Raw genomic sequence first — 56,984 nt, 5'->3', positions numbered from 1 at the left:
TGTGGAGGTCTGCTGGACCTTCGCCCGCGAACTGCTCGTCACCGGCATGGAGGACTCGGTCGGCTACGGGGACGTACGGGTCCGCCCCTACGGCTACGACCGGCTGGTCCTGGAGTTCCACGCCCCCGAGGGCACGGCCGTGGTGCACGTCCACGCCGATGAGGTGCGCCGCTTCCTCGAGCGCTCGATGGATCTGGTGCCGCTCGGTCTGGAGCACCACCAGGTCGACCTGGACCACGACCTGGCGGAGCTGATGCGCGACGCCTGCTGAGGCCCCCTGCTCCCGGACGCCGCCCCGCTCCCGCCGGGGGACGGCCGATCCGGGTGGCGGTTCGGGTGCCGGTTACGGGTGCAGATGCGGATGCGGGTGCAGGTTCGGGTGCGGGCGTTAATTGCGTTGACACCCTTCCGGGCCCTCCGTACGTTGTTCCACGGTCCTGTTGCCGTCGATTGGAGAAGGACGTTGCTCGTCTGAGGTCCTGAGACACCGCGTCACACACCCCGCCGTATCCCGGCGCCCCTGTGTGCGTAGCGTGCGACCTCGGCGTACGAGCCGTCCCTTTCGGCAGCGGGCTTTTCTCTTGCCCCGTCGTGTGTCGCCCTCGCGGTGTTTCGAACGCGTCGCCCCTGGCCGCTTCCCGCACCCGCGAGGTTCCTCATGTCTACTCCCCTTTCCCTCACCTGCACCTCCCTGTCCTTCGCCTGGCCCGACGGCACCCCCGTCTTCGACGAGCTGCAGATCGCGTTCGGCGCCGGCCGGACCGGACTCGTCGGCGTCAACGGCTCAGGGAAATCAACCCTGTTGAAGCTGATCGCGGGTGAACTCACCGCATCCGAGGGCACCGTCCGGGTGGCGGGCGAGGTCGGCTACCTCCCGCAGAACGTCACGCTCGACACCGGCCTGCGGGTCGACGAGGCGCTCGGTATCGCCACCGCCCGCGCCGCGCTGCACGCCATCGAGGCGGGCGACGTGGCCGAGGAGCACTTCGCGGCGGTCGGCGACGACTGGGACGTCGAGGAGCGCGCCCTCGCGACCCTCGGCCAACTCGGCCTGGGCCACATCGACCTGGACCGCACCATCGGCGAGGTCTCGGGCGGCGAGTCCGTGCTGCTGCGGCTGGCTGCGCTGCTGCTGCGCCGCCCGGACGTGCTCCTCCTGGACGAGCCGACCAACAACCTCGACCTCTATGCGCGACGCCGGCTGTACGAGGCCGTGGAGGCATGGTCCGGAGTGATGGTCGTGGTCAGCCACGACCGTGAACTCCTGGACCTGGTCGACCAGATCGCCGATCTGCATGCCGGTGAGGTCACCTGGTACGGCGGCAACTTCACCGCGTACGAGGAGGCACTCGCCACAGAACAGGAGGCGGCCGAACGGATGGTGCGGGTCGCCGAGTCCGATCTGAAGAAGCAGAAGCGCGAACTCGTCGACGCTCAGGTCAAGTTGGCCCGACGCAAGCGGTTCGGGCAGAAGATGCAGGACCAGAAGCGGGTGCCGAAGATCGTCGCGCACGCACGCAAGCGGGCCGCCCAGGAGTCCGCCGGCAAACACCGGATCCTGCACGAGGAGCGGCTCGCCGGGGCGAAGGAGCGCCTGGACGAGGCGGTGGAGGCCGTACGGGACGAGGACGAGATCCGCGTCGAGCTGCCGTACACGGCCGTACCGCCGGGCCGCACCGTCCTCACCCTGCTGGACCTGGAACTCAGGTACGGCGCCCGGGTGAAGGGCGGACTGGAGCTGCGCGGGCCGGAGCGGATCGCGCTGATCGGGCGCAACGGCTCGGGCAAGACCACGCTGCTGCGGACGATCGCCGGTGAGCTGGAGCCGGTGGGCGGCGAGACGCGGACTCATGTGCCGATGCGGTTCCTGCCGCAGCGTCTCGACGTCCTCGACGACGAGCTGACGGTCGCCGAGAACGTGGCCCGGTTCGCGCCCGACGCCACCAACAACCGGATCCGGGCGCGCCTCGCCCGCTTCCTGTTCCGAGGCGCCCGGGCCGACCAGCAGGCGGCCACGCTCTCCGGCGGGGAGCGCTTCCGGGCCGCCCTCGCCGCCCTGATGCTCGCCGAGCCCGCCCCGCAGCTGCTGATGCTGGACGAGCCGACGAACAACCTCGACATGGCGAGCGTGCGGCAACTGACGACCGCGCTGGAGGGGTACGAGGGCGCGCTGATCGTGGCCAGCCACGACCTGCCGTTCCTGGAGTCGATCGGGATCACGCGGTGGCTGCTGATGGAGGAGGGAGAGCTGCGGGCGACCACCCCGGAGGAGATCGCGGCGGCCGAGTGACCCGGGCGTCCGGCGGAGGCGGTGGCCGGGCACCTGGCTACCGCCGAGTATCTCAGGAGGGCCACAGCCTGCCCACGAGGGTTTTGTCCTGGTGGGCAGGGACTGCATGATGGCGGACCGGCGTCGCTTCGCGGACGCCGGAAAACCGTCGTTCGATTCGGAGTCACCCACGTGCCCAGCAAGAAGGCCCTCGTCCGCCGCCCCAGCCCCCGCCTGGCCGAGGGCCTCGTCACGCACGTCGAACGCACGGAGGTGGACGTCGACCTGGCGGTCGAACAGTGGGAGGCCTACGGCGAGGCCCTGCGCGACCACGGCTGGGAGACGATCGAGGTGGAACCGGCCGACGACTGCCCGGACTCGGTCTTCGTCGAGGACACCGTCGTCATGTACAAGAACGTGGCGCTGATCGCGCGCCCCGGCGCCGAGTCCCGGCGGGACGAGACCGAGGGGATCGAGGAGGCCGTGGCCGCGCTCGGCTGCTCGGTGAACTGGGTCTGGGACCCGGGCACGCTGGAGGGCGGCGACGTCCTGAAGGTCGGCGACACGGTGTTCGTGGGCCGGGGCGGGCGCACCAACGCGGCCGGGGTCCAGCAGCTGCGGGCCGCGTTCGAGCCGCTCGGGGCGCGGGTGGTCTCCGCGCCGGTGAGCAAGGTGCTGCATCTGAAGTCGGCGGTGACGGCGCTGCCCGACGGCACGGTCGTCGGGCACATCCCGAAGATGGACACCCCGTCGCTGTTCGGGCGCTTCCTGCCGGTGCCGGAGGAGGCCGGGGCGCATGTGGTGCTCCTCGGCGGCGACAAGCTGCTGATGGCGGCGAGCGCGCCGAAGACGGCCGAGCTGTACGCCGACCTCGGCTACGAGCCCGTGGTGGTCGACATCAGCGAGTTCGAGAAGCTCGAGGGCTGTGTGACATGCCTCTCGGTGCGGCTGCGCGGACTGTACGCCTGACGGGTGATCACTCCACCCCTGCGGCCCCGGGACCTGCTGGTCCGCGGGGCCTTCGGCACACCCGCCGATCGCGGACGGGGACCCCGCTGATCAGCGGTCTTTACAGCGTACTTAACCTACGGCATCGTAACCTACGGATTCGTAGCCTACGATGCCGTAGGTTCAGCTCGCCCGCCCCGCGGCAGCACCGAACGTTCCGTCCCCCGCACGTCCCCCTGGAGCCTCTGTGTCGATCACTTCTCCCCACCTCGGCAGCCCGTCCGGCGAATGGACCGACGCGCGGCTGCTGTACGCCCTGGAGGAAGTCGTCGAGAAGGAACTCAACCGGCATCTGAAGGTCACCAAGGACTGGATGCCGCACGAGTACGTGCCGTGGAGCGACGGCCGCAACTTCCCCGGGTTCTTCGAGGACGGCGAGGCGTGGGAGAAGAGCCAGTCGAAGGTCTCCGAGGTGGGCCGGATCGCCCTCGTGGTGAACCTGCTGACCGAGGACAACCTGCCCAGCTACCACCACGAGATCGCGACCCTCTTCGGCCGTGACGGCGCCTGGGGCACCTGGGTGCACCGCTGGACCGCGGAGGAGGGCCGGCACGGCATCGTGATGCGCGACTACCTGCTCGCCTCGCGCGCGGTGGACCCGGACAAGCTCGAAGAGTTCCGCATGTCCCACATGGGCGAGGGCTTCGAGTCGGACAACCGGCACTCGATGCTGCACACGGTCGCGTACGTCGCCTTCCAGGAGCTCGCCACCCGTGTCTCGCACCGCAACACCGGCCACCACTCCGGTGACCCCGTGTGCGACCGCATGCTGGCGCGTATCGCGGCCGACGAGAACCTCCACATGATCTTCTACCGGAACCTGCTGAAGGCCGCGTTCGAGTTCGCCCCCGACCTCACCATGCAGGCCGTGCGCGACGTCGTCGTGAACTTCCGGATGCCCGGCCACGGCATGCCCGGCTTCGAGCGCGCCGCCGCGCAGATGGCCATCGGCGAGGTCTACAACATGCGCATCCACCACGACGACGTCCTCGCGCCCGTCATCCGGTTCCTGAAGATCATGGAGATCGACGGCCTCGGCCCCGAGGGCATGAAGGCCCAGGAGGAACTCGGCCTTTACATGGGCGGACTGGACGCGGAGGCCCGCAAGTTCGACGAGAAGCTGGCGGCACGCAAGGCCCGGATGGCGGCACGCGCCGGAGCGTGACAGCCACGCCGGCGCGAAATGCCCGTGCGGCGCGAAATGCCCGTGCGGCGCGGGTGCCGTGCGGCGCGGATGCCGTAAGACTCAAGTGCCGTGAACCTGAGAGCCTGTGCGGCGCGGGCGCCGCGAGACCCAGGCGCCCTGGGACGCGGACGCCCGTGCGGCGCGGATGCCCATGCGGCGCAGGTGCCGTGAGACCCAGGCGCCGTGCGGCGCGGGTGCCCGTGTGGCGCAGGTGCGTGGGGCGCAGATGACCCTGCGGCGCAGGTGCCGTGCTGCACGGATGATCGTGCGGCGCAGGTGCCGTGCGGCACGGATGATCGTGCGGTGCAGGGGGCGGGGCGGCTGGATTCGAACCAGCGTGTTCCGGTTTTGGAGACCGGCGCGCCTGCCTCTGCGCTACGCCCCGCCCTTGCCCGCAAGCCTAGCCACCTCCCTCACCACTCCGCCTCCCGGTAGTCCTTGAGGAACACGCCCGACACCGGATCGCCTGCCTCGCCGCGCACGATCGGGTCGTAGACGCGGGCCGCGCCGTCGACGATGTCGAGCGGGGTGCGAAAGCCGGCGCCGGCCATGCGGTGTTTCTTGGGGGCGGGGTTCTCGTCGGTGATCCAGCCGGTGTCGACGGCGCACATGTGGATGCCCTGCTCGGCGAGTTCGGCGGCACTGGTGCGGGTGAGCATGTTCAGGGCGGCCTTGGCCATGTTGGTGTGCGGATGCCCGGCCGTCTTGTTGCGCACGGCGAAACGGCCCTCGACGGCGGTCACGTTGACCACGTAGCGGCGGGGGCGCGGGGAGGCGAGGAGCAGCGGCAGCAGGCGGTCGCAGAGGAGCGCCGGGGCGAGGGAGTTGACCAACTGGGTCTCCAGGACCTCGGCCGGGTCGAGTGCGCCGAGCCGCGCCGACCAGGAGTTCTCCGGAGCGGGGTCGGGCAGCAGCCCGGCCTCGTCGGCCTCGCGCAACGCGACGGGCAGGGTGGCGGCCCCGGCCCCGAGCATCCGCATCGGTGTGAACCCCGGTGCCTGCCGCGCCCCTTCGGGCAGCGCGTCGCGCTCCCCGGCGGCCAGCAGCGCGTACGACTCCGGCGGCCGACGTATCGTCTGGGCCGCGTTGTTGACGAGGATGTCGAGCGGCTCGCCCTCCTGCCTCAACTGCTCGCACAGGCCCAGTACTTGGCGCGGGTCCCGCAGGTCCACGGCGACGACGGTCAGCCGGTCGAGCCACTTCGCGCTGCCGGGCTCGGCACGGAAGCGGCGCAGGGTGTCGTGCGGGAAGCGGCTGGTGACGAGCAGTTCGGCGCCGTCGCGCAGCATCATCAGCGCCAGCTGGAAGCCGATCTTCACCCGGCCGCCGGTGAGCAGCGCGCGGCGCCCGCTCAGATCGGTGGCGAGGGCACGGCGGGCGGTGTTGTCGGCGGCGCACTCCGGGCACAGCCGGTGGTAGAACGAGTCGACGTGTCGATAGGACGTCTTGCAGACATAGCAGTGCCGCGACTTGAGGAGTACTCCCCCACCGCCCGTCGCCCGGTCCGGCAGCGGGGCGTCCTCGCGCCGGTCCAGGGCTCCGGTGGCGGTCGCGGCCAGCACGGCGGCGTCCGCGGCGGACTTCTGGTCGCTGAGCGCTTTACGGCGCCGCCTCCAGCCGTCGCGTGCGAAGGACGCGGCGACGCGCTCGGTCCGCAGCCGTACGGGGTCGTCCACGGGCAGCGCCCGCAGCCTGCCGACCGTGCGGTGAAAGGCCGCCAGCTCTTCCTCGGTGATCCCAACGCTCTCGCCCATGCGTGCCCCCCGCCCGATCCGTCGAGCACGGTTCGGACGACCGGAGGGGAACCAGCGTCCGCGGCCGGCCGAGGCGGTGCGCCTGCCTCCGCGTCGCCTGCGAACCGCGCCCCCGGATCCTATGCGACCGCCCTGGACGGGGCCCATCGAATATCACCGGCCGTCACCGACCGGCCCGCGGCGGCGGGCGGTTCACCGGCGGTCCGGTGCGGCGCGGGCCGTGGGACGAGCGGGGTACCGGTGCCATGGGGTCAGCCGTGGGGTACAGCCGTTGTCGGTGCCGTCAGGTCAGCCGTTGTCGGTGCGCCGCAGGCGCAGTCTCTCCTTCTCGGAGAGTCCGCCCCAGACGCCGAACCGTTCGTCGTTGGACAGCGCGTACTCGAGGCACGCGGTACGCATCTCGCACATGCCGCAGATGCGCTTCGCCTCACGGACCGAGCTGCCGGGCTCGGGAAAGAAGAAGTCGGCCCCCGTCTGCGCGCACAGCGCCCGCTCCTGCCAGGCACGGTCGATCGGGGTGATCGTGTCGTAGTGCATGCACGGCATCGTGCCGGGCGCCGAAAAACGTTCGATCAACGCGACATCAACACGTCGCTCGGGACCTCCATGGTGCTCTCGCCCACCGGGGTGACACACGGCGGCGCGCGGGTGGTGCGCGACCCAGGTTCCTCGGCGTATCCGGCCGATGCGCGGGCGGCCGCGCGGGCGCGGTGCCAGACTCGGCGGTACGGGCAACGGACCCTCGGACCTCATCGGAGGAGCGCAGCCATGCTCACCACCCGCCCTGTCACCGGCGCCCCGAACTGGATCGACCTCGGCACCCCCGACATCGAGGGCGCCGCCTCCTTCTACCGGCACCTCTTCGGCTGGCAATTCGAGTCCGCCGGGCCCGAGATGGGCGGCTACGGCTTCTTCCGGCTCGACGGCCGGACCGCCGCGGCCGGTATGCAGAACCCGCCGGAGCAGGGCCCGCCGTCCTGGAACATCTACTTCCGGACGCCTGACGCCGACGCCACGGCCGAGGCGGTCGAGCGGGCCCACGGCTCGGTGCTGATGCGGCCCATGGACGTGGCGGACGAGGGGCGGATGGCGATCCTCGCCGACCGGGCAGGGGTGCCCTTCGGCGTGTGGCAGCCCGGGCGTGTCACGGGACTCGACGTCGTCACGGACCCGGGCGCGCTGTGCTGGCTGGAGCTGTACACACCGGATCTGCCCGCGGCGGCCGGGTTCTTCAACGCCGTGTTCGGCTGGGAGACCACCGCGATCGACATCGCCGGCGGCACCTACACCTGTGTGCATCCGGCGGGCACCGAACCGGGGTCGATGTTCGCCGGCATCGTGCCGCTCGACGAGGACCCGAGCGAGGCGGGGTCCGGGCCGTACTGGCTGCCGTACTTCGAGGTCCCGGACACCGACTCCGCGGTGGCCAGGGCGCAGGAGCGCGGCGGTGGCGTCCGGCTGCCCGCCACCGATCTCCCCGGCGCGGGCCGTTTCGCCAAGCTCACCGACCCGTACGGGGCCCGCTTCGCGGTGATCAGGAGCGAGCGGCCGCAGGGACAGGCAGAGGGACTGGCAGAGGGATAGGGCTTCTCCGCTCCCCTTCCGTGGGGGAAGGCGCGCGATGGAGCGTCCGCCGTCCTCGGCGCCTCCGGCGAGACGGCCGGGGGCGCTGCCGTGACCGTGGCAGGCGAGCCTTCCGATCACCTCATGAAGCCATCCATGTTCTTGAGAGCGCTCTCAGTCATAAGTCTTGACGGCTCAACCTCCCCTGGGAACAGTGGGGGAACCACAGCAGGGGCCCCGTCCGCTGTGCCTCCACTCCCCCATGTCCCAGGAGGCCATCGTGATCTCCCGCCGTACGTTCCTGTCCACGACCGCCGCCGCGGTCGGCGCCACCGCCGTCGGGGGTGTCCTCGGCGCTCCCGCCCAGGCCGCCCCCGCGACCTGCCAACTCGCCCTCCGCAACGCCTCGTTGCCGGGCATGGTCCGGGCGTACGTCACCGGGCACGAGCAGTCGACGGGCGCCTGGGTGCTGCTGCGCGCCGACGGGAGCGTCTACCGGCCGACCTCGCCGTCGACGCCCCGGACGCCGCTGCCGGTCGACTGCGCGATCCCGCTGGGCGCGGCGGGCTCGGCACCCAAGGTGCTGACGCTTCCTCAGATGTTCGGCGCCCGCGTCTACTTCGTGCGGGACAGCACCCTGGAGTTCTTCCTCAACCCGGGCCCCGCACTGGTGGAGCCCGCGTTCGCGACACCCGCCGACGCCAACTACGGCAAGACGTGGTCGTTCTGCGAGTTCACGTTCAACCGCACCCAACTGTTCGCCAACATCAGCTATGTCGACCTGGTGACGGCCCTGCCGATCGGGCTGACGCTGGAGGGCGACAGCACCCACACGGTCGCCCCGCTGCCGAACGGGGCGGTGGACCGGATCGCCGCCGATCTGGTGGCGCAGTCGGCGCGGGACGGTCAGCCCTGGGACCGGCTCGTCATCCGGGGCGGCGACGGCAGGGTGCTGCGGGTCGTCTCCCCGCAGAACCTGATGGCCCCGTACTTCGACCGGCCGGACCAGATGCCGTTCCGCGCCTACTGGAACTCCTATGTCGACCAGGTGTGGGAGAAGTACCGGTCGACGGATCTGCGGATCGACCTCCAGGGCGGCCGCGGCGTCCTGGCCGGGCGGGTCTCCGGCGACACCCTCACCTTCGCCGGCGGCCACTCCTTCGCCAAGCCGACGTCGAAGGACATCTTCACCTGCAACCACGGCCCGTTCGCCAACAACCCCGGCGACCCCGACGACAAGAAGGCCCTCCTCGCCCGGCTCGCGGCCGGCTTCAACCGCTCGATCATGCTGACCCACCCCACCCAGCCGGGCGGCACGACGGCCGCCGACTACTACCGGGGGACGGTGACGAACCACTGGGCCCGCGTGGTGCACGCCAACTCGCCCATCGGGTACGCCTTCCCGTACGACGACGTACGGCCCGACGGGCAACCCGACGTGTCGGGCGCGGCCCACGACGGCAATCCACGCCGGTTCACGGTGACGGTAGGCGCCTGAGCGCTCCGCCGGTGACGCCGCGGGCCCGCACGGGCTACGCGGAGGCGCGTCGTACCAGGGTGGTCGGCAGGACCACGCTGGACGGCGTGCCGGCCGGGCCCTCATCGGCCCGCGTGTCGCCGGCTCGCCGTTCGAGGCCCCGGAGCAGCAGCCGGGCCATCAACCGGCCCATCTCCTCTATGTCCTGACGGACCGTCGTCAACGGCGGATCGGACTGCTCGGCCACCGGCAGCATGTCGTCGAAGCCCACCACGGCGACGTCCTCGGGAACCCGTCGCCCGAGCTCCCGCAGCACCCGCAGCGCGCCGGACGCGGACACGTCGTTGGCGGCGAACACCGCGTCCAGCTCGGGGCAGCGGGCGAGCAGTTCCCGCATCGCCCGCTCCCCGCCCGCCGGGGTGAAGTCGCCCTCCACGATCAGCCGGGGGTCGGCGTCCACCATGACGTCCCGGAACCCGTCGAGCCGGTCCACGGCGGAGGTCTGGTCGAGGGGCCCGGTGATGTGGGCGATCCGGGTGCGGCCGAGGCCGACGAGATGGCGTACGGCGTCCCGCGCGCCGCCCCGGTTGTCGCTGTCGACGTAGACGGTGGTCGTGTCGCCGCGCGTGCCGTCGGCCCAGCCGGGGCGGCCGCCGAACACGGTGGGGACGCCCGCTCCCCGGATCAGCGCGGGCAGCGGATCGTCGAGGTGCAGCGAGAACGCGAGCGCCCCGTCGACGTGTCCGCCCGCCAGATACCGTCCCACCCGGGCGTAGTCCTCGGGCCCTTCGGTGAGCAGCAGCACGAGCTGCGAGTCGTGTGCGGTCAACTCCTTGCTGATGCCCCGGAGTTGCAGGGCGAAGAAGGGATCGGCGAAGACCCGGGTCTCCGGCTCGGCGATCACCACGGCCACGGCGTCGTGCCGCCGGGTGACCAGGCTGCGGGCCGCCTGGTTGGGCACGTACCCGAGTTCCTCGACCGCTTTGCGCACCCGTTCGACAAGGGGTTCCCGGACGCCCTCGCCCCCGTTGACGACCCGCGACACCGTCGCCCTGGACACCCCGGCCCGCGCGGCCACGGCCTCCAACGTGGGACGCGACGCTGTCTCGGTCACTGCGGAACACTCCTCCGGGGCGGCTCCGCCCAGGATAGCCCTGGAGAAGGGCCCGCTGAGAGCGCTGAGAGCGCTCCCGGCCTCCGCGGTGGCCCGCCGGGCAGGCCCACCGAATAGGCCCGTGCGAAGGGACCTCGGTGAGGTGGGCCAGGAGTGCGAGGGGACCTCGGCGCCGAGGGACGTCAGTGTCCGTGCGCGTGCGACTCGCCGGAATCGGCCACCCCGTCCACCTCGCCCGTCCCGTCCGTTCCCGCCCCGCCCGCGCTTCCCGCCCCGTCCGCCCTTCCCGCGGCGTGCGGTGCGTGCGGCTCGTACCCCGGGATCGTGCCGTCCGTCTTGCGCACCAGGAACAGGCCCGCCATGCCCATGTCGGAGTGGCTCTGGACGTGGCAGTGGTACATCCAGGCGCCGGCACCGACGCCCTCGCCCGCGATGACCTGGAAGCCGAAGGAGTCGGCGGGTCCGACGATCTTGTTGTCGATGACCTGGCTGGGGTCGTCGGGGCCGGTCAGCGCGCCGGTGCGGTTGTCGGCCCAGCGGTGACCGTGCAGGTGGAAGGTGTGGTAGTACTCGCCGTGCGTGATGACGACGAACTCGACTCGGTCCCCGACGGTGGCGTCGAAGTCGGGGCCGGTGTGGGCGGGCCTGTTGTTGATGCGCAGGTCGTTGAAGACGACGGTGACGGTCTTGTCCGGCAGGACGTCGCCCTTGCGGCGGACGACGACCGGGCCGTAGAGCCCCTTGCGGATGCCGCCCGTGCCGTGGGGGGTGCCGACGGCGTGGTCGTGGTAGTGCCAGTAGCCGGCGCTGCCCGCGCGCCAGGTGCCGTCGGGACGGGCGCCGGGGGCGTGGGTGCGCCAGGTGTAGGTGCGGGTGCCACCGGGCTCGACGTCGCTCTTGTTCTGCCGGGTGCCGTCGCTGGAGATCTCGTAGTCCAGACCGTGGACGTGCAGGCTGGCCGCCACGTCCATCGTGTTCTCGAACTCGATGTGCAGGGTGTCGCCCTCGTTGAGCTCGATCAGCGGGCCCGGAACGGAGGCCTTGCCCTTCTCGAAGCCGTAGCCCATCTGCCCGTCGGACAGCTTCTCGGCGTACATCCTGATGCGCTTGACCTCGCCGCCCACCGGAGCCGTCCTCGCCCGTTCGGCGGCGCTCACGGCCTCGGGGGCGCCGACGGTCTCGACGGCCACGGACAACGATGTCGCGACGGCCGCGCCGCCCCACAGCACCCGCCGGTTGAACCCTCGTCTGTCCATCGCGTCCATGCGGAACTCCCCACGCTCATACGGATCTTGCGGAGACGCACCTGTGATCAACCTGTGTGACGGTAGCGGCACCCCGGCCGTTTCTCCACACCCAGGACAAAGTTCGCACCATTCCGGTCATAGGTCTTGGCGAGCCGCGCAAATGAGGGCTAGCTTCCTTGGCGCTGTTGCTGTGACCGAGGAGGTGCCCATGTACTTACGAGGGTTGAGCGACGCGAAGAGACGGGCCTGGGCGGCCACCCTGACCGCCTCGATCGTCACCGCAGGACTCCTGTCGGGCCTCGCGGCCCAGGCGCGACCGGCGCCGGATCCGCCGCTGACAACGATGTCGATCACGTCGCCCCCGGGCGGCTCCGGACCTCAGGTGCTGATCTTCCACGGCTCCGCCGCGGCCGGGGACGAGTCGCCCGTCGTCGACGCCGGGATCGAGGCGATCGAACGGATCGGCCTGTCCGGGCCGGCCGCCGAGCGGTTCGGGGTCGTGGCCACCGACGACGCCTCCGTGTTCACCGACGGGACCCGGCTGAGCGGCTTCAACGCCGTGGTCTTCCTGACCGGCGGCGGTGACGTCCTGGATCCCGAGCAGGAGGCGGGGCTGGAGGCGTACATGGAGGCGGGCGGCGGTTTCGTCGGTGTCCACGACGCGGCCCGCGCCGAACCGTACTCGGACTGGTTCACCGGGCTGATCGGCGCCCGGCCGGCCACGTCGAGCCCGACGACCGTGCAGCGGGCGACCGTGGAGGTCGGTGACCGGCGGCACCCCGCCACCAAGGACCTGCCGGCACAGTGGAAGCGGCCCGACAAGTGGCTCAACTGGACGAAGAGCCCGTCGGGTTCCGTGCACACCGTGGCCCGGGTGCGCGAGTCGACGTACCAGCCGGGCACCGGCGCCAACGGGTGGGACCACCCGGTGAGTTGGTGCCGTGACTACGACGGCGGCCGTTCCTTCTACACGGGCATGGGCGGGACCGTCTCCGCGTACGACGAGAGCGACTTCCGTACGCATCTGCGCGGCGCCCTGCTGTGGACGTCCCGGCTGGCCCGGGCCGACTGCAAGGCGACCATCACCGCCAACTACAAGGCGGAGCGGCTGACGCAGCCCAACCAGCCGGGGCAGAACGACCAGATCGGCGAACCGCACGGCCTGGTCACGGCACCCGACGGCCGGGTCCTCTACATCGGCCGGGGCGGCGCCGACTCCTCCCAGCCGGTGGTCACCGACTGGAACAACCCCGACATCGGCAAGGGCAAGGGCGAGATCCACGTCTACGACCCGAGGACGAGGAAGGTCACCCTCGCGGGCGCCCTCACCGTCTTCGGCAACAAAGGCGGCGGCGACGAGCTGATCAAGGTCGAAGAGGGCCTGCTGGGCATCGAGCTGGACCCCGGCTTCCAGCAGAACGGCTGGGTGTACCTGCACTACACGCCGCACTCGCGGATCGACCGTGACACCCGGACGGCCGAGCGCCGCGTCTCGCGCTTCACCCTCGACCTCGCGAGCAACAGGCTCGACCTGGGCAGCGAGAAGGTCCTGCTCAAGTGGCCGGTGCAGATCCACAGTTGCTGTCACGCGGGCGGCGGGATGAGCTGGGACTCCAAGGGCAACCTGTACATCGCCACCGGCGACAACAACTCCAGCGGCTTCAGCGCCGGTTACTCGGGCAACAACCCCGAGCCGAACTACAAGGGTGTCTCCTTCGCCGACGCGCGCCGCACCGCAGGCAACACCAACAACCTCAACGGCAAGATCCTCCGCATCCACCCGGAGCCCGACGGCACCTACACCCTGCCCGCGGGGAACCTCTTCACCGGCAAGGAGACCGCCGAGGGCGGCGGCAAGACCCGTGGCGAGATCTATGTGATGGGGGTGAGGAACCCAGCCCGCATCTTCGTCGACCGGCAGACCGACGTCCTCTACGCCGGCTGGGTCGGCCCGGACGCCTCGGCACCGTCGACGACCTGGGGCCCGGCCAAGTACGACACCTTCGCCGCCATCACCGAGGCGGGCAACCGGGGCTGGCCGTACTGCATGGGCAACAAGCAGCCCTACCGGGACCGCAACCTGCCGGACCCGTCGAAGCCGCTCGGCTGGTACGACTGCGACCACCCGAAGAACGAGTCGCCGAACAACGACGGGCTCGTCGACCTGCCCCCGGTGACCGGCAACAACATCTGGTACGCACCGCAAGGAGGCGCCCCCGACTTCCCCCGGGACGCGAGCGGCATTCCCTCCTACAAGAACGAGGAGGCCACGTACCTGCTGCCGTGGCTCAAGGGCGGCGGCCAGGCGACGATGAACGGCCCGGTCTACCGGTACGCCGAGTCGGGCGACAACTCCGTCCGGTGGCCCGCCTACTGGGACGGCAAGTGGTTCGTCGGCGACTTCTACGACGCCGACCAGCCGCGTCACGCGGTGGTCATGGACCCGAAGAACCAGGGCAGCGGCGGACTCCCGGTCCACGCCGAGTCCCTGAAGAAGATCGTGCCGGTCGGGGCCGACGGCATCAGGAACCTCATGGACTGGAAGTTCGGTCCGGACGGCGCGCTGTACGTCCTGGACTACGGACGCGGCTTCTTCACCTCGGACGCCAAGTCGGCGCTGTGGCGCGTCACCTACACGGGCGGCGGCCCGACACCGGCGGCCGGCGAGCTGGCGAGGAAGGCGGAGTGATGCGGGAAAGACGTCTGTGGGCGGCCCTGGTGGCGGCCCTGCTGATGGTCCTCGGGCTCACCTCGACACCCGCGTCCGGCCGTACGGACGCGGCGCCGGAGAAGGCCGCCGCCCAGGTGCTCACCTGGACCGCCGGTGACGACATCACCAAGTACGCGACCGCGCCGCGGACCGCGGTGGCGGGTCCGGCCACCCTGGTGTTCGAGAACAGCAAGGCGACCGGCAACACCATGGGGATGCCGCACACGTTGACGTTCGACGTCTCCGACCCGGAGTACAACAACGACGTCCCGCTCAACATCCTGGCCAACCCCGGCGACGACCAGGGCGGCCGCCACACCGCCGAGGTCACGCTCACCCCCGGCCGCTACCGCTACTACTGCACGATCCCCGGGCACGGACAGATGCAGGGCATCCTGGTGGTGACCGAGGGCACCGGCGAGGACACCACCGCGCCGGAGACCTCGGCTCAGGTCACCGGGACGCAGAACTCCCAGGGTGCGTACGTCGGTTCGGCCTCCGTGGCGGTCAGCGCGAGCGACCCGGGCGGCTCGGGTGTCGAGCGGATCGAGTACGCCGTCGGTGACGCCGGGGCCTGGCTGCCGTACACCGCGCCCGTGGTGGTCGACCAGGTCGGCACGCACAGGGTCCGCTACCGCGCGGTCGACAAGGCGGGCAACACGGCGGCCGAGAAGAGCGTCGGCTTCACCGTCGTGGCACCGCCGACCGACGACACGACCGCGCCGGAGACCTCGGCGACGGTGTCCGGCGAGAAGAACCCCCAGGGCGACTACGTGTCCATGGCGACGGTCACCGTCTCCGCGTCGGACACCGGGTCGGGGGTCAACACCATCGAGTACGCCCTCGGCGACTCGGGGGCCTGGGAGCCGTACACCGCGCCCGTGATGGTGCACGAGGTCGGCACGCACAGGGTCCGCTACCGGGCGGCGGACAAGGCGGGCAACGTCGCCGCCGAGAAGAGCGTCGGCTTCACCGTCGTCGCCCCGCCCGCCGCCGACACCACACCCCCGGTGACGGGCGTGACCGTCGAGGGCGACCGGAACTCCGCCGGCGCGTACCTGAGGAGCGCGAAGGTCACCGTCAGCGCCACGGACCACGGAGGGTCGGGCGTCGCCGCCGTCGAGTACTCGCTGGACGGCGGTCCCTATCTCGCCTACACCACGCCCGTGGTGGTCGACCGGGCGGGCACCCACACGGTCGCCTACCGGGCCAGCGACAAGGCGGGCAACACGGCCGCCGCGCGCTCGGTCGCCTTCACGGTCGTCGCGGGCGGCGGGGTGCCGGCACCCAACTGCGCCGAGTACGACGAGCGGTTGACGGTCCACGTCGGCACGGTCGACTCGGGGGTGCCGAACCGGGTGACCGACAACCGGTGCCGGATCAACGAGCTGATCGAGGACGAGAAGGAGTGGACGTCCCACGCGCTGTTCCTGAAGCACGTGGACACCGTCCTCGACAAGCTGTTCCGGGAAGGGGTCGTCGACCTGCGCGAGTACACCGCCGTGCGGGAGGCGGCGGAGGAGTCCGGCATCGGCAGGCCGGGCCAGACCGAGGGCTACCGCACGATCCTCGACGGCACGGCCGAGTCGTTCGCCAAGTGGCAGCAGGTGGGCGGCGGTTCGTTCGGCCTGAACAGCGACGGCTCGATCACCTCGGGGACGACGAAGGCCGGGCTCGGCATGCTGTGGTTCCCCGAGCGGAAGTACGGCGACTTCTCGCTGCGCCTCCAGTGGCGGGACGACGCACCCGGCACCGGCAACGCCAACTCCGGTGTGTTCGTGCGCTTTCCCTCGGTCCACGACCATCCGGAGGAGTCGCGGCCGGAGTGGGTGGCCATCAAGTACGGCCATGAGGTGCAGGTCCTCGACCGGCCCGACGGCGACATGTACAAGACGGGGTCGGTCTACGGCTTCGACCGGGTGGGGCTCGCCGGTGCGGGCGTCACCCAGAAGGGCACCTGGAACGACTACGAGATCAGGGTGGTCGACCAGCACTACTCGGTCTACCGCAACGGCGTCCTGATCAACGAGTTCGACAACACCGGCGGCCAGGACTTCACCCCGCCCCGCTCGGACGACCCGGGCACGGACGGGCGACGGTTCGCCTCCGGCTACCTCGGGCTCCAGGTGCACGGCACGACGGATGTCGTCTCCTACCGCGACATCCGGATCAAGGAACTGTAGGGAACCGAAGGCGGCCCGCCCCCCTGTGCCTCGCGGCCGGCAGGGGGCGCGGGCCGCCGTCATGTCCTCTTCGCCCGGCTCGGCTGCACCCGCTTCGGCTCCCCCGGCATCTTCGGGTACTCCGGCGGATACGGCAGGTCCCCGAGCCCGTGGTCGTGTTCGTCCCGCGCCGCCAGCTCCAGCAGCGCCTCCAGGGAGAACGCGTGCTCGTCCATGTCGGCGTGGAGGTCCCCGACCTCGGCGAAACGTTCCGGCATCGTCCCCAGATCGAAGTCGCGCGGCACGGCGGTCCCCACCTCGTCCCAGGTCAGGGGCGCGGAGACGGGGGCGTGCGGGTGGGGGCGTACGGAGTAGGCGGAGGCGATGGTGCGGTCGCGGGCGGTCTGGTTGTAGTCGACGAAGATCTTCGCGCCGCGCTCCTCCTTCCACCAGGCCGTGGTCACCTGCTCCGGCATCCGGCGCTCCAGTTCCCGGGCGACGGCGATGGCCGACCGGCGTACCTGGGTGAAGGTCCAGTCGGGCCGGATCGGCACGAAGACGTGCAGGCCCCGGCCGCCCGAGGTCTTGGGCCAGCCGCGCAGGCCGCCGTACTCGTGGAGGACCTCACGCAGTTCGTGCGCGGCGCGCACCGCGTCGGCGTAGTCGGTGCCGGGCTGCGGGTCGAGGTCGATGCGGAGTTCGTCGGGCCGGTCGACGTCGTCGCGGCGGACGGGCCACGGGTGGAAGGTGAGCGTGCCGAACTGGGCGGCCCAGACGACGGCGGCGACCTCGGTGGGGCACATCTCGTCGGCGCTGCGGCCGCTGGGGAAGGTGATGTGGGCGGTGGGGATCCAGTCGGGCATGTTCTTGGGGGCGCGCTTCTGGAAGAAGTTCTCGCCGGTCACGCCCTCCGGGTAGCGCTCCAGGGTGGTGGGCCGGTCGCGCAGGGCCCGCAGGATGCCGGGGCCGACGGCGATGTAGTACCGGGCGAGGTCCAGCTTGGTGAAGCCGCGCTCCGGGAAGAAGATCCTGTCGGGGCTGGACAGCCGTACCGTCCGTCCCGCCGCCTCCAGTTCCACCGCTTCGCCCATGCGAGCCACGGTAGGCGGAACGACCGAACGCCGCATACCGGGCGGAGTTCGCCGCGCGGCGGTGCGGTGGCGGTCGCAGAATCGGAGGCATGGATCTTCCGGTGATGCCGCCCGTGAAACCGATGCTCGCCAAGTCCGTGGCGAAGATCCCGCCGGACATGCACTACGAGGCGAAGTGGGACGGGTTCCGGGCGATCGTGTTCCGCGACGGGCCCGAGGTGGAGATCGGCAGCCGGACCGGGAAGACGCTGACCAGGTACTTCCCCGAGCTGGTGGCGGCGCTGCGGGAGCGGTTGCCGACGCGGTGCGTGCTGGACGGCGAGATCGTGATCGTCCGGGACGGGCGGCGGCTGGACTTCGACGCCCTCACCGAGCGCATCCACCCCGCGGACTCCCGCGTCCGGATGCTGGCGGCGACGACCCCGGCCTCCTTCGTCGCCTTCGACGTGCTCGCGCTGAACGACGAGTCGCTGCTCGACGTCCCGCTCACCGACCGGCGCGCCCTGCTGGACCTGGCCCTGTCCGGGGTGAGCGCCCCGGTGCACCTCGCGCCGGCGACCACGGACCGCGAGCTGGCCGAGCAGTGGTTCGAGCAGTACGAGGGGGCGGGCCTGGACGGGGTGATCGCCAAACCGCTCACCCTGCTCTACCGGCAGGACGAGCGGGCCATGTTCAAGATCAAGCACGAGCGGACGGCGGACGTGGTGGTCGCCGGCTACCGCTTCCACAAGAGCGGGCCGGTGGTCGGCTCGCTGCTGCTGGGCCTCTTCGACGACGGGGGCACGCTCCAGCACATCGGCGTGTGCGCGGCCTTTCCCATGAAGCGGCGCGCGGAGCTGGTGGAGGAGCTGGAGCCGCTGCGGCTGAGGGACGTCCGGGAGCACCCCTGGGCCGCCTGGTCCGACGAGGCCGCGCACGAGACGGCCCGGCTGCCCGGTGCGCCGAGCCGGTGGTCCTCGAAGAAGGACTTCTCCTGGGTGCCGCTGCGCCCCGAGCAGGTAGCCGAGGTGGCCTACGACCACATGGAGAACGGTGTCCGCTTCCGCCACACGGCCCGTTTCCGGCGCTGGCGCCCGGACCGTACGGCGGAGAGCTGCACCTACGCGCAGCTGGAGGAGCCGGTGAACTACGACCTGGCGGAGATCCTGGGCCGCTGATCCCGGTCGTGGGCTCAGGGCTCCATGATCACCTTCACCGCCCCGTCCTCCTTGCGCTGGAACATCTCGTAGGCGTGCGGGGCGTCGGTGAGCGGCACCCGGTGGGTGGCGAAGTCGTCGACGCCCAGCGGGTCGTCGTCCGTGAGCAGGGGCAGGATGTCGTCGCTCCAGGTACGGACGTTGGCCTGGCCCATGCGCAGCCGGATCTGCTTGTCGAAGAGGGTGAGCAGGGGCAGCGGGTCGACCTTGCCGCCGTAGACGCCGGAGAGGGAGATCGTGCCACCGCGTCGCACCAGGTCGATGGCGGTGTAGAGGGCGGCGAGCCGGTCCACACCGAGGCGTTCGGTGAGCCGTGAGCCGATGGCCCGGGGCAGCAGTCCGGTCGCGTTCTGGGCGAGCCGGGCGGCCGCGCTGCCGTGGGCCTCGGTGCCGACGGCGTCGATCACGGAGTCGGGGCCGCGCCCGGCGGTCCGGTCCTGGATCGCGCCGACCAGTTCCTTCTCGTTGTCGAAGTCCCTGAGGTCGAACGTCTGCACGCCCCGCTCGCGCGCCCGGCGCAGTCGCTCGGGCACCAGGTCGACCCCGAAGACGTGTTCGGCGCCACGCTGTAGGGCCACCCGGCAGGCCATGTCGCCGATGGGTCCGAGGCCGAGCACGGCGACACTGCCGCCGGGCGGGACGTGCGCGTACTCGACCGCCTGCCACGCGGTGGGGAGCACGTCGGAGAGATAGAGGAAGCGGTCGTCGGGCGGTCCCTCCGGCACCTTGATCGGCCCGAACTGGGCCTGGGGGACGCGTAGGTACTCGGCCTGGCCCCCCGGGACCGAGCCGTACAGCCGGGTGTAGCCGAAGAGCGCCGCGCCCATGCCCTCGCCGGTGCACTGGGTGGTCTCGCACTGGGTGGGAAGGCCGGTGAGGCACATCCAGCAGCTGCCGCAGGCGATCTGGAACGGGACGACGACCCGGTCCCCGGCCGCCAGGTCGGGGACCCCGGCGCCGACCTCCTCGACGATGCCCATGGGTTCGTGGCCGAGGATGTCGCCCGGCGTCATGAACGGGGTGAGCACCTCGTACAGGTGCAGGTCGGAGCCGCAGAGCCCGGTCGAGGTGATCCGGATGACCGCGTCGGTCGGCTCCTTCAGCACTGGATCGGGCACGGTCTCCACGCGTACGTCCCGCTTGCCCTGCCACGTCACTGCCTTCATCGTGCCCACACTCCGTTTCCTCGCCTCGGTCAGCAGGTCCCGCCCGGGTACCCGACGCCTCACCCCCGAACCAGTCAGAAACAATCCACTATGGCCATCCATGAGCGGATAAGTGCACAATCGGATCCATCATGAGCAATTTGAGTACGGTGGGCGAGAGACCGCGGGTGCGGCGGGCGCGGCGCGGTGCGACGACGGGGGCACTTCTCGCCACGTTGGTCGCGGGCGCCGCCCTGGCTGGCTGCACCGTGACCGGCACGGACGGCGACGACGGCAGGGGGCAGGTCGACGGCCCCCGGGACGACCGGACCAGCGCTCCGCCGGCCGGATCCGTGCTCGCCGTGAAGATCGACAATGTCGCCGCCGCGCGGCCCCAGACCGGTCTCGACGCCGCGGACATCGTCTACGCCGAGCAGGTCGAGGGCGGTCTCAGCCGGCTGATGGCCGTGTACGCCACCCGGTTCCCGGAGGCGGTCGGACCGGTACGCAGTGCCCGCGAGTCCGACCTGGAGCTGCTGCGCCAGTTCGACCAGCCGACCCTTGCCTTCTCCGGCGCGCAGGGCAAGCTCCTGCCGCTGATCGACAAGGCGCCCCTGCACGCGGAGACCCCCGAGGACGCCGACGACGCCTACTTCCGGGGCGCCGACAAGCCCCCGCCGCACAACCTGTATCTGCGCCCCGGCGAGTTGATGGACTCCGCGCCCGGCGCCGACGCCCTCACCACCGGTTTCCGCCGCGGCCCGGCCCCCTCCGGCGGCACTCCCGAGGACTCCCGCACCGTCCGCTACCCGGCGGCCCGCTTCACCTTCACGTGGTCCGGCGACAGCCGCCGCTGGCAGGTCTCCATGGACGGCCGGCCGACCATCACCACCGACGACGTCCGCGTCGCCCCGGCCACGGTGGTCGTCCAGTACGTGACCGTCCGCGAGTCCCGCTTCCACGACTTCCTCGGCAACAACACCCCGTACACCGAGACCGTCGGCTCCGGCCGCGCGGAGGTCCTGCGGGACGGCAAGGTCTTCGAAGCCGGCTGGAAGCGCAAGAGCCCGACGGACGGCACGGACTTCACCACGAGGAACGGCGAGCCGATGAACTTCGCCGAGGGCCAGGTATGGGTGGTGTACGCCACCGACTCCCGGTAGCCGGGCGCCCGGTGCCGACCGTCCGGATCTCGCCCGGGCAGGTTCTAGCGCAGCGCCTCGGCCGGGGTGCGCAGTTCCTCCGCCGCGTCCGCCACCCGTCGGATCAGGTCGAAGAACACCTCCTGCTCCCGCGCCGACAGCGGGGCCAGGAACATCTGGTTCATCCGGGCCGTCCGCACCGTGAGCCTGCGGTGCGTGCGCACCCCGTCGTCCGTGAGCCGCAGCAGGAACCGCCGCCCGTCCTGCGGATCGCGCACCTTGTCCAGAAGCCCCCGGCGCCCGAGCCGGCTGACCACCTCGGACATCGTGGACCGGTCGAGCCCCACCCGCTCCCCGACCGTGCGCTGGTCGAGTCCCGGTTCGTCGACGAGGGCGTTGAGGACCGCGAACTGCGGCGAGGTGATCTCCTCGGAGACCATCACGTTCCACAGCAGGTAGTGGGCCTGCTGCAACCGTCGGGCCAGGTGCCCGGGGTGGGTGGAGAGGTCCACCGCGGCCATATGCGCTCCTCGGCTCGGCAATTAGTCTGTGCACTGACGATACCCGGCGCCCCTCGACGCGTGTCCATATCCCGCACCCGTCGATCTCGCTCTTTTCGCAGCTCTTGACGACGGAGCCGACGAGTGGCAGCGTGAAGGAAACTTCACTGAATGCTCAGTGTCCTGATTAACGGGTCATCGGGTGCGCGGACGAGATGGGGCCTCACGGATGGACAAGGTGGTCGCCACAGCCCTGGAGGCAGTGGCCGATGTGCCGGACGGCGCGACGCTCGCCGTCGGCGGATTCGGGCTGAGCGGTGTACCGAACGCGCTGATCCAGGCGCTCCACGAGCGCGGGGTCTCCGGTCTCGGGATCGTCTCCAACAACTGCGGAGCCATGGAGTCCGGCCTCGCGGTGCTGCTCGCGGCCGGCCGCATCGCCCGGGTGACCGGTTCGTACATCGGGGCGAACAAGGAATTCGCGCGGCAGTACCTCGCCGGTGAGCTGGAGGTCGAGATGATCCCGCAGGGCACGCTCGCCGAGCGGCTGCGCGCGGGCGGCGCCGGCATCCCCGCCTTCTACACCCCGGCGGGCGTCGGCACCCAGGTGGCCGAGGGCGGCCTCCCCTGGCGCTACGACGGCGACGGCGGCGTCTCGCTGGCCTCGCCGCCCAAGGAGGTCCGCGAGTTCGACGGCGTCGAGTACGTGCTCGAACGCGGCATCCGCACCGACTACGCGCTCGTCCGCGCCGTCCGGGGCGACCGGCACGGCAACCTGGTCTTCAACAAGTCCTCCCGCAACTTCAACCCCCTCGCGGCGATGGCCGGCAAGGTGACGATCGCCGAGGTCGAGGAGCTGGTCGAGCCCGGCGAGATCGACCCGGACGCCGTGCATCTGCCCGGCATCTTCGTCCAGCGCGTCATCGCCCTCACCCCCGAGCAGGCGGCCGACAAGAAGATCGAGAAGCGGACGGTCTCCGCCGCGGCAGAGGGAACGGTGAGCGAGTGATGGCCTGGACCCGTGAACAGATGGCCGCCCGCGCCGCGCGCGAACTCGAGGACGGCCAGTACGTCAATCTCGGCATCGGCCTGCCGACGCTGATCCCGAACTACCTCCCGGACGACGTCGAGGTGATCCTGGAGTCGGAGAACGGCATCCTGGGCACCGGCCCGTACCCGACCGAGGACCAGGTCGACCCCGATCTGATCAACGCGGGCAAGGAGACCGTCACCGTCCTGCCGGGCGCCTCCTACTTCGACTCGGCGCTGTCCTTCTCGATGATCCGCGGCGGCCACATCGACGTCGCCGTCCTCGGCGCGATGCAGGTCTCCGCCCGGGGCGACCTCGCCAACTGGGCCATCCCCGGCAAGATGATCACCGGGATCGGCGGTGCCATGGACCTGGTCCACGGCGCGCGCACGGTCATCGTGGTCATGACCCACACCGCCAAGGACGGCTCGGCGAAGATCCTCGAGGAGTGCGCGCTGCCGCTGACCGGCAAGCGTTGCGTGAACCGGATCATCACCGACCTGGGTGTGCTCGACGTGACGGAGGAGGGCCTGGTGCTCGTGGAGACCGCGCCCGGTGTCACCGTCGAGGAGATCGTCGCCAAGACCGCGGCCAAGGTACGCATCCCCGAGGAGAGCCAGTCATGAGCAACACCTCGCGTCCTCATCGCAAGGACGTCTACGTCGTCGACGCGGTCCGTACCCCGATCGGCCGCTACAACGGCGCCCTGGCCGGGGTCCGGCCCGACGACCTCGCCGCGCACGCCGTCCGCGAGCTGCTCGCCCGGACGCCGGACCTGGACCCGGCGCGGATCGAGGACGTGTACTTCGGCAACGCCAACGGCGCCGGCGAGGAGAACCGCAACGTCGGCCGCATGGCCGCGCTGCTGGCCGGGCTGCCCACCTCCGTACCGGGCGTGACCGTCAACCGGCTGTGCGCCTCGGGTCTGGAGGCCGTGATCCAGGCGGCCCGCGCCATCGCGCTGGGCGACGCGTCGATCGCCGTCGCCGGCGGCGTCGAGTCCATGACCCGCGCGCCGTACGTCCTGCCGAAGAGCGACCGGCCCTTCCCCGCCGGGCACACCGAGCTGTACTCGACCACGCTGGGCTGGCGCATGGTCAACCCGGACATGGATCCGCAGTGGACGATCCCGCTGGGCGAGTCGGCCGAACTCATCGCCGACAAGCACAAGATCAGCCGGGAGCAGCAGGACGAGTTCGCCCTCGCCTCCCACCAGAAGGCGGCGAAGGCCCAGGCCGCGGGGCTCCTCGACGCCGAACTGGCGCCCGTCTCCATCCCCCAGCGCAAGGGCGACCCGGTCGTCTTCGGCGCCGACGAATGCGTACGCGCCGACGCGTCCCTGGCCGCCATGGCCAGGCTGAAGCCGTCCTTCCGCCCCGACGGGGGCACGGTCACCGCGGGCAACGCCTCGCCGCTCAACGACGGGGCCGCCGCGCTGCTGCTGGTGGACGAGGAGGGGCTGGCGGCCACCGGTCGCGAGCCCCTCGCCCGGATCTCCGCGTCCGGGGTCTCCGCGATCGACCCGCACTACTTCGGGCTCGCGCCCGTCGAGGCGGTCACCCGTGCGCTGGACCGGGCCGGCAAGGGCTTCGGGGACCTGTCGGTTCTCGAACTGAACGAGGCGTTCGCCGCGCAGGTGCTCGGCTGTGTCGCCGAATGGCCCGAGTTCGACCCGGCGATCCTCAATCCGCAGGGCGGGGCGATCGCGCTCGGTCATCCGCTGGGCGCGTCCGGTGCTCGGCTGGCCGGGACGGTCGCGCACCAGCTCGCCCGTCAGGGCTCGGGCGTCGGTGTCGCCACGCTGTGCATCGGGGTGGGGCAAGGACTCGCCCTCGTTCTCGAACGTTGAGCTGTGTCTGCGGCTGCCGGCCGTCCGTGGCCGGTCGCAGTTCCCCGCGCCCCTGAAGGGGCGCTGCTCCGACCCCGACTTCTGAACGTGAACGCCAGGAACCCCAGGGACACCACTCATGACCCTCACCCAGCACGACATCGACCAGGAGATCGCGGCCGAACACGCCGCCTACGAGAAGCGGGTCGCCGACGGCGCGCCCGTGGAGCACCACCCCCGCCGTGACTACGCCCCCTACCGCTCCTCGGTGCTGCGGCACCCCAAGCAGCCGCCGATCTCCATCGACATCACCCAGGACCCCGAGCTGGTGGAGCTGTCCTCCCCCGCCTTCGGGGAGCGGGACATCACCGAGATCGACAACGATCTGACCCGGCAGCACGACGGCGAGCCCATCGGTGAGCGGATCACCGTCTCCGGTCGGCTCCTCGACCGCGACGGACGCCCGCTGCGCGGCCAACTGGTCGAGATCTGGCAGTCCAACTCGGCCGGCCGCTACGCCCACCAGCGCGAACAGCACGACGCGCCGTTGGACCCGAACTTCACGGGCGTCGGCCGCACGCTGACCGACGACGCCGGCCACTACCACTTCACGACGATCCAGCCGGGCCCGTACCCGTGGCGCCAGCACGTCAACGCCTGGCGCCCGGCCCACATCCACTTCTCGCTCTTCGGCACGGCGTTCACCCAGCGGCTCGTGACCCAGATGTACTTCCCGAGCGACCCGCTCTTCCCGTACGACCCGATCATCCAGTCGGTGACGGACGACGCGGCCCGGCAGCGACTGGTCGCGACGTACGACCACAGCCTGTCCGTGCCGGAGTACTCGATGGGCTACGTCTGGGACATCGTGCTCGACGGCCCGCAGGCCACCTGGATCGAAGAAGGGCGCTGACCTGCCATGACGAAGATCGACACCAGCCGCCCGGAGACGGTGCTCCCGACCCCGTCGCACACGGTCGGCCCCTTCTACGGCCACGCCCTGCCCTTCCCCGGCGGCGGCGACATCGCTCCCCTCGGCCACCCCGACACCATCTCCCTGCACGGCCGCATCCTCGACGGCGAGGGCAACCCGCTGCCGGACGCCTTCCTGGAGCTGTGGGGCCCCGACCCGGACGGCAACGTCTCGCGGGTCGACGGTTCCATGCGCCGCGACTCCGCGAGCGGTGGCTTCCTGGGCCGCAACGGCGTGGAGTTCACCGGCTGGGGCCGCGTCCAGACCGACAGCAGCGGTCACTGGACCGCGCGTACGCTGCGGCCCGGCGCACGCGGGCGCAACGCGCCGTATCTCAGCGTCTGCGTCTTCGCGCGGGGCCTGCTCGTCCATCTGTACACCCGGATCTATCTACCGGGCGACGACGCCGCGCTGGCCGCCGACCCGCTGCTCTCGCGGGTGGACGAGGCGCGCCGAGGCACGCTGATCGCCGAGGACGGGGGCAACGGCACCTACCGTTTCGACATCCGCCTTCAGGGCGAAGGCGAAACGGTCTTCCTGGAGTTCCAGTGACTTCTGCCGACGCCGACACCGGTCTGCTCGCCCCCGGGTGGACCGGTTCCCCGGCCGCGGCCGCGACGAGCGACACCGCCTATCTGCGGGCGCTGCTCGACGCCGAGGCCGCGCTGACCCGTGCCCAGGCCGCGCTGGGGCTGGCCCCCGCCGCTGCCGGGCCCGCGGTGACCTCGGCGGCGGACGCCGCCGTCCTCGACGTACGCTCCCTCGCCGAACGCGCGCGCGCCGGCGGCAACCCGGTGATCCCGCTGGTCGCGGACCTCACCGCGGCGGTGGGCACGGAGTACGGTCCGTACGTCCACCGGGGCGCCACCAGCCAGGACATCCTGGACACGGCGACGATGCTGGTCGCCGCCCGCACGCTCGACCTGGTCCTGGCCGACCTCGGCCGTACGGAGGCCGCGCTGGCCGCGCTCGCCGCCGCGCACCGGGACACCGCGATGCCCGGCCGCACCCTCACCCAGCACGCCGTGCCGACGACCTTCGGGCTGAAGGCCGCCGGCTGGCGCTCGCTCCTCCTGGACGCCCGGGACCGGCTCGCCGTCGTCCGTGCGACGCTGCCCGCCCAGCTCGGCGGCGCGGCGGGCACGGCGGCGGCGTTCACCGTCTTCGGGGCCACCGACACCCAGGCCCTGAGCACCGCCTACGCCCATGAACTCGGCCTGCGCGCAGCGGAGTTGCCCTGGCACACCCTGCGCACCCCGATCGCGGACCTGGCCGGAGCACTGGCGTTCGCCGCCGGCGCCCTGGGGAAGATCGCGGTGGACGTGCTGACCCTGGCCCGCACCGAGATCGCGGAGGTGGCCGAGGGCAGCGGCGGCGGTTCGTCGGCGATGCCGCACAAGGCGAACCCGGTCCGGTCGACGCTCATCGCGGCGGCCGCCCGGCGGGCGCCCCAGCTGGCGGCGACGCTGTACGGGTCACTGGCGGCCGAGGACGAACGGCCGGCCGGTGCGTGGCACGCGGAGTGGGAGCCGCTGCGCGAGCTGCTCCGCCTGGTCGGGGGCGCCGCCCGGGACGCGGTCGAGCTGACGCGGGGGCTCCGGGTGAACACCGACGCGATGCGCCGGCACCTGGACCTCACCCACGGGCTGATCGTCTCGGAGCGGCTGGCCGCCGAGCTGGCCCCGGTGCTGGGCAGGGCCCGCGCCAAGGAGCTGCTGACCCGGACCGCCGAGCGCGTCTACGCCGAAGGGCGCCCGCTGGGCGAACTGCTCGCCGAGGAACCGGAGTTGAAGGACATCGACCTCGCGGACCTCACGGACCCCACCCGTTACACCGGCTCCGCCGGAGCCCTCACCGACCGTGCCCTGGAGCGACGTTGACCGACACACTGCTCAACCACCGCGCGGAGGGCCCGACGTCCGCTCCCCCGCTGCTGCTCGGCCCCTCCCTCGGCACGTCCACCCGGCTGTGGGACAAGGTGGCGCCCGAGCTGTCGATCACCCACCGGGTGGTCCGCTGGGACCTGCCGGGGCACGGCGGCTCCTCCGCCGGGCTGATCGCGCCGGGGGCGACGGTGGGCGACCTGGCCGCCCTGGTCCTGGACCTGGCGGACGCGCTGGGCGTCGAACGGTTCGCCTACGCCGGGGTCTCCCTCGGCGGCGCGGTCGGTCTGTGGCTGGCCGCGCACCACCCGGAGCGGATCTCCTCCCTCGCCGTGCTCTGTTCGTCGGCGCACTTCAACGGCGTCAAGCCGTGGGAGGAACGGGCGGAGCTGGTGCGCCGGGAGGGGCTGGCCGGGCTCGCCCGGAGCGCCGACTCGCGGTGGTTCACGCCCGGTTTCACCGTGCCGGAGCTGGTGGAGGACCACCGCCGGGCCGACCCGGAGGCGTACGCCGCCTGCTGCGACGCGCTCGCCGCGTTCGACCTCCGCGAGGAGCTGGACCGGATCACCGTGCCCACGCTCCTCGTCGCCGGCCGCGAGGACCCGGCGACGCCGCCCGCGCATCTGCGGGAGATCGCGGACGCGGTGGCCGGGGCGACACTCACCGAGATCGCGGGGGCCTCGCATCTCGCGCCCGCGGAACGGCCGGAGGCCGTGCTGGCGGCGCTGCGCGGGCACCTCGACGGGTACCCGGAGCGCGGGATGGAGGTGCGGCGCCAGGTGCTCGGCGATGCGCACGTGGACCGCGCCCAGTCCCGGCAGACCCCCTTCACGGCCGGGTTCCAGGACTTCATCTCCCGCTACGCCTGGGGCGAGATCTGGACCGATCCGACACTGTCCCGCCGCGAACGCAGCATGGTCACGCTGACCGCGCTGATCGCCCACGGCCACTACGACGAACTGGCCATGCACATCCGCGCCGCCCGCCGCAACGGCCTCACCCCGGACGACATCGGCGCCGTCCTCCTCCAGACGGCCGTCTACTGCGGGGTCCCGGCAGCGAACTCGGCGTTCGCGGTGGCGCAGAGGGTGTTGGCGGAGGAGGAGGGGCAGGGCTGAGAGGGCGCCGCGGGCCTGGACGCCGACCCATGGGATCCGGGCTGTTGGATCCGGGCCGTGGACCCCGGGCCGCGGACGCCCGGCCTGCTCCCGGTCGGCACACGCCCTATTCGAGCCGGCCGAGTTCCTCCCGAGCCCTCCTGGCCAGGCCGTCGGCGCCGCAGGACTCGGCCAGCGTCAGGCCCCGGTTGAGTTCGGAGACCGAGCGCTTGGCGATGCCGTGCTCGACACGGGCCGCGGCGTGCTCGTAGGCGGCGGGCGACGCCGCCAGATAGGTGACCGCCTGGGCGTAGAGCGAGACGGCCTTGCGGCCGGTGGCGAGGGACGCCTCGACGCGCAGGGCCTCGCCGATGGCGGTGTCCGTGCCGAAGCGTTCGGCACGGCGGCGGACGCTCGCGGCGAGTTCGGCCGCCCGGCGCGGGTCCTCGCCGGCCAGGGCCCGGGCGAGTGCGCCGCCCCAGGTGGCGGAGACGGTGTTGTGATGGCCCCGGGCCGCCGTCGCCTTCTCGGCGGCCTCCAGCTCGTTGATGCCTTCCTTGGTGCGCCCCACGGCGAGGAGCAGCCGTCCCCGTACGGACCGCGGTTCGGGCAGCACGATGGTGGACGGGTACGGCGGCGCGAAGTGGTACTGCTCGGCGACGGCCCAGGCCTCCTCGACGTGGCCGCGGACGAGCAGCGTGTCGACCAGGTTGCAGGTGGTGGTCCAGTACAGGGGCAGTCCGCGACCGACTCCCTCGGCCAGCACCAGCGACTGGCGCAGGGAGGCCTCCGCGTCCCTGAGGCGGCCCCGCATGCGATGTCCGAGCCCCACATAGGCGTGGGCCAGCGCGAGATGACCGCCGCTCCAGCCGGCGGACTCGTAGGTGCGCAGGGCTTCCGTGAAGAGGCTCTCGGCCCGGTCGAGGCGGTCCGCGTAGGCGTACGCGCTGGCCAGCATCAGGAGCAGTTCGATGCCCCACTCGGTGTCGGTCCAGCCGAGTCCGGGCGCGAGACGGCCGTTGACGAGGGCACGGTCGCAGAGTTCGACGACCTCCTCGGCGTTCTCGCCGCGGGTCATCGCGTCGAAGCCCCGGAGGATGAGCAACGCGCGTTCGGAGTTGTCCCGGCCGGTGCAGGTCGCCGCGAGGGCGGCGAGCTCCTGGGAGTGGGTCGGCGGGAGTTCCTCGCCGGCGTGGACGCCCTCCCACATGTAGCGCGCGGCCTGGAGACGCATCCGGGCGGGCCCGGGGTCCAGCCGCCCGATCTCCGCGTCGAGCGTACGGACGGCCTCGTGCAGCTGGTCGTTGTGGAGGAGCACCTGGGAGAGGCGGAAGACCGCGTCGACGCGCTCCGCGCTGTCGAGGCCCGGCTCGGCCAGTGCCGAGCGGAGGTACTCGACCGTGGTGGCGGGTGAGGTGAGCAGGGTGGCGCAGCCCAGTTCGTAGAGCACGCGGACCCGGACGTCCGGCTGCGGCGGCTCCTTCAGGGCCCGCTCCAGACAGCGGCGGGCGGCCTCGGGGGCGCCGACGGCCAGGTGTTCGGCCGCGGCCGCGCGCAACTGCTCGACCAGTTCGGCCTCGCCGTCGGGGTGCACCTCGATCAGGTGGCGGGAGGCCGCGGCGGCGCCGCGCCCGGATTCGGTGACGGCCGTCGCGGCGACGCCGTGGAAGGCGGTGCGGATGCCCGGCGGGATCGAGTCGTAGACGGCGGTCGCGATCAGGGGGTGGACGAACTCCAGGTCTCCGGCGTCCGCCTGGCGGTTGGCCCGGTCGGGCTCGGTGAGGATACGCGCCGAGGTCAGCAACTCGGCGCACTGCACGGCCGCGGCTCGGGGCAGGCTGGCGAGGCGAGCCACGATGTCGACGGTGATCCCGGTGTGCAGGATGGCCGCCGCCCACGCGAAACGCGTGGCCTCGACGCCGAGTTCCTCCAGGCGGGCGACGAGGCCGGTGCCGCGCGCCGAGCGGTTCAGGGCGCGCAGTTCGCCGGCCGAGTCCTCCACCGGTTCCAGTCCGCAGTCCTTCACCTTGGCGAGGAGTTCGACGGTGTTGTACGCGTTGCCACCGGTGACCGCCCAGACCTCGCGGCAGAACGGGTCGTCGGCATGCCGGCCGACCGTGGCACGGGTGAGCCCCGCGGTGGCCTTGGGGGTGAGGGCGTTCAGCGTGGAGACGGGGCGTGCCTTGGCGGCGATCCGGCTGAGATGGCGGGCGCGTTCGCCGGTGGCCTCGCCTGGGCGGCGGGCCACCACGACCAGGACGCACATCTCGGTCAGCCGGTCGGCCAGGGCGGACAGCCAGTGCAGCGTCTCCTGGTCGGCCCAGTGGAGGTCGTCGATCAGCAGCACGAGCGGCCAGGCGCGGCGCACCAGGCGGTTCACGGCGGCGACGAGCCCCTCGCACACGCCCTGCGGGTCCGCCTGGCCCTCACCGGGTTCGGCGAGCCCGAGGGCGGGTCCGGCGATGTCGTACCAGTCGCCCAGGTACTCGCGGGTCTCCTCCTCCATCAGCCCCATGAGTCCGGGCTGCAGCAACTGTCGTACGACGTTGAAGGGGACGGAGGTGACGGTCTCCCCGCCACGGGCGTACCAGACCCGGCAGCCCCGCTGCTCGGCGATCCGGCGGGCCTCGGTGAGGAGGGCGGTCTTGCCGACGCCCGCCTCGCCGGTGAAGACCAGCACGCTCCCGGGGGACGCCTTGTCGACGCACAGTTCGTCGATCGCCTCCGTGATGGCGGTGATCTCCGTGTCGCGCTCCCACAGGGAAGCCGAGGCTGCCGCGTCGGGCCGTGCCTCCGTCATTCCGCTACCTCCCCAGGCCGCCCGAACGATGCACAGGTCATTGAGCGTAGCCCCCTGAATGCCGAAGTGGAGGCGGGTCCGGGCACCTGTTGCCGGGTCGGGTGACACCGGGCGGCGGGCGGGCGACGCATCCGCGTGGCCACCTGCCCCGTTGGACATGACGATCAGTCAACTTCCCGTGGTCACCGGCCGGTTTCCCGGTTCTCCGGTGACGGCGGTTCCCCACCTCGAAGGAGACGGCATGCCCGCATCCGACCCCGGCCGGAGCCCCCGCCCCGTTCGCACCGGGCCGCCCCGTCGGGCCCTGTTCGCGGGGGCCGTGGGGAACTTCATCGAGTGGTACGGGTTCGGGGCGCACGGGTACTTCGCGACGGTCACCGCCGCGCGCTTCTTCACGCCGGGGGGCGGTGAAGCCGAGGGACTCGTGCAGACGTACGCCTCGTTCGCGCCGGCGTTCTTCTTCCGGCCGGTGGGCCGCCGGCCGGTCATGCTGACGGGCGCCCGCCACACCGGCGTGCTGGGATCGGTGGCTCCGGGCCGCCGGGGCCTCCCCTGCCCGGAGCGGAACACCGCGCACGGGCCGGGCGCGTGCGGGGAACGCTCGGCGCCGTCCGACGCCGCTCGGCCCCCGGTGCGGCTCGTCCTCGGGCGAGCGTCCGGACGAGGGCCTGGAACAGCTGACGGAGAACGCCCGTCCGACGGCCTCGGCCGACGGAGAGGCGGCGGGGAAGACCGACGGGCAGCAGAGCCGCTGGGCACGAATGTCCGCCCCTCTCATCCGGTTTTCACTCCGGCCTCATACGGTTGCCCCATGACGCAGGTGACTCCTCCCGGCTGGTATCCCGATCCCGGGCAGACAAGTGACGCGCCCGCCACCGAGCGCTGGTGGGACGGCAAGGCGTGGACGGACCAGGTCCGCCCCGCCGGCTCGGCCCCGGGGTTCGGTCCGCCGACCTACCCGCCGGGCGCCGCGGCCTACCCGCAAGGGCCCGGTGGCCACCCCGGATACCCCGGCCACCCCGGATACCCGGGCCCCGCCCCCGCCCCCAGGCGCGGCCTGCGCACCGGGATAGCCGTCGCCGTGGCCGCCGCGGTGCTGGCCAGCATCGGGGTGGGCGTGTACGCACTGACCAGCAACGACGGTGGCGGCGAGGGCAGTACGACGTCCCAGGGATCCGGCGGGCAGAACGGCGGGCGCGGTGACGACGGCGGACCGGGCGGGCCGGGCGGCGGCTCCGACGGGCAGGGCGGCCCCGGCGGCTCGGGCGGTTCCGGCGGACGGACGCCCGGACCGGACGGGTCGGAGCAGCCGCCGCAGGAGGACGGGTACGCCACCGACACCACCAGCGGCATCAGCATCCCCGTGCCCGAGGGCTGGCTCACCTCTCCACTGCAGGTCGGCGCGCAGGTCACGACCGAGGCGTCGTACAAGTGCCCGGCGGATCCCTCGAAGACGTGCACGCGCGGTGGCGCCTACTCGACCCCCGCCGAGCTGCTGAAGCTGAAGGCCACGACGGCCGAGGCCGCCGCCAAGGAGGACATCGCCCAGGCGGCCGAGGACGCCTACGGCAGCGAGGGCTACGGGAAGATCACCTCGCACGAGGAGCTGGCCTCCAAGGCGGTGACCGTGGCCGGCGAGAAGGGCTACTACGTCCGCTGGAAGGTGGTCACGGGCAAGGGCGACGACGGCTATGTCGAGTCGCTCGCCTTCCCCTCCCCCGCCGACTCCTCGCGGCTCGTCGTGGTCCGCTTCGGCATCGACGTGAGCGACAAGGCGCCCGAGCAGTCGGTCATCGACGAGATCACCAAGGGCATCAAGAAGGCGTCGATCAGCGGAGGCGGCAGCGGTCAGGACGTGTGAGGGGGCGTGCGCCGTAAGGCCGTGAGGACGGAAAGTCGGCCGGGTGGGATTCCTCTCCGCTCCAGAGGAACCCCACCCGGCCGGGGTTACGCGCCGCCCCCGTCCCCACGGTGCGGCGCGATCAGGTCGTCGTCCGGTCGACTCACGAACGGCGGCCTGAGCCTTATGAGAGACCGAGCGTGGGCAGCACGGCCGCTTCCATGAACTTGGTGATGTACGTCTCGTCCGCGTCCCGGCCCTCCAGGACCGGCCGGGCCCGCAGGACGCCGAAGATCTGCGCCGGGACGAACTCCAGCGCCGGGTGGTCCGCGGGAACCTCGCCCCGCGCCACTCCGCGGGCGATCATCGCCCGCAGCGCGTCGATCTCCGGCTCCACCAGCGCGTCGCGCAGGGCCGCCCGCAGCTCCTCGTCCTGCGCGACGGCATGGCCGAGGCCCTGGAAGAGGCGCCCCTCCAGAACGTAGCCCTCCCCGGCATGCCGGGCCACCTCGCGCAGGTCACCGGCGAGGGTGCCGGTGTCGATCCCCGCGCAGCGGACACTGCGGCGCGCGCGCAGCGCGGCCGCCACGAACTGCGGTTTCGTCCGCCACTGCCGGTAGAGCGTCGACTTGCTGCACCGCGTGCTCGCGGCGACGCCCTCCATGGTCACCGAGTCGTAGCCGCACTCACGGATCTGTTCGAGCACGGCGTCGAAGAACTCCAGCTCGCGCTCGGGCGTGAGCTTGGAGCGGCGCGAGGCGACGGCCGTTTCCGGCCCCTCCGCTGCCTGCGACGTCATGACTCCTGTCTCCTCCGGTCGTCCCCGTGCCGAAAGGCCTGCCGAAATGCCACTGTACCGGAACGGCTCCGTATCGGTACAGTGCCGTATCGATACCCCGCCGTTTCGGTACTCGACCGTATCGGTACACTCTCGTATCGGTACCAGAACGTATCGGTACTACGGCGTGTCGATCGACGTGCCGCCCAGGGAACCAGCGCCACCAGCGCCGTCAGTGAAAGGGCCGGGGATGGAATGCCGCACCGCGCCTGCGCGAGAGCCGGCCGCCGCGATACCGCGACCGCCCCTCGTCCGTGAGCTCCTGCTCGTCGCAGGGCTCTTCCTCGTCTACAAGTTCGGCCGGCTCCTGGCCAACGGCCATACCGCCGAGGCCTTCCGCAACGCCCACGACGTCTGGGGCTGGGAGCGCGCCCTGGGCCTGCCGGACGAGGGCTCCGCGCAGTCCGTGCTGCTGCACGGCGACACGCTGGTCCACATCGCGAACGTCTACTACGCGACCGTCCACTTCCCCGCCACCGCGGCCTTCCTGGTCTGGCTGTACCTGCGGCGGCCCGGGCACTACACACGGGCGCGGCGGGCCCTCGCCGCGCTGACCGCGGCGGCGCTGCTGCTGCACCTCGCGTTCCCGCTGGCCCCGCCGCGGATGCTGGACGGCGCGCACCTCCTCGACACCGGGCAGGTGTACGGGCCGACGGTGTACTCGGCGACGCCGGCGACCGACTCGCTGGCCAACCAGTTCGCGGCGATGCCCTCGCTGCACTTCGGCTGGGCCCTGATGGTCGCGGTCGGCCTGATCGGCGCGACCCGCTCCCGGCTGCGGTGGCTGTGGCTGCTGCACCCCCTGGTGACCCTGGTGGTGATCGTCGGCACCGCGAACCACTACTGGCTGGACGCGATCGTGGCCGGTGCCCTGCTGGCCGCCGTCCTCGCCGTGATCCAGCTCCCGCACCGGACGGCCACCACCGCCGGGCAGCGCTCCGGGGCCTTCGTGCCCGCCGAGGAACCGGTCCTGGTGGGAGCGGGACGATGAACGCCACCCTCGTCGCCGTCGCCCTGTCGCTGGTCTCCGCCGTCGCCTACGCGGCCGCCGCCGTGGCCCAGGAGCGGCTCGCCTCGCGCAGCGCCGACCCGGGCGTACGGCGGATGCTCGCCAGCGGTGCCTGGTGGAGTTCGGTCGCGCTCAACGCGGGCGCCGCGCTGCTGCACGTCGTGGCCCTCAAGTACGGCCCCCTGACGGTCGTTCAGCCGCTGGGCGCGCTCACCCTGGTGGCCGCGGTGCCGCTGGGGGCGCGGATGGCGGGGCGCCGGGTGACCTCGACGGAGTGGCGGGGCACCGCGCTCACGCTGGCCGGTCTCGCCGCGATCCTGATCGTCGCGTCCGGGTCGACGCCGGACGAGGTGCTGAGCCTTCCGGAGGCCGTCGCCGTGGCCGGGGCGACCGTCGCCCTGGTCGGGCTGCTGTCGCGGCCCGGTGCCAGGCCCGGGCTGCGCCACGCCGGTGCCTCCGGCATGACCTCGGGGGTCGCCTCCGCGCTCACCCAGACCGTCACGGTCGCGGCGACGGACCGCTCGGGGTCCCTCCTCGACATGGAGGTCGTCGTGGTGGCGCTGCTGGTCGCCGCGTTCGCGGTGGGCGGGCTGATGCTCTCCCAGACGGCGTACCAAGGGGGCCTGGGCGCCCCCCTCGCGGTCGTGACCCTCGCCAACCCGCTGGCCGCCGCCGTGATCGGCCTCGCCCTGCTCGGCGAGGGACTGCGGGGTGGGGCGGCGGGGGCGCTGCTCGCGGTGGCGGGGGCCGTGGTCGCCGCGCGAGGCGTGGTGCTGCTGACCCGGGCGACCCCGGAGGTCGCCATCCGGCCGATGGACCCCGCCCGACCGGACGGTCCCGCGCCGGCGGCCGAGGACCACCCTGTGGCGGCGGTCCTCGCCCTGGAGCCCCAGCACGCCCCGACGGAACCGTCGTTGCTGCCCCGCCGGCCCGGCTCCCCGGCACCCGGGCACCTCACCGCGCTCTGAGGCAGACGGGGGGCGGGAGGCGCTCGCCGACGCTCACAGGGTGCCGCCCGCGCCCCCTCAGGGGCGCGGGGAACCCGCGCGGTAGCCACATCCAGCCGGTGGCCGCCCGATCGCAGGTCCCCCGAGCCCTGAGCGCGCCCTACCTCGCCCCCAGCGCCGGATCACTCACCCCGGGCCGCCCGTTCTCCACGTGTCCGGCGAACCTCCGGAGGAAACCCCCCTCGGCGGTCACCGTCAGGTCGTACCAGCGGCGGGTGGACCGAAGGTCCACGACCTGCCGGACCTTCGCCCCGGCCCGCACCCGGACCGTACGGGCCCGGCCCCCGTACGCGCTCACGACCTTCAGCGTCACCGTCCCGGACCCCCGGTGGGTGAAGGTCAGCTCCACGTCGTCCCCGAGGTGGCGTGCGGTGACCTCGGGCCCACCCCCGGCCGTCCGCCCCGGTCCCGCGAAGACCCGCAGGAAGCCGTTCGGCCCGTGCACCGTCAGGTCGTGGGAGCCGCCGGAGGCCGCGGCGTCCCACGTGTCCGACACGGTCCGGCCCGCGCCGGTGGTGTACGTCCACGGCCCGTCCGTACGGTTCCCCGAGGTCACGAGGAACGCCGCGCCGGCCTTGGCGCCGGAGGCGAACGTGAGGGTGAGGGTGCCGGCCTTCGGGTCGGCCGAACCGTCCACCCGGGGCGCGTACTTCAGCGGCCGGGCGGGTCGCAGCCCCCGTTCCTGCCGCGGCATGCTCGGGTCCGCCGGCACGGTCGGCCGGTAGTCGGGGTGCCGCAGCCGGTCCGGTGGCTCGTACGCGTCGGTGTCCGGCAGCGCGACGGGCCGGCTGTCCTTGCGGGAGAAGTCGAACGCCGCGGTCAGGTCGCCGCAGACGGCCCGCCGCCACGGCGAGATGTTGGGCTCGCGCACCCCGAACCGCCGCTCCATGAACCGCAGGATCGAGGTGTGGTCGAGGGTCTCCGAGCAGACGTAACCACCCTTGCTCCAGGGGGAGACGACGAGCATCGGCACACGGGGGCCGAGGCCGTACGGACCGGCGACATGGGTCGCGCTGCCCGCGAAGAGGTCCGGGCCGGCGTCGACCGTCGACCTGCCGTGGGCCGCGTCGCGCGGCGGCAGCGGGGGCACGAGGTGGTCGAAGAAGCCGTCGTTCTCGTCGTACGTGATGAACAGGGCCGTCTTCGCCCAGACCGCCGGGTTGGAGGTCAGCGCGTCGAGGACCTGGGAGATGTACCAGGCGCCGTAGTTCGAGGGCCAGTTGGAGTGCTCGGAGAACGCCTCGGGCGCGGCGATCCAGGAGATCTGCGGCAGCCTGCCCGCCTGGACGTCGGCCTTCAGCCGGTCGAAGTAGCCGTCGCCGGCCTTCGCGTTCGTACCGGTGCGGGCCTTGTCGTACCAGGGGTCGCCGGGCTCGGCGTTCCGGTACTTGTTGAAGTAGAGCAGCGAGTTGTCGCCGTAGTTGCCCCGGTAGGCGTCGGCTATCCAGCCCCAGGATCCCGCCGCGTCCAGTCCGTCGCCGATGTCCTGGTAGATCTTCCAGGAGATCCCGGCCGCTTCGAGGCGTTCGGGGTAGGTGGTCCAGTCGTAGCCGACCTCGTCGTTGCCGAGGACGGGGCCGCCGCCCTTGCCGTCGTTGCCCGTGTACCCCGTCCACATGTAGTAGCGGTTGGGGTCCGTCGAGCCGATGAACGAGCAGTGGTAGGCGTCGCAGACGGTGAACCTGTCGGCAAGGGCGTAGTGGAACGGGATGTCGTCACGCGTCAGGTACGCCATCGTCGTGGTGCCCTTGGCCGGCACCCACCTGTCGTACTTGCCGCCGTTGTAGGCGGCGTGCCCGTCCGGCCAGCCGTGCGGCAGGCCCTCCAGGAACTGCATGCCGAGATCGTCGGCCTCGGGGTGGAACGGCAGCACGTCCTTCGTGCCGTCCCACTGGTGCCACACGCTCTTCCCGTTGTCCAGCGTCACCGGATGCGGGTCGCCGAAGCCGCGTACGCCTCTCAGCGAGCCGAAGTAGTGGTCGAAGGACCGGTTCTCCTGCATGAGGACGACGATGTGCTCGACGTCCTCGATCGTGCCGGAACGATGGTGCGCGGGCAGCGCCGCGGCCCGCTCGATGCTGGCCGACAGTGCGCTGAACGCCGTTGTGGCGCCCGCGACCTGGAGGAATCGCCGCCGGTTGACTTCAGGCATGGGTGGATGACCTCTTGTCCTGACGTGGTGCGTCGGATGTGACCTGCGCGCAAGGAATGGTCCAAGAGGAACGAACGGCGGGGAAGGGGCCGTGGCGCGGATGTGACGCGCCGGGGACCGCCGCGCGAACAGCGCCGGGCGGGCGCGCCACGGCCGGGCAAAGCGGTCCCGCCGTCCGGCGGACGCGGTATCGCCCGGTGCCGTGCGGCGGATACGGATCGGCGGCGATACGAGGTCTAAGGCTTGAGCACCGCCAGTACGTCGTCGAGCGAAACGTCGGTGGTCAGCCATGTCGGAACCCTCGAACGTCTGCCAGACACAGGACGCCGTCCCGTCCTCCAGGAGAAACCGATCGGTTTCCGCCCGCAAGTCCAAGCCGAACGTCCGCCGCGCCTGACGTGCGCCGGCAGAATCACCGGTCGGTTCCCTCGCCCACCGGCTCCAGCGCCGCTGACCAGCCCTTTCGCAGAGACGCTTCCGTCTGACGGAAGCCGCCTTGCGCGGTGACCGCGGCCGTCAGGACGCTGAGTCCAACCACGGCACGCGGGGCGAGGACGCCCCGCCGACAGGGACGGGAACCCCATGCCTCACATGACCGCCTTCGCCAGGAACCAGTGGTACGTCGCCGCCTACGCCGAAGAGGTCGGCCGTGAGCTGCTGGGTCGGACGATCCTCGGCGAGCCGCTCGTCTTCTACCGGACGGAGGAGGAGGGGACGCCCGTCGCGCTGCACGACCGGTGCGTGCACCGCCGGTACCCGCTCTCCAAGAGCGGGCTGGACGGGGACCGCATCGTGTGCGGGTACCACGGCTTCACCTACGACACGACAGGCGCGTGCGTGTACGTGCCGGGGCAGAAGCGCATCCCGCGGACGGCCCGTGTCGCCTCCTACCCGGTGGTCGAGCAGGACTCGCTGATCTGGGTGTGGATAGGCGACCCGGCGCTCGCCGACCCGCAGACCATCCCGCGCGCCAAGCACCTGGCCGCCCCCGGCTGGCTCACCGTGCGCGGCATGGAGCCGATCGACGCCGACTACGGGCTCCTCGTCGACAACCTGCTCGACCTGTCCCACGAGACGTATCTGCACGGCGGCTACATCGGCACCCCCGAGGTCGCCGAGACGCCGATCAACACCGAGGTCGACGAGGGCGCCGGTGTCGTGCGGGTGAGCCGGCACATGGACGACGCCGAGTGCCCGCCGTTCTACGCGAAGTCGACCGGCATCGAGGGGCGCATCACCCGCTGGCAGGACATCGAGTACTTCGCGCCGTGCCTGTACCTGCTGCACAGCCGGATCGCGCCGGTGGGAGTGGCCCCGGAGGCGGACGGCAGCGACCCGAACGGCTTCCACACCGAGATCACCTACGCGATCACCCCGTCCACGGACGGCAAGGTGTACGACTTCTGGATGGTCTCCCGGGACTGGGCCACCGACAACGACGAGGTCACCCAGTTCCTCAAGGGCAACAACCACACGGTCGTCATGCAGGACGTCGTCGCGCTGAACCTGCTCCAGGAGACGCTGGGCTCCGAGCGCACCGGCTACCAGGAGCTGAGCATCAACATCGACACCGGCGGTCTGGCCGCCCGCCGCATCCTCGCCCGCCTGGTCGAGCAGGGCGAGAAGCCGGTGGAGCCGGTCCTGTGAGCACGCCGCCCACCCTCCGGACGGGGGAGATCTACCGCATCGCCTGGCTGCCGGGCACGGACATCCTGCACGGCACCTGTCACTGCGGACGCGAGCACACCTCGCAGGACCCCATCGAGATGTGGGAGTGGATGCTCGCCCACCCCCAGGGACACGAGCCGCAAGGGAACAGCTCATGACCTCGTCCTCCACGTCGCCCGTCTACGAGGCCGAACTCGTCGTCGACAGCCGGGAGTTCGCCGCCGAAGGCGTCCTCGCCCTCACCCTGCGCCATCCGCTGGGCGAGGAGCTGCCGGCCTGGGAGCCGGGCGCGCACATCGATGTGCTGCTCGGGCCCGAGCTGGAGCGGCAGTACTCGCTGTGCGGCGACCCGGCGGACCGGCACACCTGGCGGATCGGGGTATTGCGGGAACCCGACGGGCGCGGCGGATCGGCGTACGTGCACACGGAGTTGGCGCGGGGCGACAAGGTCCGGGTGCGCGGGCCGCGGAACAACTTCACGCTGGAGCCGATGCCCCGCTACCGGTTCGTGGCCGGCGGCATCGGCATCACCCCCCTCCTGCCGATGCTGGCCGCCGCCGAGGCGGCTGGCGCCGAGTGGTCGCTGCTGTACGGCGGGCGCAGCCGCGAATCCATGGCGTTCCAGGAGGAGTTGGGCGCGTACGGAGACCGGGTGACGGTCGCCCCGCAGGACGAGACCGGGCTGCTCGACCTCGGGTCCGTGCTGGACGGACTGCCCGAGGACACCCTCGTCTACTGCTGCGGTCCCGGCGCGCTGCTCGACGCGGTCGAGCAGCGGTGCCCGGGCCGGGCGCTCCGGGTCGAGCGCTTCCGGCCCAAGGAGCAGGAGACCGGCCCGGACGCCGAGTTCGAGGTCGTGCTGGAGCGGACGGGCAAGACCGTCACGGTTCCGGTGGGCGTCTCCGTGCTCGACACCGTGCGCGCCGCCGGCGTCGAGGTGCTGTACTCCTGCGCCGAGGGCACGTGCGGGACCTGTGAGACGGACGTGCTGGAGGGCACCCCGGACCACCGCGACTCGGTCCTCAGCGAGGAGGAACGCGCGGCCGGGGAGACCATGCTCATCTGTGTGTCCCGCTGCCAGGGGTCACGGCTGGTGCTCGACCTGTAGGGGCGGCGTCGGAGCCGGGCGGGCCGGGGCGACGCCGGAGGTGACGGCTCGTGCCCGGCTCGCGGCCGTCCCGGTCGCGCACAGGTCGGCCTCGATCCGGGCGACCGTGGCGAGCAGTTGGGGCAGCAGATCGCGGCGGACCGCCTCCACGGAGGTGCGGCCGGCGTGGACGGGGATGTTCACGGCGGCCACCACCTCGCCGTCCCGGTCCCGGACCGGAGCGGCGACCGATCGGAGCCCCTCCTCCAGTTCCTGGTCGACCAGGGCGTACCCCTGCCGTCGTACGCGCCGCAGTTCGGCCCTGAGCTGGTCGGCGGAGGTGAGGGTGCGCCGGGTCAGGGGGGTGAGGTCGGCGCGGGCCAGCCGGGCGTCGATCTCCTCGTCCGGCAGATGCGCGAGGATCACCCGGCCGACCGAGGTGACATGGGCGGGGAAGCGGGTGCCGACGGTGATCGTCGCCGTCATGATGCGGCTCGTGGGCACCCTCGCCGCGTACACGATCTCGTCGCCGTCGAGGACGCACAGCGAGGACGACTCCCCGACCTGCGCGACGAGCCGCTCCAGATGGGGTTCGGCGAGGTCGGGCAGGGCGAAGCTCGACAGGTAGGCGTAGCCGAGTTCGAGCACGCGCGGGGTCAGCCGGAACAGCCGGCCGTCGGTGCGGACGTACCCGAGGTCGGCGAGCGTGAGCAGGAAACGGCGGGCGGCGGCCCGGGTCAGCCCACAGCTTCGGGCGACGTCGCTGAGCGTGCGGGCGGGGTGTTCCGCGTCGAAGGCCCGGATGACGGCGAGTCCTCGCTCGAAGGACCGGACGAAGTGCGGTTCGCGGGTTGCGCCGGACCGGTCTCGCTCGGGCATCGTCGCCTCCAGAAAGCCGCTCGAAAGGCCGCCGGGGGCCCGCTCGCCAACCACACGGAAGCCCCGCGGAATCCGCACGGGAACCGCACGAACGGAGCCTGGCACCTGCGTTCCGTACGCACGGGGGTGCGCTCTGCGCACGCTAGGAGCACGCTTCTGCGGCTGTCAACGTCCGCGCGCGGCAGGCCCATTGACCCGCCACCGGCGGCGTTCTACCTTCCCGATGGGCTTGACTCGGACGGCCCGGTCGTACGGCAGTACGGGCGCGGCGCGGCTGCGGCACGTCGTGCTGCGCTCGGCGAAGCCGCAGATCTTCGCGGGGCAACTCGAGAAGGGGCGACGGGCGATGGACGCCTTGCTCGACGTGGCGGGCCTCAAGAAGGTCTACGAGGGTGCCGGGCGGCGGGTGGAGGCGGTGCGGGACCTCACCTTCACCGTCGGCCCGGGCGAACTGGTGTGTCTGGTGGGCCCGTCGGGCTGCGGCAAGACGACCCTGCTGAAGTGCGTGGCCGGGCTGCTGAGGCCGACGGCGGGTGAGGTCCGCCTGGGGGGACGGCGGGTGGAGGGGCCGCCGCCGGGCATGGCGGTCGTCTTCCAGGAGTACGGGCGCAGCCTCTTTCCCTGGATGCGGGTCCGCGACAACGTCGAACTGCCGCTCAGGCAGAAGAAGTTCAGCAGGGAGCGGCGGCGGGGTCTGGTCGACGACGCGCTCGCCTCGGTGGGTCTGTCGGACGCTGCGGGCGCGTATCCGTGGCAGCTGTCCGGCGGGATGCAGCAGCGGGTCGCCATCGCCCGCGCGCTGGCGTACGAGCCGGAGGTCCTGCTGATGGACGAGCCGTTCGCGGCGGTCGACGCCCAGACCCGCGCCGAGCTGGAGGACCTCGTCCGGGGTCTGTGGCGGGAGCGGGGGATCACGATCCTCTTCGTCACCCACGACATCGACGAGGCCGTCTACCTCGGCGAACGTGTTCTGGTCCTGTCCGCCTCCCCCACGGTCGTCCAGCAGCGGCTCACCATCGATCTTCCGGCGGAGCGCGACCAGTTGCACACCCGGGTGGCTCCGCGCTTCGCGGAGCTGCGCAGCCGGGTGTACGAGGAGATCCAGGCGGCCAGACGGGGGGCCGCGCCGGACGAGGGTTGACCTCCGGCGCCGTCGGCGACCTGAACGCCGGCGGCGCCGGAGGGGGTGCGGCTCACCTCTCGGGGGAGGGCACCACGCTCAGGTGGGTCGACACGGCACGCCGGGGACGGCGGGCCCTGCGGATGGGGTCGCTCGGGCGGCCCACCTCGCGCAGGACGAGGGTCATCCGGTGGTAGCCCAGGTCGCGGAGGGTGTCGGGGGTCTCGCCGACGACCCGGCAGTGGGTGGCGCCCCAGCGCGGGTCGGGGTGGACCAGGGGGCGCACGGCGCCGTCGTGCCGCCCGGCGGCGGGGCCGACGGTGCGCAGCCAGTGCGGCAGGCCGTGGCGGTAGGCGGCGTCCATGATGGGGTCCTGGGCGATCTCCCGGCGGATGGACTGCAGGCCCCGGTCCTGGGGATGGCGTTCCACGGCGGCGGCGAAGTGGGCGAGCATCGGCAGGCACCAGCTGGACTCGTGGTCCCCGAGGACGGTGGCGGCGTCCGGGTGGAAGAGCACGAAGCGGAGGAAGTTGTCGTCCGGCATGGCCGTCGGGTCGGGTCCCACGCCGGTGAAGAGCGCCCGGAACGCGGCGTTGCTCAGCACGACGTCCCAGCGGTGGTCGAGGACGACGGACGGGAACAGGACGGAATCGAGCAGTACGGCGTAGTCCTGGAGGTACGCCTGTGCTTCCTGGGCTTCGAGAGTGTCGGGGACGGGCCGCGGTACCGACCGCTGCCCTCCTGCCTGATACGCCATCGGGAGGTCCACCCCTCTTGCCTATGCGGCCTTCACGCGGCTCCTTGATCCTCCTGCCCCCGGCGGAGGCGTGTCAACTATCGTGGCATTCGACGACGGTTGACGGCTGAATCTCGCCACAGTTGTGGCGAGACCTGGATGTGAGTTCGACGGAACCGCTAGTCTCCCCGCAGTTCACGGTGTACTTGCCGGGACCAGGGTCTCGCGCCAGGCTTGGATCCACGGATTCCGCAGTACCGCGAAATTGGCCTGAGAGAGACGTAGGAGATCTGTCGGTGACGGATGGCTTCGAGGTTCCGGACGCCGCGGCGACGGTTCTGCTGCCGGCCGTCGTGGCCCGTGTCACCGCGCTGGCGGACAAGTTGCGCGTGGGGCACGCGGAGGTCTTCGACACCCGGCGGCTCTCGGTGGCCTCGGGTGTGCCGGAGGCGGTCGTGAAGGCCCTGCTGAGTGGTCGGCGCGCCGGTGAGCCGGACGTCCAGGCCCGCTTTCTGCAGCGCCTGGACCTGCTGCGACGCACCCGGCTCAAGCCCAACGGCCGCAAGTACACCCAGCAGGAGATCGCCGACGGCGCGGGGATGTCGCGCCAGCAGGCGGGCGCCCTGATCAACGGTGACCGGCGCCCGACGATGGAGCACTGCGACGCCATCCAGCGCTTCTTCAGAGTGCACGCCGGTTTCCTCACCGCCGAGGATCCCGAGGCGCTGGCGAGCGCCCTGATGCGGACCGAGCAGGAGCTCCTCCAGCAGCTCGCCGACCGCGAGCGCGCGGCGGCCGAGGCAGCCGACGACCCGTTGCAGCGGCTGCTCCAGAACCACGGTGTGCGTTCCATCGCCTGGCGGGCGGCGCAGCTGCCCACCGACCAGCACCGCGACAAGGTCGCGGAGTGGTTGGACATGCTGCTGGAGAGCGTCAAGCGGCCCGAGTCCTGACCGGGGGAGATCTGTGGGCATCGGAAAGGAAATGCGCCGTCTGTGCGGCGAGTTGGTCGGCGAACTCACCCTGCCGGCACCGGCGGACCCCGCCGACCTCTACAGCGCCCTGTGCGACGCCATGAGCAGACGCCGCGGCCGCCCCGTCCACTACCGCACCGCCGCCTTCCCACCCGGTACGGCCAGCGGGCTGTGGCTGGACATGGCCGAACAGGACCTGGTCGTCATCGAGGAACGCACTGCGCCCGACCACCAGTTGGTGATCCTCGGTCACGAGCTGTGGCACATGCAGGCCGGGCACTGCGGGCAGCACGTGGACGGTGCCGCCGTCGCCGCGCGCTTATTGAGCCAGGACGCCGATCTGCGGGAGACCGTGCTGAGGGTCGCCGCCCGGACCCGTTTCGACCTGTCCGACGAGCAGGACGCCGAGAGCTTCGGACTGCTGCTGGCCAGCAAGTGCCGTATGTGGCTGGCTGGTTCGGCACTGCGCGGGCCGGTGCGCCGCGACCACCTGGCGGGCCGCATCGGGGCCTCGCTCGGCTACCGCGGGCCGCAGGGCTGAGCGGCCCCGGAACGCCGAGACGCCGAGAACGCCGAGAAGGCCGAGAACGCCGAAGACATGGACGGGTCCAGCTACTACATTCCGGCCGTCGCGATGACGATCGCGCTCGCCCTCAAGACGCCCGCGCTGCTGCGGAACTGGGGCGATCCGCTGATCAGATCCGTGTGCGCGCTGATGACGCTGGCCGCCCTGGTCTTCTGCTTCGCCGCGCCGCCGACGATCATCGAACTCAACCGCGTCACCGGCGTCACCAACGTCTCGGCCGCCGTGGTCTATCTGCTGCTGAGCGCGTTCAGCGGCTCCTGTCTGGTGCTGATCACCAACTGGCGCGGCGGCCCGCCGGAGACGACCCGCCGCCTCTCGCGCCGCTGGATCGCCGGGTACGGCGCGGTGTGCGCGGCGATCGTGGCGCTGTTCGTGCTCGGCGACGCCCCCGTGGAGCGGGTGCGGGACTTCGACACGTACTACGCGGGCGCCCCGTTCCTTCGCGAGATGATCGTGCTGTACCTGACCGGGTTCATGGTCGCGGGTCTCGCGATGAACGTGATGTGCTGGCGCTGGGCGCTCCAGGTCCGTGGATGGCTGCGCGCCGGGCTGCTGATCATCGCGTTCGGATTCCTGCTCAACGTCCCGTTCGCGGGGGTCAAGCTGATCGCCGTGGTGGCCCGCTGGCAGGGCGGCGACCTGGACTACCTGAGCACGTACGTCGCGCCCGTGCTGTCGTCCGTCGGTGCGCAGGTCTGCGCGGTCGGCTTCTGTCTGCCGCTGGCCGGAGAGCGCCTCGGCGACTCCTGGACGGTGTGGTCCATGTACCGCCGGCTCGGCCCGCTGTGGCGGGAGCTGCGCCCCGTCTGGGCCCAGGCGAGCCACGAGGTGCGGATCTCCTGGTGGGCGCCGGCCCGGCTGCAGATGACCCAGCGCGAGTCCGACATCCACGACGGCATGCTCAGCCTGTACCCGTACTTCGACGCGACGGTGCGGGCCAAGGCGTACGACGCGGCCGTCGCGTCGGGTTCGGAGCCCGTCCAGGCGCGGGCCGAGGCCGACGCGGCGATGGTGACGGCGGCGGTGCGGGCGAAGGCGGACGACCCGGAGGGCCGGGTCATCAGCTCGGCCACGGCCGACGCCCCCGCCCCGCCGGCCGAGAACCCCCGTGACCTCGTACGGATGTCCATCGCCCTGCGTCAGTCACCCGTCGTAGCGGCCGCCCGCGAATGGGCCGCCGCGACCAGGTCAGGAAGCGACTTCCATGAGAGAACCCGTTAGCGGCCCGCGCGACACCGCGGTCACGACTCCCCGGCGTGCCGTCGTCGTCGGCGCGGGCCTGGCCGGCCTGCTGGCCGCCGCCGCGCTGCGCGACCACGCCGAGGTCACCGTCGTCGAACGCGACGCGCTGCCCGAGGGCCCGGAGCCCCGCAAGGGCGTGCCCCAGGCCCGGCACGCCCATCTGCTCTGGTCCGGCGGGGCCCGGGCGATGGAGGAGCTGCTGCCCGGGGTCACCGACGCCTGGCTGGCGGCCGGCGCCCGGCGCATCCCGTTGCCGACCGGGCTGGTGGCCCTGTCGCCGCAGGGCTGGTTGCGCCGCTGGCCGGAGATGGAGTTCATGATCGCGTGCAGCCGCGATCTGCTGGAGTCGGTCGTCCGCGCCCGGCTCGTCGCCGACGACCGCGTCACGGTGCTGGAGCGCACCGAGATCCTCGGCCTCGCGGGCGACGCCTCCCGGGTCACGGGCGTCCGGGTCTCCTCCGCCGACGGCGAGGAACGGGTGCTCACGGCCGATCTGGTGGTGGACGCCGCCGGGCGCGGTTCGCGGGGCACGGCCTGGCTGGACGCGCTCGGGGTGGCGCCCGCGCCGATGGACGAGGTCGACTCCGGACTCGTGTACGCGAGCCGGATCTTCCGGGCGCCGGCGGGCACCGAGGAGTACCCGGTGGTCAATGTGCAGCCGGACGGGTCGCAGCCCGTGCCGGGGCAGAGCGCGACGCTGGTGCCCATCGAGGGCGGGCGCTGGCTGGTGACGGTGTCGGGCACCCGCGGGGGCCAACCGACCGCGCAGACCGAGGAGTTCGAGGCGTTCGCGCGGAACGTCCGGCACCCGGTGGTGGGCGAGCTGATCTCCCGCGCCGAGCCCCTGACGGACGTCGTGGTCACCCGCAGCACGATCAACCGGCGCCGCTTCTTCGAGAAGGTCTCCGGCTGGCCCGACGGCTTCGTCGCGATCGGCGACTCGGTCGCCACGTACAACCCGATATACGGCCACGGCATGTCGGTCGCCGCGCAGAGCGCCCTCGTGCTGCGGGAGAAGGTCGCCGCGTTGGGCCTCACGGCGCCGGGGCTGGCGCGCCGGGTGCAGAAGGCCGTGGCGACGCCGGTGACCCTGGCGTGGGAGCTGGCCACGGGCACCGACATCCGTTACCCGGAGGCCATCGGGAAGCGGCCGAACGCGGTGCAGAGGCTCTTCGGGCGTTACGTGGAGCGGCTGATGCGGACGGCGCTGGGCCGCCCCCTGGTCTTCAGGCCGTACCTCGGCGTGGTCACCCTCACCGCGCCGATCGGCGCCCTCGTCCGCCCCGAGGTGGTCCTCGCGGTGCTGCGCGGCCCGGTCAAACCCCCTTTGACGGAACCGCCGCTGACGGAGGATGAGCGCAGGACGGTGCTGGGAGCGGGCTCCTAGCGGGCTCCTAGGGCGACTTCCGCGCGCGGGAGAGCGGGATTGTCAGTGGTGGACGGCAAGCTGGGAGGGTGCCGCCCGTGTGCCGGGGCGGGCACGGAGTTTCGCCGATCCGACCAGGGGAGAGCCGTTCGATGCCGACCGCCGTACTGACCGACCGCGAGCGCGCCGCCGTTCAGGCCTATCTGCGGCTGCTGGGAACCGTGCGAGCAGCGTTCGACGGGCCTTTGGAGTCCCGCCGACCACCCGTGGTGCCGCCCGCCGCGCTCGCCGAGGCGGAGCAGGCGCTGGCGGCGGCGGGCCTCTCGGGCAACGAGGAGGAGTTCTTCGCACTGCTGAGGAGCTGGTGCCCGGAGGTGTGAGCGCGCGGGCGGGGCGGTCCGCCGGGTCTCCTCCGGCGGAACCGCGGCTTTTCTAAAGCAGGCCCTCGGTCAGGTACATCCCGGCGGCCTGGTCGACCAGTTGTCGCAGGGCCGGGAGGTAGGTCTCGTCGCCGCCCAGTTCGTCGAGGACGCGGTGCGCGTCGTCGCGGAACGCCGTGAGGTCCTTCTCGAAGCGCCGGAGCACGGCGGGGGCGAGGAGAGTCGCGCGGAGCCGGGCGCGGGCCGGTGCGGAGTCGCGCGCGGCACGCCCGAGTTCCGCGACCCGTGCCCTGGATCCGGGGGACGTCTCCTCCAGGGCGCAGGCGAGGAGATAGGTGACCGTGCCGTTGCGCAGGTCCTCGTCGCGGCCGGAGAGCAGGTCCTCCTGGTCGTTGAAGAGCTGCCAGAGGATCCCGAAGACATCGCCGAACTCCCGCCAGAGTTCGGTCCGTTCGGTGCCCGCGCCGGAGAGGATCGCGGCCATGGCCGTGATCATTGCGAAGGGGGCGCCGGACTTGCCGCGATAGGCGGCCACGACCGCGTCGCGGGAGGCGTTCGCCGGGTCGCCGCGCAGATCGCGCAGCTGGCCCTCCACGGCGTCGATCCAGCAGTCGACGATCTCCCGGGTGAGGGCGTTGCGCACCGCGTCCGGCACCGGCTGGGCCTGAACGACCCTGATGGGCAGGGCCTGTCCGCTGAGGACGGAGGCCAGCAGTGCCTCGTCCGTGCCGAGTCCGGCGGGGGTGTGCGCGCCGTGGCCGTCGGCCAGGTCGTCGAGGTAGCAGGCGGAGGTCCACCACAGGACGTGCACGGCCGACAGGGGGACGGCCGGTCCGGGGACGCCGGTCTCACAGGCGTGCACGAGGAGGGGGAGCACGGACAGCGGGTATTTCATCTGCTGATGGCCCAGCAGCCCGGATAGGGATCTTCGGACCGCCGCGGTCGACGGCCCGAGGCTCTCCAGGGCGCCGACGATCTCCGCGTCGATGTCGGATGCGACCTGTCGGTGCAGTTCGGTGTAGGTGAGGGTGGTCATCCGGCGTCCTCGTCCGCTGCGGGAAAGGGGACCGGGACCGCCGTCGCCAGCAGCCCGCCCCGGACGGTCCAGCGCCCGTCGAAGGTGTCGACGCGACGGCCGTCCACCACCGGTCCGGGGACGAGGAGTCGGGCGCGCAGCGCGCCGGAGCGGCCGTCGGGGCCGACGGTCAGCTCGATGTCGGCCTCCGAGAAGTCCAGCCACCGCCGGGTGAGCGGGAACCACGCCTTGTAGACGGACTCCTTGGCGCTGAAGAGCAGCCGGTCCCAGTGGACCGCGGGGTGGTCGGCGGTCAGCCGGCGCAGCCGTGTCTCCTCGGCGGGCAGGGCGATCGCCGTCAGGACGCCCTCGGGCAGGACGTCGTGGGGTTCGGCGTCGATACCGAGGGAGGCGAGGTCGACGGCGCGGACCAGCGCGGCGGCGGCGTACCCCTCGCAGTGGGTCATGCTGCCGGTCAGTCCGTCCGGCCAGCCGGGGGCGCCGCGCTCGCCGGGCACGATCGCCCGTGGGGCGACCCCGAGCTTCTCCATGGCCCGCCGGGCGCAGGCACGGACGAGGGTGAACTCGCGGCGCCGCTTCTCCACCGCCCGGGCCACGACCGCCTCCTCCTCGGGGTACAGCTCGATCCCCTCGACGGCGGCGGCCGCTTCATGGGCGTGCGCCTCCACGACCACGACCGCTCCCGGGAGCAGTTCCTCGATCACCGGCTCCGACCTCCATCGGCAGAATGCGGCGCAGCCTGCCCGGGGGTTCCGGGCGCGGTCGCCACTCGCGGGGGTATCCCACGGACACCTCTTCGAAGCGGACCCCGTCCAGCCAGGTGGTCCGCGGGATGTGCAGATGGCCGTAGACCATGACCTCGACGTTGAACCGCCGGTGCCAGTCGGCGGTCAGCTCCGTGCCGCACCACATGGCGAACTCGGGGTACCACAGGACGTCCGTGGGGTGCCGGTCCAGCGGGTAGTGGTTGACCAGCACCTTCGGCAGCTCGGCCGGCAGTTCGGCGAGCCTGCGTTCGGTCTCCGCGACACGGGCGTGGCACCAGGCCTCACGGCTCGGGTACGGGTCGGGGTACAGCACGTGCTCGTCGGTGCAGACGATCCCGGTGCCGTGCGCGTAGGCGAGTCCCGCCGCCTTGGTGGCGCATCCCTCGGGCAGGAAGGAGTAGTCGTACAGCAGGAACAGCGGCGCGATCACCACCGGGCCGCCGGGGCCCTCCCAGAGGGGGTACGGGTCCTCGGGGGTGACGACGCCCAGCTCACGGCAGAGGGCGACGAGATGGTCGTACCGTTCGACGCCCTTGTGGGGGACGGTCTCGCTGGGGTGGGTCCACAGTTCGTGGTTGCCGGGCACCCAGACGACCTTGGCGAAGCGGTCGGCGAGGGTGCTGAGCGCCCAGCGGATGTCGGCGACCTTCTCGGAGACGTCACCGGCGACGAGCAGCCAGTCGTCGTCGGTCTCGGGGCGCATCCGCTCGACCAGGGCTCGGTTCTCCAGATAGCCGATGTGCAGATCACTGACGGCCAGCAGATTTCCGTGACGGCCGACCCTCGACTCCACCCGTGCTCCCTTCCGAACACCGAACATCAACACGAGAACACAGGTGCGCGCCCGTGGACAAGACCGGCCGGCCGCGCGGGGGCGGACGGCTCCCGGCGCGCCCGCCCCACAAGGATTAACACGCGCGTGACAGAAACATGGGCCCCGGTGGCCGTATGATCCGTCCTACACCACCGCCACGCCCCTCCTTCGCGTACGGCGGTTCGGCGTACCTCCATCCCCCCTGGCCGGGCACGGCCTGCTTCGCCCTGCCCGCGAACCCTGGAAAGGCGGCCTGCATGGTCTCTCGCGTACGCGTCTGGCTCAACCGCACGTACGCGGAGAATGTCTTCTTCATGGATCAGCTGCGGCATAATCCGCACGCTCGTCCGGTGGAGATCCATGCCACGCACGGCGACGCCGACTCCCCCGTCCTGGCCGCCGCCGACACCGCCGACCTGGAGCCCGAGGGCCTCTCCCCCGCCGCGTACGTGGAGTACGCGCTCGACCAGTGCGCCAAGCGCGGTATCGACGTGTTCGTGCCCCGGCTGCACCAGGCGGCCCTCGCCGCGCACCGCGAGGAGTTCGCCGCCGTCGGGACGGCCCTGCTGGCGCCGACCGCCTCGGCCATCGAGGTCTTCGAGGACAAGGTGACCGCGTACGAGGCGGTCCGGGAGCACGGGGTGCCGGTCCCGCCGTGGTTCCGGGTCACCGACGCCGACGAACTGATCGCCGCCGTAGAGGAGTTGGAGGCCGACGGGCACAGGGCGTGCTTCAAGCCGGCGTCCGGTGCGGGCGGGGTGGGCTTCCGTGTCGTCACGCGCACCCCCTTCTCGCTCGAACATCTCAGTGGCTTCCCGAGCCCGTACGTCCAGCTCGACATGGTCGTGGAGGCGGTACGGGCGGCCGAGGAGCCGGTCGACTGGATGGTGATGCCGCGGCTGGAGCAGCCGGAGGTGTCCGTCGACTGCCTCACCGGCCCCGACGGACGGGTCCGGATGGCCGTGGGCCGCACCAAGAACGGCCGGCGGCGCGGGTTCACGCTCCACCCGGCGTGGATCGAGCCGGCGCGGCGGATCGCGGAGCGGTTCGGGCTGCACTACCTGACCAACATCCAGTTCCGGATGTACGGCGACGAGCCGGTCCTCATGGACATCAACACGCGCCCGGCGGGCGGGCTGCACCAGCTGGCGCTGTGCGGGATCAACGCGCCGTGGGCCGCTGTGCGGTTGGCGCTCGGCGAGGAGCCGGGGGATGTGCTGCCGACGCGGCTGGGGCAGGACTACACGGTGGTGTCGGGGCCGCGGCCGGTGCGGCCGGTGGCGTTGCCGCACCAGGTGGCCGAGGTGCCGGTGGCCGAGGTGGCGGTTGCCGAGGTGGCCGTTGCGGTGGATGCGCGGCCGGTGGCTGTCGCGCCGCCGGTGGCGTGCAAGCCGACCGCCGCGGACCGGCCCCTCGCCGTCTGAGCCACCAGGGGCTGTGCCCCTTCGATCCCCACCTGCGGGTCCGGTGGGGCTTCTCGCGCAGTTCCCCGCGCCCCTGAAAGGCCTGCGGCCCTTCCACAGGGGCGCGGGGACGGCGTTCAGCCTTGATGCTTCCCGGGACGCGGGGTCACCGCTTCCCCACCGCCAGCCGCAGGGTCTGCACCTCGAACGGGCGCAGCGTCACCGGGACGCCGTCGCCGTCCGTGGCCGCCTCCGACAGGGGGCGTTCCAGCAGGTCGGTGATCTGGGCCCCGGCCAGCGGGAATCCGGTGCGCAGAACGCCCCGGGCCCGGCCGCCGCTCGACTCGTAGATCCGGACCACGACGTCGCCCGAGGCGTCGTCGGCGAGCTTGACCGCCTCGACGGTCACACCGTCGCCGTCGACGGACACGACCGGCTCGGGGGCGCCCGCCGCGTCCGCGACGCGCAGCGGCAGGTTGAGGGCGTAGCCCTCGGCGACCGCGTCCTCGATGCTCGCGCCGGGCAGGAGCGAGTAGGTGAAGCGGTGCTTGCCCTGGTCGGCCTCGGGATCCGGGATGCGCGGGGCGCGGACCAGGCTGAGGCGGACCGTGGTGGTCGTACCGCCGTCCTCGCGGACCGTGCGGGAGACGTCGTGGCCGTACGTCGAGTCGTTGATGACCGCGACGCCGTAGCCGGGTTCGCCGACGTGCACCCAGCGGTGGCCGGAGACCTCGAAGCGGGCCGCCTCCCAGCTGGTGTTGGTGTGGGTGGGGCGCTGGATGTGGCCGAACTGGATCTCGGCGGAGGAGTGGGCGGCGCGGACGTCGATCGGGAAACCGGCCTTGAGGAACTTCTCGGCCTCGTGCCAGTCGATGTCCGTCTCGAAGTCGATCCGGGGGCTGCCGGCGCGCAGGGTGATCGTCTGGGTGATGCGGGAGCCCTTGCCGAAGGACCGCTCCACGCGGATCGCGCCGAGCAGGGGGTCCTCCTCGACCACGGTGATCGACTCGGGCTCCAGCAGGTCGGTGTAGCGGTTCCTGTAGTGCTTGTCGACGTCCCAGGCGTCCCAGTAGTTCGGGAGGTCGGTGTGCAGGCGGAGCAGGTTGCCCGTGTCGCCGAGCACCTCGCGGTCGGCACGCAGGTCGCGCACGGAGGCGAGGGTGCCGTCCTCGGCGATCTCCACCCGGACCAGGCCGTTGTCGAGGACGCGGCCGGAGACGGTGACGGGGTGCGGGGCCTCGGCGGGCGCGAGGGGCGCGCTGCCGTTCGCGGGCACCGTCACGTAGGCCGGGGCGCCCGTGGAGGTGCGGACCACCTCGGCACGGTCGCGGGGGCTGGTGTTGAACACCCGTGCGTCGCCCGCGCCGAGCGCCGCGACCGCCTGCGCCGTCAGCTCCTCCAGTTCCTTCGCCACCCGGGCGTACTCCGCCTCGGCCTCGCGGTGCACCCAGGCGATCGAGGAGCCCGGCAGGATGTCGTGGAACTGGTGGAGGAGGACCGTCTTCCAGAGGCGGTCGAGCTTCTCGTACGGGTAGGTGTACTCCGGCGCGTGGAGCGCGGCCGTCGTCGCCCACAGCTCGGCCTCGCGGAGCCGGTGCTCGCTGCGGCGGTTGCCCTGCTTGGTGCGGGCCTGGGAGGTGTACGTGGCGCGGTGCAGCTCCAGGTACAGCTCGCCGTTCCAGACGGGGGCGTCCTCGTACTCGGCGCGGGCCTTGGCGAAGAACTCGTCGGGGTGTTCGACGACGACCTTCGGGGAGCCCTCCAGGTCCGCGAGGCGGCGGGCCCGTTCCATGATCTCGCGGGTGGGGCCGCCGCCGCCGTCGCCCCAGCCGAAGGGGGCCAGGGAGCGCGTACCGGCGCCCTTCTCCTGGTAGTTGCGGACGGCGCGGTCCATCTCCTCGCCGCTGAAGCGGGCGTTGTAGGTGTCGACCGGCGGGAAGTGGGTGAAGATGCGGGTGCCGTCGATGCCCTCCCACCAGAAGGTGTGGTGGGGGAAGCGGTTGGTCTGGTTCCAGGAGATCTTCTGGGTGAGGAACCACTCGTTGCCGGCGAGCTTGGCGAGTTGCGGGTAGGAGGCGTTGTAGCCGAAGGAGTCCGGCAGCCAGACGCCCTTGGTCTCGATGCCGAAGTGCTCGATGAAGAACCGCTTGCCGTGGACGAGTTGGCGGGCGATGGCCTCGCCGCCGGGCAGGTTGCCGTCGGACTCGACCCACATGCCGCCGACCGGGACCCACTGGCCCTTGTCGACGGCCTTCTTGATCCGCTCCCACACCTGCGGGTAGTTGTCGCGCACCCACTCGTACTGCACGGCCTGGGAGCAGGCGAAGATGAAGTCCTCGTACTCGTCGGCCAGCGCGGTGACGTTGGAGAAGGTGCGGGAGGTCTTGCGCTTGGTCTCGCGGATGGGCCAGAGCCAGGCGGAGTCGATGTGGGCGTGGCCGACACCGGAGATGGTGTGGGCGCTGGCGTGGGCGGGCTTGGCGAGGACCGGGGCGAGGATCTCGCGGACGGCGGTGGCGCTGCCGGAGACGTCGTCGAGGTCGACGGCGTCCATGGCGCGGTCCAGGGCGTGCAGGATCTCGTGGCGGCGGGGCTCGTGCTCGCCGAGGTGGACCATCAGCTCGCGCAGCACCTGGAGGTCCAGGTCGAGGTGGAAGACCTCCTCGTCGAGGACGGCGATGTCGGCGCGCCGGAAGGTGTAGAGCGGCTTGTCGCCGGCGGTGAGGATGTCGCCGAGCGGGGTGATCTTCGAGAAGTTGTCGGCGAGGATGTCGGGGTTGGAGGCGGCCTCGACCAGGTAGTCGACGCTCTCGCCGCCGCGTACGGGGTTGCCGATCGGGACGTACTGGTTGAGCGGGTTGACCGCCTTCAGCGGGGTGCCGTCGGCGAGGTGGACCAGGGCCTCGGCCTGGTTGCCGGGCCAGTCGCCGACGAACCCGAGGTCGATGACGGCCTCGACGCGGCGGCCCGCCCATGTGGCGGGGACCTGTCCGCGCATCCGGAACCAGGTGGTGCCCCACGGCGGGCCCCAGGGGGTGTCCATCGCGAACGGGGTGTACGAGGCGGCCGCGGCCTCCTCGAAGGGGACCGGCTCGCCCGGCGCCTGCCAGGCCTCGACCTCGAAGGGCACGGAGGCCGCGTAGACGGCGGGCTTGACACGTTGGGTGTGGACGCGCTCTACGCGTTCCTCGATCCGGCGGCGTTCGTCATGCATGAGAGGTCTCCAGAGAGGGTCGTGCGGGAGCGGGTGGTACGGGGGACGGCTCCGGAAAGCGCTTTCTGGGCGGGAGCCTACTTCAGGTAGTCCAGGCCAGGGTGCACGGCCGTGTAGCCCTCGACCAGACGGCGGGCCACGTTCACCGAGTCCACCAGAGGGTGCAGGGCGAAGGCCTTCACCGCGGTCGTCCGGGAACCCGCCTCGGCCGCCGCCAGGACCTCGCGCTCGACCGCCTTGACCGCGCAGACCAGGCCGGTGGCGTGGTCGGGCAGGGGGGAGACGTGGACCGGGTGGGCGCCGTTGGCGTCGACCAGGCAGGGCACCTCGATGACGGCCTCGGTGTCGAGGGTCGAGAGGGTGCCCTTGTTGCGGACGTTGAGGATGAGGGTGGTGCGCTCGTCGCGGGCGATGGCCCGCATCAGGGCGAGGGCGACCTTCTCGTAGCCGCCGGAGAGGTCGTCGGCGTCGCGTTCGCCGGCGCCGGCGGTCTCCCGGTTCTCCGCCATGTAGGTGGCCTCGCGCTCGGCGCGGGTGCGGTCCCAGGCCTTGAGGGCGTGGGCGTCGGGGCGGCGCATCTCCTCGTAGAACTGGGCCTGCTGCTCCTTGAGGAAGGCGCCGCGGGTCTTCTCGACGGCCTGGTAGGCGCGGACGGCCTCGCGGTTGAAGTAGTAGTAGTGCAGGTACTCGTTGGGGATCGCGCCGAGGGACTGGAGCCAGTCGACGCCGAAGAGCTTGCCCTCCTCGAAGGAGCCGAGCAGGTCGCGGTCGGCGAGCAGGCGCGGGAGTTCGTCGCGGCCGGCGACGTACAGGCCGCGGACCCAGCCGAGGTGGTTGAGGCCGACGTAGTCGATCCAGGCCTCCTTGGGGTCGGTCACCCCGAGGACGCGGGCGATCCGGCGGCCGAGGCCGACGGGTGAGTCGCAGATGCCGATGACGCGGTCGCCGAGGTGGCGGGACATGGCCTCGGTGACCAGACCCGCCGGGTTGGTGAAGTTGATGACCCAGGCGTCGGGGGCGAGGCGGGCCACGCGGCGGGCGATGTCGACGGCGACCGGGACCGTGCGCAGGCCGTAGGCGATGCCGCCCGCGCCGACGGTCTCCTGGCCCAGCACGCCTTCTGCCAGGGCCACGCGCTCGTCGTTCGCGCGGCCCTCCAGGCCGCCGACGCGGATCGCGGAGAAGACGAAGTCGGCGCCGGTGAGGGCCTCGTCGAGGTCGGTGGTGGCGGTCACCTCGGGGGCGTCGGGGACGTCGGCCGCCTGCTCGGCGAGGACGCGCGTGACGGCGGAGAGCCGCTCGGTGTCCAGGTCGTGCAGGACGACATGGGTGACCCGGCCCTCGGCGCGGTCCCCGAGGAGCGCCCCGTACACGAGGGGCACCCGGAATCCTCCGCCGCCCAGAATCGTCAGCTTCACGCAACTACCACCTTTGCCGATCGTGCATGTGTGCGAGTCCGCATGCGCGGGCCCCGCGGAACCCGCCTGCCCGGGGCCGCCCGGAAAACGACGGGGCGGGCCGGCCCGGACCCGACCGGGCGAGGTCGCCCGGACCCGGATTCCCGGGCCCTGCCAGGGCCGAACTCCGGGCGCCTTACGGGGCCGAGCGCACCGACCCGGTCGAGACGAGCTGACCAACCCTGCCGAGACCGGCCGACTCGACCCGCCGAGGCCGGGCTTGCCGACCCCGGT

At 72.1% G+C, this 56,984-nt stretch carries 47 protein-coding genes and 1 tRNA gene (1 of these 48 only partly in view); 30 read left to right on the top strand and 18 right to left on the bottom strand.

The window, feature by feature from the left end:
* The 4 genes from ssgD to ACZ52C_RS15700 all read left to right on the top strand — a co-directional run.
* On the top strand, nt 1-271 hold the 3' portion of the coding sequence (ssgD, locus tag ACZ52C_RS15715; protein ID WP_045556786.1) for a spore wall synthesis regulator SsgD. It extends 146 nt beyond the left edge of the window; the window shows 271 of its 417 coding nt (coding positions 147-417); the start codon falls outside the window, past its left edge; the stop codon is at nt 269-271.
* 387 nt (nt 272-658) lie between these two features.
* Nucleotides 659-2,290, top strand: coding sequence for an ABC-F family ATP-binding cassette domain-containing protein (locus ACZ52C_RS15710; protein ID WP_469075232.1), 1,632 nt, complete (start codon nt 659-661; stop codon nt 2,288-2,290).
* Nucleotides 2,291-2,461: 171 nt separating this feature from the next.
* Nucleotides 2,462-3,238 carry a dimethylargininase gene (gene ddaH, locus ACZ52C_RS15705; protein ID WP_045556784.1) on the top strand — a complete coding sequence of 259 codons (777 nt, stop codon included), beginning with the start codon at nt 2,462-2,464 and terminating at the stop codon, nt 3,236-3,238.
* Between the two features lie 226 nt (nt 3,239-3,464).
* The gene (locus tag ACZ52C_RS15700) at nt 3,465-4,442 is read left to right on the top strand and encodes an acyl-ACP desaturase (RefSeq protein WP_469075231.1); all 978 of its coding nucleotides are present in this window, start codon (nt 3,465-3,467) and stop codon (nt 4,440-4,442) included.
* Nucleotides 4,443-4,775: 333 nt separating this feature from the next.
* Here the strand turns inward: ACZ52C_RS15700 and ACZ52C_RS15695 are convergent.
* From ACZ52C_RS15695 to ACZ52C_RS15685, 3 genes are all read right to left on the bottom strand, one after another.
* Nucleotides 4,776-4,848, bottom strand: a tRNA-Trp gene (locus tag ACZ52C_RS15695).
* A 28-nt stretch (nt 4,849-4,876) separates the two neighbouring features.
* A complete protein-coding gene (locus tag ACZ52C_RS15690; RefSeq protein WP_469075230.1) occupies nt 4,877-6,217 on the bottom strand; it encodes an SDR family NAD(P)-dependent oxidoreductase in 1,341 nt (446 codons plus the stop codon).
* 288 nt (nt 6,218-6,505) lie between these two features.
* A complete protein-coding gene (locus ACZ52C_RS15685; RefSeq protein WP_060882649.1) occupies nt 6,506-6,754 on the bottom strand; it encodes a WhiB family transcriptional regulator in 249 nt (82 codons plus the stop codon).
* 231 nt (nt 6,755-6,985) lie between these two features.
* Between ACZ52C_RS15685 and ACZ52C_RS15680 the strand changes: the two genes are divergently transcribed.
* Nucleotides 6,986-7,801, top strand: a complete 816-nt coding sequence (locus ACZ52C_RS15680) for a VOC family protein (RefSeq protein ID WP_469075229.1) — start codon at nt 6,986-6,988, stop codon at nt 7,799-7,801.
* A gap of 259 nt (nt 7,802-8,060) precedes the next feature.
* A complete protein-coding gene (locus tag ACZ52C_RS15675) occupies nt 8,061-9,278 on the top strand; it encodes a glycoside hydrolase family 64 protein (protein WP_469075349.1) in 1,218 nt (405 codons plus the stop codon).
* Nucleotides 9,279-9,312: 34 nt separating this feature from the next.
* Here the strand turns inward: ACZ52C_RS15675 and ACZ52C_RS15670 are convergent, their stop codons facing one another.
* Together ACZ52C_RS15670 and ACZ52C_RS15665 are read right to left on the bottom strand one after the other, a co-directional pair.
* Nucleotides 9,313-10,371: a LacI family DNA-binding transcriptional regulator gene (locus tag ACZ52C_RS15670; RefSeq protein WP_469075228.1), complete on the bottom strand. Its 1,059-nt coding sequence runs from the start codon at nt 10,369-10,371 to the stop codon at nt 9,313-9,315.
* 182 nt (nt 10,372-10,553) lie between these two features.
* The gene (locus ACZ52C_RS15665) at nt 10,554-11,627 is read right to left on the bottom strand and encodes a multicopper oxidase domain-containing protein (protein WP_469075348.1); all 1,074 of its coding nucleotides are present in this window, start codon (nt 11,625-11,627) and stop codon (nt 10,554-10,556) included.
* A gap of 199 nt (nt 11,628-11,826) precedes the next feature.
* On the opposite strand from ACZ52C_RS15665, the gene ACZ52C_RS15660 reads away from it, so the two are divergent.
* The gene (locus tag ACZ52C_RS15660; RefSeq protein WP_469075227.1) at nt 11,827-14,307 is read left to right on the top strand and encodes a ThuA domain-containing protein; all 2,481 of its coding nucleotides are present in this window, start codon (nt 11,827-11,829) and stop codon (nt 14,305-14,307) included.
* Nucleotides 14,307-16,511, top strand: coding sequence for an OmpL47-type beta-barrel domain-containing protein (locus ACZ52C_RS15655; RefSeq protein ID WP_469075226.1), 2,205 nt, complete (start codon nt 14,307-14,309; stop codon nt 16,509-16,511). The genes ACZ52C_RS15660 and ACZ52C_RS15655 overlap by 1 nt, the downstream gene beginning before the upstream one ends.
* A 59-nt stretch (nt 16,512-16,570) precedes the next feature.
* Here ACZ52C_RS15655 and ligD read toward each other — a convergent pair whose 3' ends face one another.
* A complete protein-coding gene (ligD, locus tag ACZ52C_RS15650) occupies nt 16,571-17,581 on the bottom strand; it encodes a non-homologous end-joining DNA ligase (protein WP_469075225.1) in 1,011 nt (336 codons plus the stop codon).
* Nucleotides 17,582-17,670: 89 nt separating this feature from the next.
* Here ligD and ACZ52C_RS15645 point away from each other — a divergent pair, with 89 nt between their 5' ends.
* A complete protein-coding gene (locus ACZ52C_RS15645; protein ID WP_469075224.1) occupies nt 17,671-18,738 on the top strand; it encodes an ATP-dependent DNA ligase in 1,068 nt (355 codons plus the stop codon).
* Nucleotides 18,739-18,752: 14 nt separating this feature from the next.
* On the opposite strand, the gene ACZ52C_RS15640 is transcribed toward ACZ52C_RS15645, so the two are convergent.
* A complete protein-coding gene (locus ACZ52C_RS15640) occupies nt 18,753-19,943 on the bottom strand; it encodes a zinc-dependent alcohol dehydrogenase (protein ID WP_469075223.1) in 1,191 nt (396 codons plus the stop codon).
* Nucleotides 19,944-20,074: 131 nt separating this feature from the next.
* Between ACZ52C_RS15640 and ACZ52C_RS15635 the strand changes: the two genes are divergently transcribed.
* Nucleotides 20,075-21,085: a DUF3048 domain-containing protein gene (locus ACZ52C_RS15635; protein ID WP_469075222.1), complete on the top strand. Its 1,011-nt coding sequence runs from the start codon at nt 20,075-20,077 to the stop codon at nt 21,083-21,085.
* Nucleotides 21,086-21,129: 44 nt separating this feature from the next.
* On the opposite strand, the gene ACZ52C_RS15630 is transcribed toward ACZ52C_RS15635, so the two are convergent.
* On the bottom strand, nt 21,130-21,585 hold the full coding sequence (locus tag ACZ52C_RS15630) for a MarR family winged helix-turn-helix transcriptional regulator (RefSeq protein WP_469075221.1): 456 nt from the start codon (nt 21,583-21,585) through the stop codon (nt 21,130-21,132).
* 208 nt (nt 21,586-21,793) lie between these two features.
* On the opposite strand from ACZ52C_RS15630, the gene ACZ52C_RS15625 reads away from it, so the two are divergent.
* The 7 genes from ACZ52C_RS15625 to pcaDC all read left to right on the top strand — a co-directional run bounded on the left by ACZ52C_RS15625 (nt 21,794) and on the right by pcaDC (nt 28,396).
* Nucleotides 21,794-22,573, top strand: a complete 780-nt coding sequence (locus ACZ52C_RS15625; RefSeq protein ID WP_192359411.1) for a CoA transferase subunit A — start codon at nt 21,794-21,796, stop codon at nt 22,571-22,573.
* Complete coding sequence (locus tag ACZ52C_RS15620) at nt 22,573-23,220, top strand: CoA transferase subunit B (RefSeq protein WP_469075220.1); 648 nt, start codon at nt 22,573-22,575, stop codon at nt 23,218-23,220. Before ACZ52C_RS15625 ends, ACZ52C_RS15620 begins: the two co-directional genes overlap by 1 nt.
* A complete protein-coding gene (locus ACZ52C_RS15615; protein ID WP_469075219.1) occupies nt 23,217-24,443 on the top strand; it encodes a thiolase family protein in 1,227 nt (408 codons plus the stop codon). The genes ACZ52C_RS15620 and ACZ52C_RS15615 overlap by 4 nt, the downstream gene beginning before the upstream one ends.
* A 118-nt stretch (nt 24,444-24,561) precedes the next feature.
* Entirely contained in the window at nt 24,562-25,335 is a 774-nt protein-coding gene (gene pcaH, locus ACZ52C_RS15610) for a protocatechuate 3,4-dioxygenase subunit beta (protein ID WP_469075218.1), read from the top strand.
* 6 nt (nt 25,336-25,341) lie between these two features.
* Nucleotides 25,342-25,947, top strand: a complete 606-nt coding sequence (gene pcaG, locus ACZ52C_RS15605) for a protocatechuate 3,4-dioxygenase subunit alpha (RefSeq protein WP_469075217.1) — start codon at nt 25,342-25,344, stop codon at nt 25,945-25,947.
* The gene (gene pcaB / locus ACZ52C_RS15600; protein WP_469075216.1) at nt 25,944-27,275 is read left to right on the top strand and encodes a 3-carboxy-cis,cis-muconate cycloisomerase; all 1,332 of its coding nucleotides are present in this window, start codon (nt 25,944-25,946) and stop codon (nt 27,273-27,275) included. The genes pcaG and pcaB overlap by 4 nt, the downstream gene beginning before the upstream one ends.
* On the top strand, nt 27,272-28,396 hold the full coding sequence (pcaDC, locus tag ACZ52C_RS15595; protein WP_469075215.1) for a bifunctional 3-oxoadipate enol-lactonase/4-carboxymuconolactone decarboxylase PcaDC: 1,125 nt from the start codon (nt 27,272-27,274) through the stop codon (nt 28,394-28,396). Before pcaB ends, pcaDC begins: the two co-directional genes overlap by 4 nt.
* Before the next feature lie 106 nt (nt 28,397-28,502).
* Here the strand turns inward: pcaDC and ACZ52C_RS15590 are convergent, their stop codons facing one another.
* Nucleotides 28,503-31,175, bottom strand: a complete 2,673-nt coding sequence (locus tag ACZ52C_RS15590) for an ATP-binding protein (protein ID WP_469075214.1) — start codon at nt 31,173-31,175, stop codon at nt 28,503-28,505.
* A gap of 811 nt (nt 31,176-31,986) precedes the next feature.
* Between ACZ52C_RS15590 and ACZ52C_RS15585 the strand changes: the two genes are divergently transcribed.
* Nucleotides 31,987-33,036: a DUF2510 domain-containing protein gene (locus ACZ52C_RS15585; RefSeq protein WP_469075213.1), complete on the top strand. Its 1,050-nt coding sequence runs from the start codon at nt 31,987-31,989 to the stop codon at nt 33,034-33,036.
* Nucleotides 33,037-33,199: 163 nt separating this feature from the next.
* Here ACZ52C_RS15585 and ACZ52C_RS15580 read toward each other — a convergent pair whose 3' ends face one another.
* Nucleotides 33,200-33,814, bottom strand: coding sequence for a TetR/AcrR family transcriptional regulator (locus tag ACZ52C_RS15580; protein WP_045556760.1), 615 nt, complete (start codon nt 33,812-33,814; stop codon nt 33,200-33,202).
* A 229-nt stretch (nt 33,815-34,043) separates the two neighbouring features.
* Here ACZ52C_RS15580 and ACZ52C_RS15575 point away from each other — a divergent pair, with 229 nt between their 5' ends.
* Both ACZ52C_RS15575 and ACZ52C_RS15570 read left to right on the top strand, forming a co-directional pair.
* Nucleotides 34,044-34,844, top strand: a complete 801-nt coding sequence (locus ACZ52C_RS15575) for a phosphatase PAP2 family protein (protein WP_469075212.1) — start codon at nt 34,044-34,046, stop codon at nt 34,842-34,844.
* Nucleotides 34,841-35,830, top strand: a complete 990-nt coding sequence (locus ACZ52C_RS15570; RefSeq protein WP_469075211.1) for a DMT family transporter — start codon at nt 34,841-34,843, stop codon at nt 35,828-35,830. Before ACZ52C_RS15575 ends, ACZ52C_RS15570 begins: the two co-directional genes overlap by 4 nt.
* Nucleotides 35,831-35,969: 139 nt before the next feature.
* On the opposite strand, the gene ACZ52C_RS15565 is transcribed toward ACZ52C_RS15570, so the two are convergent.
* Entirely contained in the window at nt 35,970-38,021 is a 2,052-nt protein-coding gene (locus tag ACZ52C_RS15565; protein ID WP_469075210.1) for a phosphocholine-specific phospholipase C, read from the bottom strand.
* Nucleotides 38,022-38,603: 582 nt separating this feature from the next.
* Here ACZ52C_RS15565 and ACZ52C_RS15560 point away from each other — a divergent pair.
* The 3 genes from ACZ52C_RS15560 to ACZ52C_RS15550 are packed head-to-tail and all read left to right on the top strand — an operon-like array spanning nt 38,604 to nt 40,797.
* Nucleotides 38,604-39,668 (top strand): aromatic ring-hydroxylating dioxygenase subunit alpha, encoded by a 1,065-nt coding sequence (locus ACZ52C_RS15560; RefSeq protein WP_469075209.1) that lies wholly within the window; start codon nt 38,604-38,606, stop codon nt 39,666-39,668.
* The gene (locus ACZ52C_RS15555) at nt 39,665-39,847 is read left to right on the top strand and encodes a hypothetical protein (protein WP_469075208.1); all 183 of its coding nucleotides are present in this window, start codon (nt 39,665-39,667) and stop codon (nt 39,845-39,847) included. Before ACZ52C_RS15560 ends, ACZ52C_RS15555 begins: the two co-directional genes overlap by 4 nt.
* On the top strand, nt 39,844-40,797 hold the full coding sequence (locus ACZ52C_RS15550) for a PDR/VanB family oxidoreductase (protein WP_469075207.1): 954 nt from the start codon (nt 39,844-39,846) through the stop codon (nt 40,795-40,797). Before ACZ52C_RS15555 ends, ACZ52C_RS15550 begins: the two co-directional genes overlap by 4 nt.
* Here the strand turns inward: ACZ52C_RS15550 and ACZ52C_RS15545 are convergent.
* Nucleotides 40,774-41,655, bottom strand: a complete 882-nt coding sequence (locus ACZ52C_RS15545; protein ID WP_469075206.1) for an IclR family transcriptional regulator domain-containing protein — start codon at nt 41,653-41,655, stop codon at nt 40,774-40,776. The two genes, ACZ52C_RS15550 and ACZ52C_RS15545, sit on opposite strands and share 24 nt — an antisense overlap.
* A 346-nt stretch (nt 41,656-42,001) precedes the next feature.
* Here ACZ52C_RS15545 and ACZ52C_RS15540 point away from each other — a divergent pair, with 346 nt between their 5' ends.
* A complete protein-coding gene (locus tag ACZ52C_RS15540; protein ID WP_469075347.1) occupies nt 42,002-42,796 on the top strand; it encodes an ABC transporter ATP-binding protein in 795 nt (264 codons plus the stop codon).
* A gap of 52 nt (nt 42,797-42,848) precedes the next feature.
* Here ACZ52C_RS15540 and ACZ52C_RS15535 read toward each other — a convergent pair whose 3' ends face one another.
* Nucleotides 42,849-43,532, bottom strand: a complete 684-nt coding sequence (locus tag ACZ52C_RS15535) for an MmyB family transcriptional regulator (protein WP_469075205.1) — start codon at nt 43,530-43,532, stop codon at nt 42,849-42,851.
* Between the two features lie 275 nt (nt 43,533-43,807).
* Here ACZ52C_RS15535 and ACZ52C_RS15530 point away from each other — a divergent pair, with 275 nt between their 5' ends.
* From ACZ52C_RS15530 to ACZ52C_RS15510, 5 genes are all read left to right on the top strand, one after another.
* Complete coding sequence (locus ACZ52C_RS15530) at nt 43,808-44,464, top strand: helix-turn-helix domain-containing protein (RefSeq protein WP_045556747.1); 657 nt, start codon at nt 43,808-43,810, stop codon at nt 44,462-44,464.
* 31 nt (nt 44,465-44,495) lie between these two features.
* Nucleotides 44,496-45,026, top strand: a complete 531-nt coding sequence (locus tag ACZ52C_RS15525; protein WP_060882672.1) for a hypothetical protein — start codon at nt 44,496-44,498, stop codon at nt 45,024-45,026.
* Between the two features lie 57 nt (nt 45,027-45,083).
* Entirely contained in the window at nt 45,084-46,292 is a 1,209-nt protein-coding gene (locus ACZ52C_RS15520) for an MAB_1171c family putative transporter (RefSeq protein WP_469075204.1), read from the top strand.
* The gene (locus ACZ52C_RS15515; protein ID WP_469075203.1) at nt 46,276-47,700 is read left to right on the top strand and encodes an FAD-dependent monooxygenase; all 1,425 of its coding nucleotides are present in this window, start codon (nt 46,276-46,278) and stop codon (nt 47,698-47,700) included. Before ACZ52C_RS15520 ends, ACZ52C_RS15515 begins: the two co-directional genes overlap by 17 nt.
* A gap of 131 nt (nt 47,701-47,831) precedes the next feature.
* Nucleotides 47,832-48,059: a hypothetical protein gene (locus ACZ52C_RS15510; protein WP_319115789.1), complete on the top strand. Its 228-nt coding sequence runs from the start codon at nt 47,832-47,834 to the stop codon at nt 48,057-48,059.
* 52 nt (nt 48,060-48,111) lie between these two features.
* On the opposite strand, the gene ACZ52C_RS15505 is transcribed toward ACZ52C_RS15510, so the two are convergent.
* The 3 genes from ACZ52C_RS15505 to ACZ52C_RS15495 are packed head-to-tail and all read right to left on the bottom strand — an operon-like array spanning nt 48,112 to nt 50,655.
* The gene (locus tag ACZ52C_RS15505) at nt 48,112-49,095 is read right to left on the bottom strand and encodes a polyprenyl synthetase family protein (RefSeq protein ID WP_469075202.1); all 984 of its coding nucleotides are present in this window, start codon (nt 49,093-49,095) and stop codon (nt 48,112-48,114) included.
* Nucleotides 49,092-49,799: a 4'-phosphopantetheinyl transferase family protein gene (locus tag ACZ52C_RS15500; RefSeq protein WP_469075201.1), complete on the bottom strand. Its 708-nt coding sequence runs from the start codon at nt 49,797-49,799 to the stop codon at nt 49,092-49,094. The genes ACZ52C_RS15505 and ACZ52C_RS15500 overlap by 4 nt, the downstream gene beginning before the upstream one ends.
* Complete coding sequence (locus ACZ52C_RS15495) at nt 49,744-50,655, bottom strand: metallophosphoesterase family protein (protein WP_469075200.1); 912 nt, start codon at nt 50,653-50,655, stop codon at nt 49,744-49,746. The genes ACZ52C_RS15500 and ACZ52C_RS15495 overlap by 56 nt, the downstream gene beginning before the upstream one ends.
* Before the next feature lie 278 nt (nt 50,656-50,933).
* Between ACZ52C_RS15495 and ACZ52C_RS15490 the strand changes: the two genes are divergently transcribed.
* Nucleotides 50,934-52,100, top strand: coding sequence for an ATP-grasp domain-containing protein (locus ACZ52C_RS15490; RefSeq protein ID WP_469075199.1), 1,167 nt, complete (start codon nt 50,934-50,936; stop codon nt 52,098-52,100).
* A 145-nt stretch (nt 52,101-52,245) separates the two neighbouring features.
* On the opposite strand, the gene ACZ52C_RS15485 is transcribed toward ACZ52C_RS15490, so the two are convergent.
* Together ACZ52C_RS15485 and ACZ52C_RS15480 are read right to left on the bottom strand one after the other, a co-directional pair.
* Nucleotides 52,246-55,293 (bottom strand): alpha-mannosidase, encoded by a 3,048-nt coding sequence (locus tag ACZ52C_RS15485; RefSeq protein ID WP_469075198.1) that lies wholly within the window; start codon nt 55,291-55,293, stop codon nt 52,246-52,248.
* Between the two features lie 77 nt (nt 55,294-55,370).
* Nucleotides 55,371-56,711 (bottom strand): 6-phospho-beta-glucosidase, encoded by a 1,341-nt coding sequence (locus tag ACZ52C_RS15480; RefSeq protein WP_469075197.1) that lies wholly within the window; start codon nt 56,709-56,711, stop codon nt 55,371-55,373.
* Nucleotides 56,712-56,984: the final 273 nt, after the last annotated feature.

This window comes from Streptomyces sp. NPDC034049, from assembly GCF_055575575.1.
This window is presented reverse-complemented; position numbering and strand designations above follow the sequence as displayed.

Excerpts from the sequence above, each read along its gene's own strand:
- ACZ52C_RS15690 (WP_469075230.1), bottom strand. The coding sequence starts at position 6,217 with ATGGGCGAGAGCGTTGGGATCACCGAGGAAGAGCTGGCGGCCTTTCAC.
- ACZ52C_RS15710 (WP_469075232.1), top strand. The coding sequence starts at position 659 with ATGTCTACTCCCCTTTCCCTCACCTGCACCTCCCTGTCCTTCGCCTGG.
- ACZ52C_RS15515 (WP_469075203.1), top strand. The coding sequence starts at position 46,276 with ATGAGAGAACCCGTTAGCGGCCCGCGCGACACCGCGGTCACGACTCCC.
- ACZ52C_RS15550 (WP_469075207.1), top strand. The coding sequence starts at position 39,844 with ATGACCTCGTCCTCCACGTCGCCCGTCTACGAGGCCGAACTCGTCGTC.
- ACZ52C_RS15640 (WP_469075223.1), bottom strand. The coding sequence starts at position 19,943 with ATGAAGGCAGTGACGTGGCAGGGCAAGCGGGACGTACGCGTGGAGACC.
- ACZ52C_RS15565 (WP_469075210.1), bottom strand. The coding sequence starts at position 38,021 with ATGCCTGAAGTCAACCGGCGGCGATTCCTCCAGGTCGCGGGCGCCACA.
- ACZ52C_RS15570 (WP_469075211.1), top strand. The coding sequence starts at position 34,841 with ATGAACGCCACCCTCGTCGCCGTCGCCCTGTCGCTGGTCTCCGCCGTC.
- ACZ52C_RS15485 (WP_469075198.1), bottom strand. The coding sequence starts at position 55,293 with ATGCATGACGAACGCCGCCGGATCGAGGAACGCGTAGAGCGCGTCCAC.
- ACZ52C_RS15585 (WP_469075213.1), top strand. The coding sequence starts at position 31,987 with ATGACGCAGGTGACTCCTCCCGGCTGGTATCCCGATCCCGGGCAGACA.
- ACZ52C_RS15545 (WP_469075206.1), bottom strand. The coding sequence starts at position 41,655 with ATGCCCGAGCGAGACCGGTCCGGCGCAACCCGCGAACCGCACTTCGTC.
- ACZ52C_RS15660 (WP_469075227.1), top strand. The coding sequence starts at position 11,827 with ATGTACTTACGAGGGTTGAGCGACGCGAAGAGACGGGCCTGGGCGGCC.
- ACZ52C_RS15580 (WP_045556760.1), bottom strand. The coding sequence starts at position 33,814 with ATGACGTCGCAGGCAGCGGAGGGGCCGGAAACGGCCGTCGCCTCGCGC.
- ACZ52C_RS15520 (WP_469075204.1), top strand. The coding sequence starts at position 45,084 with ATGGACGGGTCCAGCTACTACATTCCGGCCGTCGCGATGACGATCGCG.
- ACZ52C_RS15525 (WP_060882672.1), top strand. The coding sequence starts at position 44,496 with ATGCGCCGTCTGTGCGGCGAGTTGGTCGGCGAACTCACCCTGCCGGCA.
- ACZ52C_RS15620 (WP_469075220.1), top strand. The coding sequence starts at position 22,573 with ATGGCCTGGACCCGTGAACAGATGGCCGCCCGCGCCGCGCGCGAACTC.
- ligD (WP_469075225.1), bottom strand. The coding sequence starts at position 17,581 with ATGGGCGAAGCGGTGGAACTGGAGGCGGCGGGACGGACGGTACGGCTG.
- ACZ52C_RS15510 (WP_319115789.1), top strand. The coding sequence starts at position 47,832 with ATGCCGACCGCCGTACTGACCGACCGCGAGCGCGCCGCCGTTCAGGCC.
- ACZ52C_RS15635 (WP_469075222.1), top strand. The coding sequence starts at position 20,075 with ATGAGCAATTTGAGTACGGTGGGCGAGAGACCGCGGGTGCGGCGGGCG.
- ACZ52C_RS15680 (WP_469075229.1), top strand. The coding sequence starts at position 6,986 with ATGCTCACCACCCGCCCTGTCACCGGCGCCCCGAACTGGATCGACCTC.
- ACZ52C_RS15615 (WP_469075219.1), top strand. The coding sequence starts at position 23,217 with ATGAGCAACACCTCGCGTCCTCATCGCAAGGACGTCTACGTCGTCGAC.
- ACZ52C_RS15490 (WP_469075199.1), top strand. The coding sequence starts at position 50,934 with ATGGTCTCTCGCGTACGCGTCTGGCTCAACCGCACGTACGCGGAGAAT.
- ACZ52C_RS15655 (WP_469075226.1), top strand. The coding sequence starts at position 14,307 with ATGCGGGAAAGACGTCTGTGGGCGGCCCTGGTGGCGGCCCTGCTGATG.
- ACZ52C_RS15625 (WP_192359411.1), top strand. The coding sequence starts at position 21,794 with ATGGACAAGGTGGTCGCCACAGCCCTGGAGGCAGTGGCCGATGTGCCG.
- ACZ52C_RS15645 (WP_469075224.1), top strand. The coding sequence starts at position 17,671 with ATGGATCTTCCGGTGATGCCGCCCGTGAAACCGATGCTCGCCAAGTCC.
- pcaG (WP_469075217.1), top strand. The coding sequence starts at position 25,342 with ATGACGAAGATCGACACCAGCCGCCCGGAGACGGTGCTCCCGACCCCG.
- ACZ52C_RS15630 (WP_469075221.1), bottom strand. The coding sequence starts at position 21,585 with ATGGCCGCGGTGGACCTCTCCACCCACCCCGGGCACCTGGCCCGACGG.
- ACZ52C_RS15505 (WP_469075202.1), bottom strand. The coding sequence starts at position 49,095 with ATGACCACCCTCACCTACACCGAACTGCACCGACAGGTCGCATCCGAC.
- ACZ52C_RS15560 (WP_469075209.1), top strand. The coding sequence starts at position 38,604 with ATGCCTCACATGACCGCCTTCGCCAGGAACCAGTGGTACGTCGCCGCC.
- ACZ52C_RS15685 (WP_060882649.1), bottom strand. The coding sequence starts at position 6,754 with ATGCACTACGACACGATCACCCCGATCGACCGTGCCTGGCAGGAGCGG.
- ACZ52C_RS15575 (WP_469075212.1), top strand. The coding sequence starts at position 34,044 with ATGGAATGCCGCACCGCGCCTGCGCGAGAGCCGGCCGCCGCGATACCG.
- ACZ52C_RS15590 (WP_469075214.1), bottom strand. The coding sequence starts at position 31,175 with ATGACGGAGGCACGGCCCGACGCGGCAGCCTCGGCTTCCCTGTGGGAG.
- ACZ52C_RS15535 (WP_469075205.1), bottom strand. The coding sequence starts at position 43,532 with ATGGCGTATCAGGCAGGAGGGCAGCGGTCGGTACCGCGGCCCGTCCCC.
- ACZ52C_RS15665 (WP_469075348.1), bottom strand. The coding sequence starts at position 11,627 with ATGGACAGACGAGGGTTCAACCGGCGGGTGCTGTGGGGCGGCGCGGCC.
- pcaH (WP_469075218.1), top strand. The coding sequence starts at position 24,562 with ATGACCCTCACCCAGCACGACATCGACCAGGAGATCGCGGCCGAACAC.
- ACZ52C_RS15540 (WP_469075347.1), top strand. The coding sequence starts at position 42,002 with ATGGACGCCTTGCTCGACGTGGCGGGCCTCAAGAAGGTCTACGAGGGT.